Below are 55,615 nucleotides of genomic sequence, written 5' to 3'. Positions count from 1 at the left end.
ACGCCCTCGCAGGTCCTGCACGTCTGCGGCCTGCTCACCCTCGACGGTTCGACCATGCCCGGCGGCTACGCGTTCCCCGAGTTCAAGCGCCGCCTCGCCGAACGCGTCGCGGTGATCCCGGCGTTCCGCCGCAAACTCCACAATCCGCTCTGGAACCTGAACCATCCGGTGTGGGTCGAGGACGAGGATTTCGACCTCGACAACCACGTGCACCGCATCGGCCTGCCCGCGCCGGGCGACGACCGCGAGCTCGCCGAGATGTGCGCGCACATCGCCGGGCAGCGGCTCGACCGCGCGCATCCGCTGTGGCAGTGCTACGTGATCGAGGGCCTGTCGGACGGGCGGCTGGCGGTGCTGCTGAAAATGCACCACGCGAGCGTCGACGGCGTCGGCGGGGCCAGCCTGATCGGCTACCTCGCCGGTCTCGAACCCGACGCGCCGCTGCCGGAGCTGCCCGACGGCGAGCGCGAGAACGACGGTCTCCCCACCCGGTTGCGGCTGCTGCGCGAGAGCGCCGATTCGCTGCTGCACCGGCCGTTCGAGATCGCCCGGCTGCTGCCCGAGCTGCTGGGTCTGGTGCCGAAGTGGGCGATGAAAACTGTGCGCGGCAAGGGAATGCCGGTGCCTTTCACCGCGCCGCGGACCTCGCTGAACGGCACCATCACCGGCCACCGTTCGGTCGCGTTCGCGCAGCTGGACCTCGACGCGGTGAAGCAGGTGAAGGACGCTTTCGGTGTCACCGTAAACGACGTGGTGCTGGCGCTGGTTTCCGGTGCCCTGCGGCAATTCCTGCTCGGCCGCGGCGAACTGCCGGGCGACCCGCTGGTGGCGACGGTTCCGGTGTCGGTGCACGAACGCACGGAACGCGATCGCGGCAGCAACCGGGTTTCGGCCTTTTTCGCTTCGCTGCCCACGCATTTGCCCGACCCGGCAGCGCGGGTGTTCTTCCTGGCCGAGGCGAACCGGCGGGCGAAGGACCACCATTACGACATCGACGCCGACATGCTCGCCGACTGGGCCCAGTTCTCCCCGGCGACGGTCTTCGGGCTCGGCGTGCGCGCGTATTCGGCGCTGCGGCTGGCCGAACGGCATCCGGTGGTGCACAACCTGATCATCTCGAATGTGCCCGGGCCGCCGATGCCGCTGTATTTGCTGGGCGCGCGGATCACCGGGCTGTACCCGCTGGGGCCGGTGTTCCACGGGGCGGGGCTCAACATCACGGTGCTGTCGAACGACGGCAAGGTCGGCGTCGGGTTGTTGGGGGCCAAGGAATTGGTGAAGGACCTGTGGCCGCTGGCGGACGCGTTGCCGGAGGCGATGGACGAGCTGAGCAAGGCCGCGCCGGTCTGATCGCGAGGCGCGGAATGCCGACGCTTTCGCACGACGGTGTCCGCCGTCGTGCGTAGTCCACTGTGGACACCTGGGACCGAAGTTCCGCGGGTAGGCGATGAGTGCACAGTGCACTGCGCCCAGCGGAAGCCGGTGCGCAGTGTCGTTTTCACCGCGGCCGTGGCTGTCGACAATGAGGCACGAGGCAACCGCCCACGCCTTGGCTCGGAGCACGAAGCGGCACAGGCCCCCAGAAGGAAATCGGGACAGCATGAAGACCGACGGCACGAAATACAGCAACTTCAGCGGCTGGATCGACCGGCCGGACGACGTGCGGCCCGCGCTGGACGGTGATCTCACCTGCGACATCGCGGTCATCGGCGGCGGCATGGGCGGCATGGCTGCCGCGCTGCGCCTCGCGGAGCGCGACCAGGACGTGGTCCTGCTGGAGGCCGAGTTCTGCGGCTACGGCTCGGCCTCGCGCAACGGCGGTCAGATCGCCGGTGCTCCGGGCGGCGACCTGCGGATGCTCAGCGTCCAGTCCCCGAAGAAGATGCCGGTCATGGTCAAGCTGGCGGAGCACGCGGGCCACTACGTGGAAGACCTCATCAAGACGCACGCCATCGACTGCGACTACGTGCCGAACGGCCTGGTGTGGGGTGCGGTCTCGCCCCTCATGATGCTCCGGGTGCGCACTCAGGCGGCGGTCCTGCGCGCCTTCGGCGGGCAGGGGACCGTCGGCAGCCGGGAGGAACTCGGCCTCCCCGCCGGCTTCGTGGGCGGGATGCGGGAATCCATCGGCGGGATGCTGAACCCGGGCAAGCTCGCCCGCGGGGTGCGCCGCGCGCTGCTCGCCTCGTCGGCCAAGGTCTTCGAGCAGTCGCGGGTGAGCGACGTCCGGCGGACCGGCCGCGTTGTCGAGATCACGACACCGCACGGCACCGTGCGGGCCGACAAGGTGGTGCTCGCGACCAGCGTCTACGGCGGCGAGTGGGACATCACGCCCAAGCACCTCGCGACCCCGCTGTACGTCATCGAGACCGAGTCGGAACCCATCGCGCCGGAGCGGCTCGCCGAGCTGGACTGGACGAGCCGATCCGGCATCATCACCCAGCACCAGCTGATGACCCACTACCGGCTCACCGAGCGCAACACCATCGTCTGCGGGGTCCGCCAAGCGCAGCGAGGCCAGACCTACCCGCTCCCCGACCGGGTCCCGGACCCGCGCGTCGTGCAGGACATGGGGAAGGATCTGGCGCGCCGGTTCCCGTCGCTGTCCGACGTGGCCATCGAGCGGGCCTGGGGCGGGTGGATCGGCATCAGCCCGGACTGGCTGGCGGTCGCCGGGCAGGTGGGTGACAACGTCTTCTACTCGATGGCCTGCAACGGCCACGGCCTCTGTCAGGTGCCGTACGTGGCCCACCAGCTCGCCGACTACATCGTCGACGGCGAGATGTCGGACGACCTCGCCGGCATCTGGTCGGACGCCGCGAAGTATTCGCCGTCGATGGCGCTGCTGATGCAGCCGTTCGTCCTCCGGGCCATCTGGGGACTCGACCGGCTCAACGACTTCTTCAACGGCAGCAAGACACTGGCCCGGCGGACGCGAGCGCGCCGTCGCGGCAGGCGCGGGAACTCCTAGGCCGAGTCCGCGATCTCCGCCGCCCGTTCCTGTCCGCCGATCGCCGCCTGCACCGAGGTGCACGCCGCCATCAACGCCGCCACGAACTGGTCCGCCGCGAACACGCACGCGGTATGCCCCGCCGGGATCTCGTACGTCGCCGCCCCGGGAATCCTGCGCGCCAGGCTCCGCTGATGCGCGGGCGCGATGAACCCGTCCCGCGAGGTCACCACGACCGCCGTCGGCAGGGTCAGGGTGTGCAGCCACGGCGTCGAGTCGAAGCGGCCGATCTCGTCCAGCGCGACCGCGATCGCCCACGGGCTCGTCGAGCGGAATTCCTCCAGCGCCCACCGGTGGTCCTCCAACCGGGCGAGGCGTTCGCGGCGGGGTTCGCCGGGGACCAGGCCGATGCGGGCCTGGTCGCGCAGCAGGTGCAGGGTGCGGCCGAACAGGTCGAGCGCCACGCGTTGCCGGACGCCGCGGCGGAAGTTGCTCGCCGTCGAGCACAGGACGAGGCCGGTGACGCGGTCGGGATAGCGGTGGGCGGTCAGCTGGCCGACCATGCCGCCCATCGAGTAGCCCGCGACCATGAACTCGTCGATGCCCAGCGCGTCCGCGACCGCGACCACGTCGTCCGCGCAGTCCTCGAGGCTGAAGTCGTGCGAGCGGATGCCCTGGCCGTGCCAGCGCTGGTCGAACACCACCACCCGGTGGTTCGCCGACAGCCGCTTCAGCACGGGGTACCAGGTGAGCAGCCCGGTGCAGGCGACCGAATGCAGCAGGAGCACCGCGGGCGCGTGCCGGGGGCCGACGTCGACCACGACGGTTTGGCCGCGGCCGGGCAGGGACAGCGGCTTCGGGTCGGGCACGCCCGCGGTGGGCGGGATGGTCGCGAGTTTCCGCGTTGCTTGCCAGCCGACGTCGCCCAGCGCTGATTTGAGAACTTGTTCCGCACCCACGTCGGCGTGCCGCCCCTCTCCGCTTCGCGGTCGATCCACCGCTCGGGCCCCGGTCCCGGGGGTTGCCGAGCCAGCCCATTCCGGCTAAAAATAGAACGTGTTCCACCTAGGTGGAGGGAGACCGGAGTGGACTTCACCCCCGACGATACGCAGAGCGAGATCACCTCGCTCGCCGCGCAAGTGCTCGGGAAGGCCGACGAGCCCGCGGACCAGTGGCGAGCGCTGGCCGACGCGGGCCTGCTCGCGCTGCCCCTGCCCGCCGACCTCGGGGGTGACGGGCTCGGCGTCGACCACGTGGCCCCCGTGCTCACCGAGGTGGGCCGGGCCGCGGCGGCGGTGCCCGCGTACGCCGTGCTGGCGCTCGGGATCCTGCCGATCGAGGCGCTCGGCACCCCGGCGCAGCGCGCTGAGTTCCTGCCGCCCGCGGCGGCGGGGGAGACCATTCTCACTGCTGCCTTGCACGAGCCGTCCGCACCGCTGACCTCCATCCCCGGGACCAGCGGTGCGGCGGCGGACGGCGCATGGGCGGTGACCGGCGTCAAAACGCACGTGCCGTACGCCGCGGAAGCGGAGCGGATTCTCACGCCGATCGCGTTGCCGGGAGGCACCGGCGTCGCGTTGGTGGATCCGCGCGCTGACGGGGTCGAAGTCCTGCCTGCGTACAACGCGACTGGCACGCCGGAGTACACCGTGCGGTTCGACGGCGCGCGGGTGAGCGAAGCGGATTTCTTGCGTGACCTCACGGCAGGGCATGCGTTGCAGACGCTGCACCGCTACGCGTTGGCGGGAGCGCTCGCGCTCGGCGACGGACTGCTTGCCGGAGCGCTGGCGTTAACTGCCCAGCATGTCGGCGAGCGCACGCAATTCGGCCGTCCGCTGGCGACTTTCCAAGCGGTGGCCCAGCAAATCGCGGACGTCTACGTCGCTTCCCGCACCGTGCATCTGGCCGCGGTGTCGGCGGTGTGGCGGCTGGCGTCCGGATTGGACGCGGACACCGAGCTGGACATCGCGGCGTACTGGCTGACCGAGGAAGCGCCGTCCGCGCTCGCGATCTGTCATCACTTGCACGGCGGCGTCGGCGTTGACCGCACTTATCCGCTGCATCGGTATTCGTCGGCGGTGAAGGACCTCGGCCGCGCGGTCGGGGGAGCGGCGCACCGGCTCGGCCGGCTGGGCGAACGAGTGGCGGGATGAGCATGCACATCGAACTGACGGCCGCGCAACAAGAACTGCGGGCGCAGCTGCGCGAGTACTTCGCGGGCCTGCTGACCGCCGACGAGCGCCGCGCGTTGCTGCGGGAGCGGCACGGGCAGGTGTACCGCGACGTCGTGCGCCGGATGGGCCGCGACGGGAAGCTCGGCGTCGGCTGGCCCAAGGAGTACGGCGGCGGCGGTTTCGGCGAGATCGAGCAGCACATCTTCGTCGACGAGGCCGCCCGCGCGGACGTCCAGTTGCCGTCGGTGACGCTGCAGACGGTCGGGCCGACGCTGCAGGCGTTCGGCACCGAGGAGCAGAAAGCCTTGTTCCTGCCGAAAATCCTGGCCGGGGAAGTGCATTTCGCCATCGGGTACACCGAACCGGAAGCCGGGACGGACCTCGCCTCGCTGCGCACGCGCGCGGTCCGCGACGGCGACGATTACGTGATCAACGGCCAGAAAATCTTCACCACCGGCGGCCACGACGCGGACTACGTCTGGCTCGCCGTGCGCACGGATCCGGAAGCGCCGAAGCACAAGGGCATCTCGATCCTCATCGTGGACACCCGCGATCCCGGCTATTCGTGGACGCCGATCATCACCTGCGACGGCGCGCACCACGTCAACGCGACGTTCTACGAGGACGTCCGGGTGCCGGCGAACATGCTGGTGGGAGAGGAAAACCGCGGCTGGCGGCTGATCACCACGCAGCTCAACCACGAGCGCGTGATGCTCGGCCCGGCCGGGCGCATCGGCGGCCTGCACGACCGGGTGTGGGCGTGGGCGGCGGCGCGCCGGACCCCGGACGGCGCGGCGTTGCTCGACCTTCCGGACGTGCGCGCGGTGCTGGCCGAGACGTTCGCGGTCGCGCGGGTCAACGAACTGCTGAACTGGCAGGTCGCGGCGGCAGCGGCGCACGGGTCGGTCGAGATCGCCGACGCTTCGGCGACGAAGGTGTTCGCCTCCGAGCGAATCCAGCGGATCGGGAGGCTCCTGGAGGAACTGGTCGGGCGGCACGGCGATCTCGCCGACCCGGACACCGCGGAACTCGCCGAATGGCTCGACGTGCTGGCGAAACGGAACCTGGTGCTGACGTTCGGCGGAGGCGTCAGCGAGATCCAGCGCGAACTGATCGCCTCCGCCGGACTGAAACTGCCGAGGGTGCCGCGATGACGATCGAGGAAGCCGCCGCGAAAATCGCCGCACAGGGCGAAAGCGCGCCGAGGTACGCGCGCGATCCGGTGAACCAGGCGATGGTGCACAACTGGGTCGAGGCGATCGGCGACGCCAACCCGGTCTACACCGACGCGGACTTCGCCGAAACTAGTGTACACAAGGGACTCGTCGCGCCGCCGGCGATGGCGCAGGTGTGGACGATGCCGGGGCTGCACGGCGTGCGCGGGGACGACGACCCGCTTGGGTTGATCCTCAAGGTGCTCGACGACGCCGGGTACACGTCCATCGTGGCCACCAACTCCGAGCAGACCTACCACCGCTACCTGCGGCCCGGCGAGCACGTTTCGACCACGAACACGCTGGAGGACGTCACCGGCCCGAAGCGCACCGGGCTCGGCGAGGGCTGGTTCGTGACCACCCGGACGAACTGGTACGTCGACGGGGAACTGGTGGCGGACATGGTGTTCCGCGTGCTGAAGTTCCGCCCGCGCGAACCGGAACCGCCGCCGTCGCCGGTGCTGCGGCCGGTGATCAGCCACGACACGAAGTTCTTCTGGGACGGTCTCCGTGAAGGCGAACTGCGCATCCAGCGGTGGGGCGACGTCCTGCGGCATCCGCCCGGCCCGATGCCGCCGGACGGATCGCTCGACACGGTGCCGGACTACGTCGTCGCGAGCGGACGCGGAACCGTTTACAGCTTCGTCGTGCACCACCATCCGGCGGTGCCGGGCAAGCGGCTGCCGTTCGTGGTCGCGCTCGTCGAACTGGAGGAAGGCGTGCGGGTGATGGCCGAACTGCTGGACGCCGATCCGGACGAGGTCCGCATCGGACTCCCGGTCGTCGCCGCGTTCGTGCGCGTCGACGACGAATTGACCCTGCCCGCGTGGAAGGTGGCGCGATGACTGCCGCGGTCGGGACCGAACTGCCGCCGATGGTGCTCGAGGCGACGCCGACGTTCGTGATCAGCACCGCGCTCGCGACCCGGGATTTCCAGGACGTGCACCACGACCGCGACGCCGCCGTGGCACGCGGCTCGAAGGACATTTTCCTCAACATCCTCACCGACACCGGCTTGGTGCAGCGATACGTGAGCGAGTGGGCCGGTCCGCAGGCGCTCATCCGCTCGATCAAGATCCGGCTCGGCGTGCCCTGTTACGCCGGGGACACGCTCACTTTCTCCGGCCGGGTCACCGCCCGCGACGGCAACGAGGTGGAACTCGAAGTGTCCGCTGTGGACAGTTTAGGTGCGCACGTGACCGGCACGGTTTCGCTGACGCTGCCGGAGGAGGACGCATGACGTTCACCGGGACCACCGCCATCGCCGGGATCGGCGCGACGGAGTTCTCCAAGGATTCCGGACGCAGCGAGCTGCGGCTGGCCGCCGAATGCGTCAGCCACGCGCTGGCGGACGCCGGGCTGAAACCGTCCGATGTGGACGGCATGGTGTCGTTCACCATGGACGGCAATGCGGAAATCGCGCTCGCCCGCGAACTGGGCATCCCGGAGCTGACGTTCTTCAGCCGCGTGCATTACGGCGGCGGCGCGGCGGCGGCGACCGTGCAGCAGGCGGCGATGGCGGTCGCCAGCGGGATCGCCGACGTCGTGGTGGCGTACCGGGCGTTCAACGAGCGCTCCGGAATGCGGTTCGGGCGCGTGTCGGCGGCCGCGGCCCAGCAGGTGAACACGTCCGGGGTGGACAACGCGTTCCACTATCCGATGGGCATCGCGACCCCGGCCGCGACGGTGGCCATGGTCGCGCAGCGGTATCTGCACGAATACGGGGCCACCAGCGAGGATTTCGGCAAGATCGCGGTCATCGACCGGGCGCACGCGGCGACCAATCCGAACGCCTGGTTCCACGGCAGGCCGATCACGCTGGAGGAGCACCAGGCCTCGCGCTGGGTCGCGGAACCGTTGCACCTGCTCGATTGCTGCCAGGAAAGCGACGGTGGCGTCGCGCTCGTGATCACCAGTCTCGAGCGTGCGCGTGACCTGCGGCAGGCACCGGTGGTGGTTTCGGCGGCGGCGCAGGGGAGCGGGCCGGACCAGTACGTGATGACCAGCTACTACCGTGACGATCTCGCCGCGCTGCCGGAAATGGGCGTGGTCGGACGGCAGCTGTGGGCGCAATCCGGGATCGGACCGTCCGATGTGGACGTCGCGGTGCTGTACGACCACTTCACCCCGTACGTGCTGATGCAGCTTGAGGAGCTGGGTTTCTGCGGTCGCGGCGAGGCGAAGGACTTCATCGCGGGCGACACGCTGACCCTCGACGGGAAACTGCCGCTCAACCCGCACGGCGGCCAGCTCGGCGAGGCGTACATCCACGGCATGAACGGCATCGCGGAGGCGGTCCGGCAGTTGCGCGGAACGGCGGCCAACCAGGTCTCCGGCGCCGGTACGGCGGTGGTCACGGCGGGGACTGGCGTCCCGACGAGCGGGCTGGTGTTGACAACCCCCTGACCTGGGCTTGCCGGTGCGCGCATAACCCTTGTGGGTCAACGCGGATCACCTCATTGCTGGCTGGTGCCTCTTTCTCCCGCGTGTCACGGTAGTGAGGACCGTGTGACGCAGCGTGTCCGAAGAGTGAGGTGCCGAGGTGACTGTGCCGCTGGCGTGGCTGTTCACCGTGCTGTTCGCGTTGCTGGCACTGCCGTGCGTGCTGCGGCTGGTGAGACTCGATTACGTCAGCCTCGGCCACCGGGTGCGCAACGGGGACCTCGCCGAACTGCTGCTGGTGGTGGCGATGGTCGCGATGCTGTCGCCGGTCGGCGGCCCGATCCCGGCCGCGGGCTGGCAGGCGGTGCTGGTGCTGACCGCGGGCTGGTTCGCAGTCTCCGCCTGGCGAGGCAGGGCTGAGGGGCACGGCTGCGCGCACCACGCACTGTCGGCGGCGGCGATGCTGTACATGGTCACCGCGATGCCGCACGGCGGGATGGTGCACGGGCCGTGGCTCACGATGTCCACAATGGACACCAGACTGGCGTGGCCGGTGGTCGCGCTGGTGGCGGCGGCCTACTTCGCGCTCGACGCGGCCCGTTCGGGCGTGGTGGCGCTGCGGTCGCGCGGCACGGCGGCACCGGGGCACGCGTCGCGCACGCTGTGCCGGGCGGCGATGGGCGCGGGCATGGGCGTCATGCTGCTCGCTGGCGTGTGACTCAGCCCGGCCCTGCGACGCACAGCCGGGCAGGCTGACTCAGCCGAGTCGCTGGACTTCCCCGTCCGGCGGGAGCTCGGCCAGCGTCGGCAGCGTATCGGCCGGATGCGCGGCGACCCACTCGCGAGCCGCGGCGACGTCACGACCCAGCGCGTCGATCAGTTCCTGCGCGGAGCCGTAAGCCTCCTGGTCCCGCAGGTGCTTGCCGAGCCAGACGGTGAGGCGTTCGCCGTACAAGTCGCCCTCGAAGTCGAGCAGGAAGGACTCGACCAGGCGGTAGCCGTCGGCTCCGTAGTAGGTCGGGCGGCGGCCCACGGACACCGCGGCGGCCACGCGCGTGCCGTCCGCGCGTTCCGCCCAGCCGGCCCACACCCCGTCGCCGAGTTCGCCGCGCTGGTCGCGCAGCGCGATGTTCGCGGTGGGGAAGCCCAGCTCACGGCCGCGCTTGTCGCCCGGCTCGACTGGCCCGCGCACCACGAAGAAGGTGCCGTCTCGCTCGTCCGCCATGGGACAACCGTATAACGGTCCCGACGCTCAGCGGGACCGCAGCACTGTGTCGGCCAGCACAGGCGCGTCGTCGCGTTCCGGCGCGGTGGTCGTGACCAGCAGACGTCCGGTTTCGCGCCACACGCGCACGCGCAGGTTTTCGCCGGGGAAGACGACGCCGGCGAACTTCGTCCCGAATGCCGAGACGCGCTCGGGGTCGCCGTCGAGGAACGCGTCGACCACGGCCTTCGCGACCACGCCGTACGTGCACAGCCCGTGCAGGATCGGCCGGTCGAACCCGGCGGCCTTGGCGAACGCCGGGTCGGCGTGCAGCGGGTTGCGGTCGCCGCACAGCCGGTACAACAGCGCCTGCTGCGGCAGCGTCGGCACGTCGAGCACGGCGTCCGGTTCGCGGTCGGGCCACTCGATCTTGTCCGACGGCCCGCGTTCGCCGCCGAAGCCGCCCTCGCCGCGGGCGAAGATGCTGGACCGGGCTGTCCACAGTGGAGTGCCGGACTCGTCGGCGACCTCGGTCTCCTGCACCAGCACCGCGGCCTTGCCCTTGTCGAAGACGTCGGCGATCCGGGTCCGTGCGACCGCCTTGCCCTCGACCGGGATCGGCCGGTGCAGTTCGATCTCCTGCTTGCCGTGCAGCACTTTCGCCAGGTCGACGTCGACGCCGGGGAACTTGAGCGCGGGCGGTTCGAAGGTGCGGAGGTTCGCCGCGACGGTGGCGAAGGTCGGCAGCACGCGCAGGTCGCGCTCGTAGGTGTAGCGCAGTTCGCGCTCGTCCACCGGGTCCGCACCCGCGCCGACGGCCAGGTGGTACAGCAGCACGTCGGACGGCGTCCAGGCGAAATTGACCTCGCCGAGATCGGCTCCGATCGCGACCGCGGGGTCGATGGGCACGGGCTCTCCACTCACTCGTAGCTGACGGACACCTCGTCGGTCAACGGTACCGACTGGCAGGCCAGCACGATCCCGTCGGCGATGTCCTCGGCGTCCAGCACCTCGTTGTTCAGCATTTTCACCTCGCCGGAGACGATGCGGCACGCGCACGCGCTGCACTGTCCTTCGCGGCAGGAGTACGGCGCGTCGAAGCCCTCGGCGAGCAGGTGGTCGAGCAGCTTCCGCTGCCGCGGCCAGGACAGCTGCCGGGTCTCGCCGTCGAGGTCGACGGTGAGTGCGGTCGTCTCGCCGCCGGTGTCCTCCTCGGGTTCGGGTTCGTCCGCGAACGGATTCCCCGTGAGCGAGTGGAACTTCTCCACGTGCACGCGTTCCCTCGGCGCGCCGAGTTCGCGCAACGCGTCCTGTGCGGCGGCCATGAACGGCGCTGGTCCGCAGAGGAACGCTTCGTGCCCCACGTAAGGCTTGGCAAGCGCCCGCAACGCGGTGACGGTCGGCAAGCCCTGCAAGCTTTCCAGCCAATGCACCACGGTGAGCCGATCGCCGAACCGCTCGGCCAGTTCGCGCAGTTCGGCGGCGAAAATCACCGACTGCTCGTCGCGGTTCGCGTAGACCAGCACCACCTGTCCGGCGCCCTTTTCCAGCGCGGACTTGAGAATCGACATCACCGGCGTGATCCCGCTGCCCGCGGCGAACAACAGGAAGTCGGAGTCCAAAGAGGACGGGCAGAACACGCCGGACGGCCGCAGCACGTCGATCGTCGCGCCCGCCCGCAGTTCGTCGCAAACCCAATTCGAGCCGTACCCGTCGGCAGTCCGTTTGACCGTGACCTGCACCCGGCCCTCGTGCGGCGCGCTCGAAAGCGAATAGCACCGCGCGACCGAACCCGTTCGGTCGCTGGGAATCCGCAGCGTCAGGAATTGCCCGGGGGAGTACGCGAACCGCTCCAGAAGCTCGTCCGGGACGGTGAACACAATGGACCGGGCGTCCGCGGTTTCCTCGATCACCTCGGCGACGGTGAGCGTGACGACGTCAGCCATTGCGCACCGGTCCGAAATCGCCGTCGCGCACCGCGCTGTCGATGCTGTCCGCGAGTTTCTCGCAGGTGTCCAGCAACGCGGTGGTGCCGCCGGAAGCGGCGTGCGCCGCGAACACCGGACAGCTGGTCGAGGCGTCGGTGGTCCACTGGATGCTGGTGTGCTTCAGGCTGTTTTTCTTGACCAGCACACAGGTCCCGCAGCTGCGGCACTCGTGCGGCCGCAGCCCGGAGGTGAGGAATTCGGTCGCTTCGGCCGTCACACCCCAGCCTCCTCCGCCTCGGCCTCCGCGCGCTGGCGCGCCAGGTTCTCCTGCACCTCGGCCGCCCACACCTCGTTCGCCTTCGTGGTGTCCACTTCGAACTCGAACCGGCGCGTCATGTCCTCGGTGACGTCGGCGGCGTCCACGTAGAACTGGTCGTACCAGCGGCGCAGCTGGTAGACCGGGCCGTCCTCCTCGCACAGCAGCGGATTGTCGATCTTGGTCTTGTTCTTCCAGATCTCCACGTCCTGCAGGAAGCCGACGCCGATGCCCTTCGCGAGCTTCTGCGCGATCTTGTCCGCGTGCTCGTCGGAAATGCCGGGCATCTTCTTGACCATGATGCCCCACTGCAGCACGAACGACGTCGGCGAAACCGGGTAGTGGCAGTTGATCAGCACGTTCTCGATTTCGAAGCCCTGGAAGGAGTTCACCAGCCAGTTGATCATGTAGGAGGGGCCGAAGTACGACGCCTCCGAGCGCAGCAGGTTTTCCTCGCCGCCGTAATTGGACGCCATGCCCATGTCCGGGCGGCCCTTGGTGTTGAGATACTGGGTGGCGATGTGGCCCTCGAACACGTTCTTGAAATACGTGGGGAAGGCGTAGTGGATGTAGAAGAAGTGCGCCATGTCCACCACGTTGTCGATGATCTCGCGGCAGTTGGCGTTCTCGATCAGGATCGAGTCCCAGGTCCAGTTGCTCCACTCGTCGCTGAACGCGCCCTCGACGCGCGGGATCACGACGTTCTCCGGCGGCGGGTTGCCCTCCGGGTCGTGCCAGACGAACAGCTGCTTGTTCTCCTCCAGCACCTGCCACGCCCGGGTGCGCGCCCGCAGCGGGACACGCTTGGCGTAGGGGATCGACTTGCACTTGCCGTTGCCTCCCCACCGCCAGTCGTGGAACGGGCAAGCGATCTCGTCGCCCTTCACCGAACCCTGCGTCAGGTCGCCGCCCATGTGCCGGCAGTACCCGTCGAGCACGTTGAGCTTCCCGGCGGTGTCCGCGAACACGACCAGTTTCGTGCCGAACGCCTGCACCGCGTGCGGTTTGCCGTCGCGGAAGTGCTCGGCGAGCCCGAGGCAGTGCCAGCCGCGGGCGTACCGCGCCGGGGGCGCCCCGGCGTCGATCGTGCGGATCTCGGATCCATCGGTCTTCGGCGTCACTGCCTGCCTCCCGTGCCGGTCTGATCTTCGTTCGCCAGCGCCTGTGCCGCAAGGTAGCCGAAAACCATCGCGGGGCCGATCGTCGCGCCCGGCCCGGCGTAGGTCCGGCCCATCACCGGCGCGCTGGTGTTGCCCGCCGCGTAGAGGCCGGACACGACCGTGCCGTCCTCGCGCAGGACGCGGGCGTTCTCGTCAATCCGAAGCCCGCCCTTGGTGCCCAGGTCGCCGGGCACCACGCGGACCGCGTAGTACGGGGCCTTGGCGAGTTCGCCGAGGCTCGGGTTGGGGCGGTTGCGCGGGTCGCCGTAGTAGTGGTCGTAGGCGCTGAGCCCGCGCTGGAAGTCTTCGTCGACGCCCTTGCGCGCGAAGCCGTTGAACCGCGTGACGGTCTGCTCCAGCGCGTCGGCGGGCACGTCGATCTTCTCGGCGAGCCCGGCCAGCGTCGCGGACTTCGCCACGATCCCGGCCTTGTACCAGCGCCCGGGCAGCGGCTGCCGCGGGCCGAGGCCGGTGAACAGGTAGCGGTCGCGGTAGCGCTGGTCGAACACCAGCCACGCGGGGACGTGCTTGCCCGGGCCGTCGCCGTCGCCGTACATCGCGTGCACAGCCTCGACATACGGCGCGGATTCGTTCACGAACCGGGTACCGGCGGCGTCGACCATCAGGCAGCCGGGCCGCGAGCGCTCGGCGAGCGCGAACCACGGGCCGCCGGTGAGCGGGAACGACGGGCCCCACCAGGCGTCGTCCATCAGGTCGGTCGCCGCGCCGAGCTTGAGCCCGGCGGTGATGCCGTCGCCGGTGTTCGCCTCCGCGCCGACGGTCCATTCGGTGCCGATCGGCGCGCGCTGGTACTTGATGCGCATCTCTTCGTTGTGCTCGAAGCCGCCGCAGGCCAGCACCACTCCGCGCCACGCGCGGAACAGCTTCTCCTCGCCGTCGCGCCGGGCCACGATGCCGGTGACGACGTCGTTCTCCACCTCTAGATCGACCAGCGGCGTGTCCAGCAGGACCTCGACGCCCGCGTCCCGCAGGCCCTTCCGCAACCCGGCCGCAAGCGCTTGCCCCATGGACAGCGGCTGCTGTCCGCGGACGCGCCCGACCAGCCATTTCATCCCGAGCGACAGCATCCGGGCGACGCCGCGCGGATGCCGGGCGATCAGGCTCAGCCAGCGGTAGTCCGACTGGGTGATCGGCACGCCGAGCGGCGGCGCGCTGTAGGGCGGTTCGAGCTGTGCCAGGTCGCTGCCGAGCAGGTTGCCGTCGAGCGGCTTCGGCTCGACCGACCGGCCGCCGGGACGTCCGCCGGGCGCCTCCGGGTGGTAATCGCTGTACCCGGGCACCCACTTGAACTCCAGCGGCGTGTTTCGGGTGACGAACTCGAGCACCTCGGGGCCGTGGTCGAGGAAGGTCGTGCGCAGGTGCTCCGGAACGACGTCGCCGACGATCGACTCCAGGTACTGCCTCGCGCGTTCGGGTGGTTCTTCGATGCCCGCGGCTCGCAGCGCGTGGTTGCCGGGCAGCCAGACGCCCCCGCCGGAGCGGGCGGTCGAACCGCCGAAGCAGGCTGCCTTTTCCAGCACCACCACGGAAAGCCCGCGATGGGCGGCGGCGAGCGCGGCGGTCATCCCGGCGGCGCCGCTGCCGGCCACCACCACGTCGTACTCGTCCGACATGCCACCTCACATGCAACGTGTTATCGGCTAAAGCTGGCCTGCTCGGGGCCACTTCCGTCACCATAGACGAGAACGTGTTCCAGTTCTAGGGTGGCGGACTATGGACGAGCTCGGGGCGGACGTCGTGATCATCGGAGCCGGCGCGGCCGGCGTGTGCGCGGCCATCGAAGCGGCCGACGCTGGCGCCAGCGTGCTCCTCGTGGACCGGTTTTCCGGCGGCGGGGCCAGTCGCGTGAGCGGCGGCGTGGTCTACGCCGGGGGAGGGACGCCGCAGCAACGCGCCGCGGGCGTCGACGACAGCGTGGACGCGATGTACGCGTACCTGCGGATGGAAACCGGCGACGTCGTGTCGGAGCGGACGTTGCGGCGGTTCTGCGAGGAAAGCGTCGACATGGTCGCGTGGCTGGAGCGGCAGGGTGTGCCGTTCGAGGGCAGCATGTGCGACTACAAGACGTCTTATCCCAGCAACAAGCACTATCTGTACTACTCCGGCAGCGAACTGTCCGGCGGATTCCGCGACGTGGCGAAACCCGCGCCGCGCGGACACCGGGTCAAGGGGCCGGGCACGTCCGGGAAGCTGCTGATGAAGCAGTTGCTGGCGGCGGCTCGCGAGCGCGGCGTGCGGGTGCTGCCGCAGACGCAGGCGATGAACCTGATCACCGATGACTCGGGCACGGTGACCGGGGTGCTCACGCACAGTTTGCGGGACGCGCCTTCGTGGGTGCGGGCACGGCACGCGCGGCTCGCGGATTGGGCGGCGAAGCCGGGTATCTACGTGCCCGCGATGCGCCGGTCGCTACACCAGCGGGTGGAACGGATTGAACGCAAGCACGCGCGTGAGCTGCGGATCAGCGCACGCCGAGGGGTAGTGCTGGCGGCGGGCGGGTTCATCGTGAACCGCGCGATGGTGCGCGAGCACGCGCCTGCGTACCGCGGCGGGCTCGATCTGGGAACTTCCGCCGACGACGGTTCCGGCATCCGGATGGGCGTGGAGGTCGGCGGGCGCACGGCGGAGCTGGACCGGGTGTCGGCGTGGCGGTTCCTCACGCCGCCGTCGGCGTTCCTCGGCGGGCTCCTGGTGGGCGCGGACGGGCGGCGGATCATCGACGAATCCCGCTACGGCGCGGCGATCGGCGAGCGGATGATCACCGAGCACGGCGGACGCGGCTGGCTGCTGGTCGACGAGCCGATCGTCGCCGAAGCCCGGCGCGACGGGCGGAAACAAGGCCAGTGGTTCGCGACGCTGCAACTGCGGTATCTGCTCGGCAAGGGCCGGGTGACCGCCGGGACTATCGAGGAAGTGGCTGCGCGCGCCGGAATCGACCCGGACGGGCTGGCGGCGACTTACGCCGAGTACCAGCGCGGACCCGATCCGGCGGGCAAGCCGGCGGACTTCGCGCGCCCGCTGGACACGCCGCCGTATTCGCTGATCGACGTGTCGGTGAAACCCAACCTCGGCTACCCGTGCCCGATGCTGACGCTGGGCGGTCTGGTGGTCGACGAGGACACCGGCGCGGTGGCCGGCGTGCGCGGTCTCTACGCCGCCGGACGCACCGCGGTGGGAATCTGTTCCAGGTCGTATGTGAGCGGCCTTTCGCTGGCTGACTGCGTGTTTTCCGGCCGCCGGGCAGGGTTGCACGGCGCGCGCGGGGCGGACCGCGTCGACAAAAACGAGAACGTGTTCTAGTCTTGAGCGTGTCGAGCGAGAGAGGACGGCCGATGAGCGAGCTGGCTGCCGTGATCGCGGGGGTGCGCGACCTGCTTCCCGTGCTGCGGGAACGCGCACAGGAGACCGAGGATGCCCGTCGGATCCCCGCCGAATCAGTGAAAGCGCTGCAGGAGACCGGATTTTTCCGCCTGCTGCAACCGAAACCGTACGGCGGCTTGGAAGCCGACCCGGTCACCTTCTACACCGCGGTCAAGATGATCGCGAGCGCCTGCGGGTCCACCGGCTGGGTCGCGTCGATTCTCGGCGTGCACCCGTGGCACGTCGCTTTGTTCGACGCGCAAGCCCAGGCGGACGTGTGGGGCGAGGACCACGACGTGCGGATTTCTTCTTCGTACGCGCCGATGGGCAAGGCGACCGTCGTCGAGGGCGGCTACCGGCTGTCCGGGCGATGGAGCTTCTCGTCCGGAAGCGACCACTGCACGTGGGTGCTGCTGGGCGGGCCGGCGTTCGCCGACGGCAAGCCGGTGGACTTCTGCACGTATCTCGTGCCGATCTCGGACTACTCCATTGTGGACGTCTGGGACACGGTCGGGCTGCGCGGCACCGGGTCCAACGACATCGTCGTCGAGGACGTTTTCGTGCCGAAGCACCGCGCGCTGAGCTTCATGGCGACGTCGAAGTGCAAGACCCCGGGCCAGGAAGTCAATCCTGGTCCGCTGTACCGGCTGCCGTACGGTTCCGTGCACCCGAGCACCATCACCGCGCCGATCATCGGCATGGCGCAGGGCGCGTACGACGCGCACGTGGAGCACCAGGGCAAGCGGGTGCGGGCGGCGTACGCGGGCGAACAGTCCAAAGAGGACCCGTTCTCGAAGGTGCGGATCGCCGAGGCGGGCAGCGAGATCGACGCGGCCTGGCTGCAGCTGACGCACAACATCGACGAGCTGTACCAGCTGGCCTGCAAGGGCGAGAAGCTGCCGTTCAGCACGCGGTTGCGGGTGCGCCGCGACCAGGTGCGCGGCACCGAGCGGGCGATCTCCGCGATCGACCGGCTTTTCGAGAACTCCGGCGGCCGCGCGCTGCAGCGGGGCACGCCGATCCAGCGCTTCTGGCGCGACGCGCACGCGGGCCGGGTGCACGCGGCGAACGACGCGGAGCGCGCGTACGTCATGTTCGGCACCGGCGAGTTCGGCTTGCCTGTTGAGAATGCGATGGTCTGATGGCGCCTGAAGGTTACTATGTAGACACTGCGGGCGGAATTCGCCTGCACTACCACGAGTCCGGCGCGGAGAACGCCGAGACGGTGCTGTTGCTGCACGGTGGCGGCCCCGGCGCTTCGGCGTGGAGCAACTTCGGCCGGAACCTGCCGGTGTTCGGCAAGTCCTACCGGACGTTGGCGATCGACCAGCCGGGGTTCGGCCGGTCGGACAAGCCGACTGACCACCCGCAGTACTTCCGGCACAGCTCGGACGCGGTCGTCGGTCTGATGGACCAGCTCGGCATCGAAAAGGCGCACCTCGTCGGCAATTCGCTCGGCGCGGGCGCGGCGGTCCGGCTCGCGCTGAACCATCCGGGACGCGCGGGACGGCTGGTGCTGATGGGCGCGGGCGGGTTGAGCGTCAACCTGTTCGCCCCGGACCCGACCGAAGGCGTGCGGCTGCTGTCGAAGTTCGCCGGGGACCCGACGCGGGAGCGGATGGAAGCGTTCCTCCGGATCATGGTGCACGACCAGGCTCTGGTCACCGACGAGCTGATCGACGAACGCTTCGAGATCGCGCGTTCGCCGGAATCGCTCGCCGCGATGCGGGCGATGGGCAAGTCGTTCAGCCTGCCGGACTCCTTCGAGGAAGGCATGTTGTGGCGCGAGGCTTACCGCCTGCGCCAACGGGTTTTGCTCGTCTGGGGCCGGGAGGACCGGGTCAACCCGCTCGACGGCGCACTGCTGGCGTTGAAGACGATTCCGCGTGCGCAACTGCACGTGTTCGGCGGCTGCGGGCACTGGGCGCAGCTGGAGAAGTTCGACGAGTTCAACCGACTCGCCCTCGACTTCCTCGGGAGTTCGTGATGGCTATCCGTTCGCTGGGATATCTGCGCATCGAAGCCACGGACATGGACGCCTGGCGCGTCTACGGGCTGAAGGTGCTCGGCATGGTGGAGGGTTCGGGCACCGACCCGAACGCGCTCTACCTGCGCATGGACGATTTCCCGGCGCGATTGGTGATCGTGCCGGGAGAGAAGGACCGGCTGGCGCAGGCGGGCTGGGAGGCGGCCAACGCCGCGGAACTGGACGACGTCCGCGCCCGCCTCGACGCGGCTTCGGTGCCGTACAAGGAAGGCACGCCGGAGGAATTGGCGGACCGCCGGGTCGCGGAGATGATCAGCTTCACCGATCCGTCCGGCAATACGCTGGAGGTGTTCCACGGCGTCGCGCTGCAGCACCGGCGCGTGGTGAGCCCGTACGGGCACCGGTTCGTGACCGGTGAGCAGGGCCTCGGTCACGTGGTTTTGTCGACCCACGACGACGAGGCCGCGCTGCGGTTCTACCGCGACGTGCTGGGCTTCCGGCTCCGCGATTCGATGCGCCTCCCGCCGCAGATGGTCGGCCGCCCGGCCGACGGCGACCCGGCGTGGCTGCGGTTCTTCGGCTGCAATCCGCGCCACCACAGCCTGGCGTTCCTGCCGATGCCGACGCCGAGCGGGATCGTGCACCTGATGGTGGAGGTCGAGGAGACCGACGACGTCGGGTTGTGCCTGGACCGCGCGAAGCGCAAGAACGTCCCGATGTCGGCGACGCTCGGCCGGCACGTGAACGACCTGATGCTGTCGTTCTACATGAAGACCCCGGGCGGCTTCGACGTCGAGTTCGGCTGCGAGGGCAGGCAGGTCGAGGACGAGGCGTGGATCGCTCGCGAGAGCACCGCGGTTTCGTTGTGGGGCCACGACTTCTCCGTGGGCGCGCAATGACAGCCGCGGTCTCCGACGCCGTGCCGGACCGGTTTCGCGAGGTGCTGGGCCACTTCTGCACCGGAGTGACCGTGGTGACCGGCTACGTCGAGGACTCCTCGGCCGTCGCGCCGACCGGACCGGTGGGTTTCGCCTGCCAGTCCTTCGCCGCGTTGTCGCTGGACCCGCCGCTGGTGCTGTTCTGCGTCGCCCGCACGTCGCGCACCTGGCCCGCGCTGGCCGCGGCGGGCACGTTCGCGGTGAACGTGCTCGCCGAGGACCAGCAGGCGGTCTGCGCCGAGTTCGGCCGCCGCGGCGGCGACAAGTTCTCCGGAGTGTCCTGGCGACCGGCCCCGTCGGGCGCGCCGCTGCTGGACGGAGCCCTGACCTGGGTGGACTGCGCGGTACAGGCGGTCCATCCAGCCGGGGACCACTACGTGGTGGTCGGCCGCGTGACCGCGCTGGGCGAGACGTCCGACGCTCGCCCGCTGCTGTTCCATCGCGGCCAGTACACGGTCACCGAGCCGGTGCCGGACGCGCTCACCGCGCTGATGCCCTGGCCCCGCCCCGACGACTGGCTCTGACTCCGCGCGGGTGTTCGCGCTACTTCCAGCGGAAGTGCACGAACACCCGCCCGAAGTTGTCTTTGTCCTTCTCGACGCGGTGGTAGAGCGCCTTCACGTCCTTGCGCTCCAGGAACCGCAGCACGTGCTTCTTCAGCTGCCCGGACCCCTTGCCCGGGATGATCTCCACGAGCGGCGCCTTCTTCGCGACCGCCTCGTCGATGACCGCGCGCAGCGCCCGGTCGATCTCCCCGCCGCGGTTGTAGATGTCGTGAAGATCGAGCTTGAGCTTCATGCCTCCTTCCTACCCCACGCCCTCATAGTCGACATCGACTAATCTTCTGCGTATAGTCGATCCTGACTAAAGGAGTTCGTGGGTGAAGCGACGCGTGGTGGGGAATCCGCTCGGGCTGGCCGTGCTGGCGGGCTTGCTCGAGGAGCCGATGCATCCGTACGAGATGGCTCGGCGGTTCGTGGAGTACGGCAAGGAGCGGGATTTCAAGTACACCCGCAGCTCGCTGTACATGGTGGTCGGGCAGCTGGAGAAGGCCGGGTTCATCGCGGCGCAGGAGACGCTGCGCGATTCGGCGCGTCCGGAGCGGACGGTCTACGCCATCACGCCCACCGGACGGCTCGAGCTGTTCGACTGGATGCGCGAGCTCGTCGCCGAGCCGGCCACCGAGTATCCGCTGTTCGGGGCGGCGTTGTCGCTGTTCGTGGTGTTGCCGGCGGACGAGGTGCGGGAACTGCTCCAGCAGCGGCTGGCCGCGCTCACCGCGATCGCCGACGACATCCGCGCGACGATCGACGCCGCGCGGGAACAGGGGCTCGCCTGGTGGTTCCTGGTCGAGGAGGACTACCGGCTGACGAAGGTCGAGGCGGAGCGCGGCTTCGTCGAACGGCTCGCCGAGTCGGTTGCCGGGGAGGACTACCGGCAGGCGTGGGAAACCTATTTCAAGGGGAGAACATGAACGTACTAGTGATCGGCGGCGGCATCGCCGGCGCGACTACCGCGATGGCGTTGCAGCGAGCGGGAATCGAAGCCGCTGTCTACGAGGCTTACCCGAAGTCGGCGGACGGAGTCGGCAGCGCGCTGACGCTGTCTCCCAACGGCCGCAACGCTTTGCGGCAGATCGATGCCGACGACGCGGTGGCCGCGGTCGGCATCGAAGTGCCGGGAATGATAATGCAGAATCACCGAGGCCGGGTGGTCGGCAGATTCGACGGGCTGCCGGGTCTGCCGTCGAGCCTGCTGCTGCGCCGGGACCGGCTGTACCGCGCGCTGATGGACGAAGCGCTGGGCCGGGGGATCACGGTCGAATTCGGCAAGCGGCTGAAGTCCGTGGAGAACAAAGCAGACCAAGTGATCGCACACTTCGCGGACGGTTCTTCCGCGACCGGCGACGTGCTGATCGGTGCGGACGGCATCCGGTCGGCTGTCCGGTCCACTTTGGACCCGGCAGCACCTGCTCCGCGCTACACCGGACTGCTCGGTCTCGGCGGCTGGATCCGCAACCCCGGCCTGCCGGTCACCGGGAACTACCAGTATTTCGCCTTCGGCAAGCGGGCGTTCTTCGGCTATTTCATCGACGCGGACGAGATTCTCTGGTTCAGCAACGTCCCCGCCGCCGACCCGGCCGAGGCGAAGACCGCGTCGCCGGAGCACTGGCTCTCGGTGCTGCGCGAACGGCACGCGGACGACGTCCCGGCGCGCGACATCATCGCCCTGCTGAAGCCGGAAGACGTTGGCCAGCCTGGGGTCCTGGAGGACATCCCGACGGTGCGGACGTGGCACCGCGGCCGGGTCGTCCTGGTCGGCGACGCCGCGCATCCGACGTCGCCGAGTTCCGGGCAGGGAGCGTCGCAGGCGGTCGAGAGCTCGCTCGAACTGGCTCGTGCGCTGCGGGATTCTCCGGACGTGGCAACGGCTTTCGCCCAGTACGAGGCGGCCCGGCGGGAACGGGTCGAGCGGATCATCGCACGGGCGGCGAAGATCAACAACGACAAGGCGGCGGGGCCGGTCGCGCGGATTATGCGTGACCTGCTGATGCCCCTGATGATGAAGACCGTGATGAGCCCGGAAAAGATGTTCGGCGGCGTGCACCGGCACCGGATCGAATTCGGGTCCTCTCGCACCGCCGTCTAGCGGAGGCACGCGAGCGCGGACCGGCGCACGAGGGCGGTGCGGCCGAGTAATCCCAGTACCGTCAACGCATCCGGGGGACCGCCGGCCCGGATCACGCGGAGCTGGGTCCGTTCGGAGGCCCGCAGCAGGTCGTCGGCGCGCCAATCGGGTCCGTTCGTGACGGCGTGGATCAGCGCGGCGGGATCCGGCTGACGGACGGGGCGGCCGTCCGTCAGCCCAGGGTCTGCCACCATCCGTCCACCGGCGGCGGGGCGGACGCGTCGATCCGCTGCCCGGGTTTCGGGATCGCGAGCGGCAGGTCGTTCGCCTTCGCCTCCCGCCACACCCGGTCCGCGGGATCCGACCAGGTGTGCATGGCCAGCGTGAACGTCGCCCAGTGCACCGGGACCAGCAGCCCGCCGCGCACGTCCAGATGGGCGGCGACGCCTTCCTCCGGCGTCATGTGGATGTCCGGCCAATGCGGGGCGTACGCGCCGACCTGGATCAGCGTCGCGTCGAACGGGCCGTGCTTCGCGCCGATCTCGGCGAAACCGGGGAAGTATCCGGTGTCGCCGCTGTAGTAGACGCGATGCTCCGGACCGGCGATCACCCACGACGCCCACAGTGTGCTGTCGTTCGCGAGGCCGCGGCCGGAGAAGTGCTGCGCGGGCGTGGCGACGAACCGGATCCCGGCCACGTGCGCGTCCTCGTGCCAGTCGAGTTCGACGATCCGCGCGGCCGGGACGTGCCACCGTTCGAGATGCGCGCCGACGCCGAGCGGGACGAGAAACGGTGCGTCGGTCAGCGAAATCAAGGATTGGACGGTGGGCAGGTCCAGATGGTCGTAGTGGTCGTGGGAGATTACGATCGCGTCCAGCTTGCCCAGTTCGCGCAGCGAAACCGGGGGAGCGTGCAGCCGCCGCGGCCCGGCGAACGCGGCGGGCGAAACCCGGTCGCCCCACACCGGATCGCACAGCACGCGGGCACCGTCGATCTCCACCAGCGTGGACGCATGTCCGTACCAGGTAAGGAAAAGACCGTCCGCGGCGGAGGCGGCGGGCGAGGAGATCAGCGGGATCTCGCCGCCCGGCCGACGGCGGGCACGGTCCTCGCCGAACAGGAACTCGCGCACGAGCCCGCCGGGGGAGGAGGGCGTCGCGCGTGTGGCGGCGGAGTTGTGGAAGACGCCGTCGGCGTACTGCGGAGACTGGCGCATCCGCTCAGCACGAGCTCCGGCGGCCTTCGCGCCGAAGGCCGCCGGAGTCAATGCTTGGAAGGTCATGCCACCGAGTCTACGAAGCGTTCCTGAGAGGAGCCCCAGCTTCGTGCAGGTGACGCAGCGTCTGCCGGTAGGAGGACACCAGCCCGGTGCGCAGGTACGGGATGCCGATCTCGGCGCAGTACGCCTGCACCATCGGCTGGGCGCGGCGCAGGTGCACCGACGGCATGCTCGGGAACAGATGGTGCTCGATCTGGTGGTTGAGGCCGCCGAGCAGGACGTCGATCACCGGTCCGCCCGCGACGTTCCGGGAGGTGAGCACCTGCTTGCGCAGGAAGTCCAGGTCCGTCTTGCCGGTCAGGGTCGGCATGCCCTTGTGGTTCGGCGCGAAGATCGACCCCATGTAGACGCCCCACAGTCCCTGGTGGACCGCGAAGAACAGCAGCGCCAGACCCGGCGGGAGGACGATGAACAGCGCGGCGAGGTAGACCGCGACGTGGGTGAACAGCAGCGTCGCTTCGAGCCCGCGACGGCGCAGGCCGGGGCGCGCGACCGCGCGGATGCCGGACCAGTGCAGGTTGAGGCCTTCGAGGGTGAGCAGCGGGAAGAACAGCACCGCCTGGTGGCGGCCGATGAACCGGGGTACGCCGCGCGCCTCCCGGGCCTGGCGCTGGGACCACACGAGGACGTCCGGGTCGACGTCCGGGTCCAGTTCCTCGTGGTTCGGGTTGGCGTGGTGGCGGGTGTGCTTGTCCATCCACCACCCGTAGCTCATCCCGATGCCGAGGTTCCCGGCGAGACGCCCGGCGATCTCCGCGGGACGGCGCGTCCGGAACACCTGCCGGTGCGCGAGATCGTGCGAAAGCAGGGCGATCTGCCCGAACATGAACGCCTGGAACGCGGCCACGGCGAGCTGCCACCACGAGTCGCCGAGCAGCGCGAACGCGACCCAGCCTCCCGCGAACAGCACGGTCAGGAGCGCGATTCGAGCGGTGTAGTAGCCGGGGCGGCGGTCGAGCAGACCGGCGTCGGTGATCCGGCGGCAGAGCCGGGCGAAGTCGCTTCCCGGCCGTGGGGGCGAGGGGAGGACGAGCTTTTCGGTGGTCACCCGGGCGAGTATTGCGGCGCGGCGCCCCGGCGGGAAACCAGCAGACCCGACGGCTCGTGCTGGGGTTGTCCCCACCCCGCTCCTGTGCATTCCCGGCGCGGTGCTGCTCAAGCGCTTGCCGAGGTGCCGGGCGACGGCTCCGGAACGGCCTCCGGGGGCAGCAGGGTTACTCCAGGTGCCAGGGAAATTTCCATCGTTCGGCGGTCTCCCCCTCCGCGAAGCGGCCGCTCCTCAGTGCGACCGCCGCCGGGTCACCTCCGCGATGCTCGCCCAGTCGAGGTCCGCGCCGCCCTGCTCGACCGCGGTGGCGAACACGTCCTGAAGAACCGGTCCGGCGGGCAGTTCGACGCCCAGTTCACCGGCGGTGTCCAGCGCGAGCTTCAGGTCTTTCAGCCCCAGCGCGGCGGTGAACCCCGGCGGCGTGTAACTGCTGGTGGCGATGGCGTCGCCGTAGCCACGGTAAACCGCGCCGGGAAAGACGGAATCGTTGATCATGTCGACGAACTGCCCGGCGTCGAGTCCGGCGTTCTCCAGCAAGGTGATCGACTCGGACAGCGCCTGCAACGCGTGAATGATCAGATAGTTCACTGAAATCTTCGCCGTCGGCGCGGCGTCCACGGCGTCGCCGAACTCCCAGACCCGCCGTCCGATCGCAGCCAGCATCGGTGCGGTTTCGGCACGGACGTCCGCGGCGCCGGACACCAGCACGGTCAGGTTCCCGGCCACCACGGCTTCTGGACGGCCGACCACCGGTGCGCTGAGGTACCGCCCGCCCCGCGCGGCGAACTCGCGCGCCCCGCCCGGGCTGATCGTCGCGTGGTTGACGTGGACAAAGCCCTCCGGAGCGGAACGGAGCCGCTCGGCGGTGAACACCTGCCGCACCGCGGCTTCGTCACTCAGCATGGAGAAGACTGTCCCGGTGGCGATCGCGTCCTCGGGAGTTTCGCCCACGGTCGCGCCTCGCGCGGCCAGCTCGTCCGCTTTGCCCGCGCTGCGGCTCCACACAGTGACGTCGTAGCCCGCGTCGAGCAGGCGTCCGGCGATGGCGGTGCCCATCCTCCCGAGCCCGATGAAACCTACCCGGCGTGATTGCTCGGTCATGATCATTCCTCCAGTCATTGACAGCTCAGCGCTTCGGTCATTTCTTCGTCGATCTTGCGCAGTAGCGCGCGGTTCGGACGCAGCGTTCCTTCGATGTCGCGCAGCTGTCCGTTGTCGTCCACGTCCGCGTCGGTGATGACGGCTTCGACGTGGGTGTCGAGCACTCGCATGTGCAGCCCCTGCAGGACGGTGACGAACTGCTCGGCGGCCTTCCCGCCGCCGCGGGTGCCGTAGGCGAGCAGGCTCGCGGGCCGATCGCGCCACTCCCGGTAGAGATAGTCCAGCGCGTTCTTGAGCACCCCCGGATAGCCCCAATTGTATTGCGGGAACACGAAAAAGAACCCGTGATAGCTCCGCACGAGCTCGCTCCAGGCCCGCGTGTGCTCGTGTGCGTACTGCTGCGCCGCGGCCTTGACGGGCTCGTCCAGGAACGGCAACGCGATCTCCGCGAGGTCGACCAGCCCGTAGCCGAGTTCGCTGTCCTCCTGCAGCCGGGTTCGCGTCCAGGCCGCGACATCCGCGCAAATCCGGGAAGGGCGGGTGCTGCCCACGACGACAGCAATGCGTTTCGTGCCTGCCATCAGCGCGCTTCCCCTCGGTTCGTCTCACGGACTGTTGGTGACACGAACCAAAATAGTTGGTGTCACGAACTAAGTCAAGCTAACCTGGTCCCGTGACCGCTTCCCCGCCCGCAGACGAACCGCCGCCGGAGCTGAACCTCACCGACGCCCTCGTCCAGCTGTCGTTCATCGTGCAAGCCGTGCTGGGCCGCCTGGCCGGGGACGAAGGACTGTCCGTCACCCAGCTGCGCATGCTCGCCGTGCTGGACGACCGCGAGATCGGCATGCGGCAACTGGCCGGGATCCTCGAACTGGAGAAGTCCAGCGTCACCGGGCTGGTGGACCGGGCCGAACGCCGCGGCTTGGTCCAGCGCATCGCGGTCCCCGGCAACCGCCGAGCCGTCCACGTCACGGTCACCTCGGCGGGGCGAGCTGTGGTGCACCAGGTGCGCGACGCGATCGACGCCGAGCTGGGCCAGCTGGCGGCAACGCTGAGCGACAGCCGTCAGGACGCCTTCCGCCGCACCATCGAGTCGCTGATCCACCACTACGCGACCGAACACGCCATCCCGCTGTAAACCGGGCTGCGGCTCGAGGGCTGCGAAACCGGTATGAAACTAACCTGCCGAGTGCCGCGCCGTCTGGCAGCGTGTGCGCATGCGCAGCTACTACCTCCCCCCGATCGTCCCCGTAGTCGCTCTCGTCCTCATGCCGTTCCTCCCCTTCGTCAACTCCTCCGGCCTGTGGCTGGGCTTGCCGAAGATGATGGTCTGGGGCGCGTTCTGGTGTCTCATGTTCACTCCGGCGCTGCTGCTGTCGGAACGCTTGCTGTCCCGCAGCGGCGAGGAGGATTGACGATGATCCTCGCCTTCACTCTCGCCGGCATCGTGCTCATCGGCGTGCTCGGCTTCGTCGGCCGCCGCCGTCCCGCCGCGGACCTCGCGGAATGGACCGTCGGCGGCCGGAAGTTCGGCGCGCTGACCATGTGGTTCCTGCAAGCGGGCGAGGTCTTCACGACCTTCACCTTCCTCGGCATGGCCGGGCTGGCGTTCTCCGGCGGCGTGGCCGCGATGTACGCGCTGCCGTACGTGCCGATCGCCTACGTGATCCTGTTCTTCCTCGCCAAGCGGATCTGGCGGATGGGCAAGGAACGCGGCTACCTGACCCAGGGCGACTTCCTCGAAGACCGGTATTCGAGCCGCGCGCTGGGCACGGTGTCGGCGATCCTCGGCGTCGTGTTCGTCCTGCCGTACCTGCAACTGCAGATCACCGGGCTCGGGCTGATCGTCCGGCTCGTGACCGGCGACCACGCGTCCGGCACGCTCAGCATGATCGCGGGCAGCGTGCTGGTGGTCGCGTTCGTGCTGTGGGCCGGGCTGCGCGGCGTCGCGGCGACGTCGTATTTCAAGGACGCGATCATGCTCGTCGTCCTGGTGGTGCTGATCATCGCGGTGCCCGCGCACTTCGCGGGCGGCGTGTCCGGTGTCTTCCACAAGATCGACCAGCTGCATCCGGAGAAGCTGTTCGTGCACGCCGGGGCCAACGACCACACGTGGTTCATCACGAGCATGCTGGTCAGCGCGATCGGCGTCGGGCTGATGACGCTGCCGCACACCTGGCCCGCGCTGATGTCCGCGCGCGACCCGAAGGTGCTGCGCCGCAACTACACCTGGATGCCGGTGTACGAGCTGTGCCTGCTGCTGCCGATGATCATCGGGTTCGCGGCGGTCCTGGTGGTGCCCAAGGGAAGCGACCCGAACGGCGTGCTGCTGACCTTGAGCAAGGACGCGCTGCCGGGCTGGGTCACCGGGCTCGTGGTGGTCGCCGCGACGGCCACCGCGATGGTGCCCGCGGCGGGCATCCTGATCGGCATTTCCTCGCTGGTGGCACGGAACATCACCCGGGTGCGCAGCGAGCGCAAGCAGTTCTGGATCAACCACGGGACGGTCGTGCTGGCCAGCGCGCTCGCACTGGTGCTCGGCATCTTCCGGCCGGACCTGCTGGCGAACCTGCTGCTGCTCACCTACTCCGGCTCGGTGCAACTGGCCCCGGCGAACCTGCTGGGCTTCCTGAAGAAGGTCCCGGTCGGCAAGGTCCCGGTGTTCGCCGGGCTGCTGGCGGGCGAGGTCGTGGTGATCTGGCTGACCTTCGTGGACACCAAGCTCGTCGGCACGGTGAACGTCGGGCTGGTCGGGCTCGCGGTCAACGTGGTCGTGCTCGCGATCGCGGCAGCCGTCGAACGGGCCGTGACCCGGTCCGGAAACGTTGTGCAGACAGGAGAACCGGTATGACGCGGACCCTTTTCACCGGCGGCACGGTGTTCGACGGGACGGGCAGCGCGCCCGCCCCGGCGGACGTCGTGGTCGAGGACGGCCGGATCGTCGAGGTCGGCACCGGCCTCGACGGCGACCGCGCGGTGGACTGCGCCGGCGCGATGCTGCTGCCCGGGATGTTCGACTGCCACGTGCACGTCACGGTCTCCGACCTCGGGTTGCTGCAGCGCGTCCAGAAGCCGTTCTCGTACCAGTTCTACGAGGCGGCCCGGAACCTGTGGACCACCTTGAAGCTCGGCATCACCACCGTGCGCGATGCCGCCGGGGCCGATCTCGGCATCAAGCAGGCGGTCGCGGACGGCCTGATTCCCGGTCCCCGCTTGGAAATCGCGATCGGCCTGATCAGCCCGACGGGCGGGCATGGCGACGGGTGGATGCCGTCCGGGCATTGCGTCCCGCTGTCGCTCCCGCATCCTGGCCGTCCGAGCGCGCTGGCCGACGGCCCCGACGAGATGCGCCGGGTGGCGCGCACGGTGTTGCGCGCCGGGGCGGACGTGCTGAAGGTCTGCACCACCGGCGGCGTGCTGTCCCCTCGGGACGATCCTCGGCATTCGCAGTTCACGCCGGAGGAATTGGACGTCCTGGTCGCCGAAGCGACCATGCAGGGGCGGGCGGTGATGGCGCACGCACAGGGCGCGGAGGGGGTCAAGAACGCCGTCCGCGCCGGGATCCGGTCGATCGAACACGGCATCTACCTCGACGACGAGGCGATCGAGCTCATGCTCGCGCGCGGCACCTGGCTCGTCCCGACGCTGGTGGCTCCGGTGAACGTCATCCGCGCGGCGGCCGCCGGTGCCGCGTTGCCGGATGCGGTGGTGCAGAAGGCGAAAGAGGTCGCGGAAGTCCATCTCGAGTCGGTGCGCCGGGCCGTCGAAGCCGGGGTCCGGATCGCGATGGGCACCGACAGCGGCGTCGGCCCGCACGGGACGAATCTCGAAGAGCTGGAACTGATGCGCTCGGCCGGGATGAGCCCCGCGGACGTGCTGGTCGCAGCCACATCGTCGGCCGCTCGGCTGCTGGGCAAGGACGCCGAACTGGGCCGCTTGGTGCCGGGGTATCGCGCGGATCTCGTGGTCGTTTCGGGCGATATTTACGATTTCCCGGCGTTGGCGGGGAATGTTCGGGAAGTGTGGCAGGACGGAGCGCGCGCGGTTTAGGGCGGGGCATTCCCGAGCACGGCATACTTGCCGCCGTGATCATGAAAACCGAGGAACGCCACGCGTCCTGGCTCGAGCTTTTCTTCGACCTGGTCGCGGTCGCCGGCGTCGCCCAGCTTTCGCACCTCGTGCGCGGAACGACTTCCTGGAGCGACGCCGGCCTCTACGTCGTGTGCTTCCTCGCGTTCTGGACCGCGTGGATGTGCTTCACCGTGTACGGCAACGTCACCGGGGAAGCGGCGCGCGCGATGCCGGTGCTGCTCGCGATGGCCGGGCTGGTTTTCATGGCCGGTTCGGTGCACGACATCGGCGAGCACGCACAGGGCTTCGCCATCTCGTACGTGGCGGTGCGCGCGCTCGCGAGCCGGGTCTGGGAAGGCCGGGAAAACACGCGGATCATCGTCGAATGGCCGGTGGTGCACGCCGGGATGGGCGTGGTGCCGTGGGTCGTCTCGTTCTGGGTCGACGCGCCGGGGAAGTACCTGCTGTGGGCACTCGGGCTGGCGATCGACCTGGTGGCCGGGCTGACCATGTCGGGGGAGCAGGTCGCGGCCAAGGTGGCGGAACGGGCCACCCAGTCGAAGCGGCCGGTGCCGGGGCTGGCCTTCGCGCACCTGGACCTCGCGCACTTCGGCGAGCGGCTGGGGCTGTTCACGATCATCGTGCTGGGCGAGGGCGTCCTGACGGTCACCGGCGCGATGACGGAGATCCCCGACTGGGAGTGGCCGCTGCTCTCGACCGTGCTCGGGGTGCTGGCGCTGCTGGCGGCTTTGTGGGGAGCGGCGTTGTTCCAGGGATTCGGCGGGATTCCCTATCTGTCCCAGACTGCCTGGGGCCCGCGGGTCCTGCTGCCGGTGCACTGCCTGGTGGCCGGATTGCTGGCGGCGCTGGCGGCCGGGTTCGGGGACGCCGTGGAGTCGGTCGCGCACGGACACCTCGCGGCGGGGACGCGATGGCTGCTGTGCGGGTGCGTCGCGGCGTTCACGGTCGTGGGCGTGGTGGCGCGGGTGGCTTCCGGGAGGTGGAAGCCGTGGGACTTCGTCGCGGTGCTCGCCGGGGTGGGGGTTCCGGCCGCGCTGGGCCTGGCCGGCGCGACGCTGACCCCGGCGCGGTTCTTGTGGTTGCTGCTGCTCGCGATCGTGCCCGGGCTGGTGCGGGAGTTTCCGCGGCGTCGGCCGGTTGCTGCGTCGGGCGCGGAAGGTCCGTGAAGGACTCATCGAGGGAATCCAGTTCCGTGAAGGGGCCCCTCACGGCGCGCTGGTCGTGAGGGACCCCTTCACGGCTTTTCAGACGTTGGCGAGGAGATCCTTCAACGCGGCCGCGAACTTCGCCGGATTGCGCTGCGGCGCCAGGTGCGCGCCCGGCGTCTCGGTGAACGGCAGCCCGAGTTCGAGCGCGAGGATCTTGGCGGGCTGGTAGTGGTACCAGCCGCGGCTGCCCTCCCCGGCGACCGGCACGATCTCGGTGTTCGTCCGGCGGAGTGCGCGCAAGTCCGGCAGGTAGTCGAAGAACTCGGTCAGCTCGCGGTCGAACAGCCGGAGCCAGTCGCCCTCGTTCGGCAGCCGCAGATGCGGCAGGTCGGGCAGCGCGGCGCCGGCGATCCCGTCCGCGAACCGCGTGACCGCGCCCATCAGATCACCCGAACGGGCCAGCCGGACCTGCGCCGCGGCGGCCTCGAGAATCCCCTCGGCGTCCGGCATCAACTGGATCGCGGGCGGTTCGTGCGCGACGAACACGGCGACCCGGTCCGGGTACCGCGCGACGAGATCCAGCCCGATCAACGCACCGGCACTGGTCCCGAACATCGACACCGGCCCGCTCCCGCCGACGTGGTCGAGAACGGCGAGCGCGTCGTCCGCCTGCAGCGCCACCGGAACGGGCCCGGTGGTGGTGTCCGTGCTGGCGAAATGGCCGCGCCGGTCGTAGGTGATCACGGTGAAGTCCGTGCGCAAAAGCTTGACCAGCGCCCGGAACGAGTCCGCCGCACCGGTCCCGCCGGGGACCAGCAGCAGCCGCGGTCCCTCGCCGGTCGTGCGGACGGCCAGCTCGCCGCCCTCGACCGGACAGCGATGCTCGGCAGTCTCCGCATCTTCCGCGATCATGCCGAGAGTCAAGCACAACCCGGGTCACCCGATCGCTTCCGGGACGCCGGTTTTTGTCGGTGGGGGGTGCGAGACTCCGGGAATGACGAGTTGGGATGAGTTCAGTGCCGCCGCCCCGGCATTGGCCTCGCGCGTACGAGCCCGCTTCGCCGCCGCGGATTCGCACGTCTTGGCCACCCTGCGCAGCGACGGTTCGCCGCGAGTGAGCGGTTCGGAGATCGACTTCCGCGACGGCGAGGCGTACATCGGGTCGATGCTCGACGCCCGCAAGGCCCGCGACCTCCAGCGCGACGGCCGCTTCGCCCTGCACGCCTACCCCGGCATCGAGGAAGGCGGCGACGCGAAAATCGCCGGCCACGCGGTGGAGATCACCGATCCGGCGGAGGTCGCGCGCATCCAAGAAGGACAGGAGAGCCACCTGTTCCGGCTGGATCTGCGGGAGGCCGTGGTCACGTGGGTGGAGGACAACACGCTGTGGATCGAATCGTGGCACCCCGGGAGCTGGGTGCGCTTCGCGAGGCCGGACAACGGCCCCGCGGTACGGACGGAGCTGGGGTTGACGGGGGAGGAGAACGGTTGAGGAGCGTGGAGCGGACCCCGCGGAGCCCTAGCCTGGGCTGATGAAACTCACGTCCACCGTCCTCGACGCGCCCGACCCCCGAGCGCTGGCCGAGTTCTACCGGGAACTGCTCGGATGGCCGATCGGCGCCGACGAACCGGAGTGGGTCACGTTGCGTCCTTCCGGCGGTGGGGCTGGTCTGTCGTTTCAGCTGGAGACGCAGTACGTGCCGCCAGTGTGGCCTGTCGACGCGGGGAAGCAGCAGATGCAACTGCACCTCGACTTCGAGGTCGACGGACGCGCCGCGCTGGAAGCCGCAGTCACGAAGGCGGTCGCGGCCGGGGCTCGGATGGCCGAGTTTCAGCCGCAACAGCACGTGCGCGTGCTGCTGGATCCGGTTGGGCATCCGTTCTGCTTCTGGACTGACGACCGGCCTTAACCGCCACCGCACCGGCGGCGGAAGTTTCGGTCGCTGGCGCTCTAGAGCCGTGGCATCGCACGCCCCTTTTCCGCCGCGTCCCGGGTGAGAGTTGCCTTGCCGCAGCTGAATTGTGCCAGCGCGGCAAGAAGCGAGCCCGGACCCGACCGGGCCCGGGCTGCCTGCTCAGCTCCGCTTCCAGTTCGTCGCGGCCGCGGCGCTCCGCTGGCACAGCTGCGCTTCCGGTTTGTCGCGGCGGGTGGTGTTCTGTTGGTTCGGCTGCCCTTCCGGTTTGTCGCGGCCAGCGGTGCTGTGCTGGCACAGTTGCGCTTCCGGATTGTGGCGGCGGGTGGTGTTCTGTGGGCTCGGTTGCGCTTCCGGTTTGTTCCGGCGGGCGGTGCTTTGCTGGTTCGGTGGGGGTTCCGGATTGTGGCGGCGGGCGGTGCTCTGCTGGCTCGGCCGTGCTTCCGGTTCGTCGCGGCCACGGTGCTCGGCGCTTCGGGTTTGTCGCAGCGGCGGTGTCCTGTTGGCCCGGCTGGGCTTCGGGTTTGCCGCGGAGGCACCGCTCCGCCAGCTCAGCTCCGGCCCCAATCCGTCGCAAGGCCGCTGCTCCGCCAGCTCAGCCCCAATCCGTCGCAGCGGCCCTGCCCGTCCAGCTCAGATCCGCTCCAGAATCGTCGCCGTAGCCATCGCCCCGCCCGCGCACATCGACACCAGCGCCGTCGTCGCGTCGCGGCGTTCCAGTTCGTGCAGGGCGGTCGTCAGCAGTCGCGCGCCGGTGCTGCCCACCGGGTGTCCCAGTGCGATCGCTCCGCCGTTGACGTTCACCCGCGTCTCGTCCGGATTGTGCATGCGCTGCCACGAAAGCACGACCGACGCGAAGGCCTCGTTCACCTCGAACAGGTCCACGTCGCCGATCTTCATCCCGGCCGCTTCGAGGACCCGCGTCGTCGCCTGCACCGGGCCGTCCAGGTGGTAGTACGGTTCCGCGCCGACCAATGCCTGCCGCCGGATCCGGGCGCGTGGGCGCAGGCCCAGCGAGCGCGCCAGCGACGCGTCCATGATCAGCACCGCCGCGGCGCCGTCGGAGATTTGGGACGACGAGCCCGCCGTGTGGATTCCGTCCGGCACCACGGGCTTCAACCGTGCCAGACCCTCCATTGTGGTCTCCCGCAGGCCCTGATCCCGGTCCACCACACCGGCTTCCGTCGCGACCGGCACGATTTCCCGCGAGAAATGCCCGGCCGACCACGCGGCGGCGGCGTTGGCCTGCGACCGCACTCCGAACGCGTCGACGTCCTCGCGCGTGATGCCTCGCCGGATCGCGATCCGTTCCGCCGCACCGTATTGGTCCGGCATGTCGATCGACCACGCGTCCGGTTTGGGGGAGCCGACGCCCTCGCCGCGGTTCGCGCCGAGCGGCACCCGGCTCATCGCTTCCGCGCCGCACGCCACGCCGACGCTGATCGCGTCCGCCGCGATCAAGCCGGCGACCAGATGCGCGGCCTGCTGCGCCGAACCGCATTGCGCGTCGATCGTCGTGGCCCCGGTCGATTCCGGCAGGCCCGCGTGCAGCCACGCGGTGCGGGTCAGGTTGCCGCACTGCTCGCCCGCCTGCGTGACCGCTCCGCCGATCACCTGCTCCACCTCGGCCGGATCGATGCCCGCCCGTTCGACCACCCCGCGCACCGCCGCGCCCAGCAGTTCGGCCGCGTGCAGGCCGGACAGCCAGCCGCCGCGCTTGCCGATCGGCGTGCGTGCCGCGGCCACGATCACCGGTTCGCCCACGAGTGTCCCCTTCCGGAAGCTCCGTACCTCGCAAAACTAGAACACGTTCCTGTTAATGACAAGCGAGCGCACGACAGCGCGGAAGTCGATCACGAACCGATGAGCGAGCGCTCACCTGCGCCAACAGCTTCTGGAACGGTAAAGTAAACAGGTTTCACTCAAGCGGGTTCCGTTGGTTAACACCGTATGCTCTACTGGGTTCATAGAACGCGTTGCAGTTGGGTATCACCGCCGATCCCGCGCAGGAGGCCAAGCCGTGGCAGCCCCGCTTTTGCCCGCCGGTTTCGACTTCACCGATCCGGACCTCTACGCCAGCCGGCTGCCCCTGGAGGAGTTCGCCGAACTCCGCCGCACGGCGCCCGTCTGGTGGAACCCGCAGCCGCACAACACCGCCGGATTCGGCGACGACGGCTACTGGGTCGTCACGCGACACGCCGACGTCAAGGCGGTCTCGCGCGACAGCGAGCTCTACTCGTCGAGGGAAAAGACCGCGATCATCCGGTTCGACGACCAGATGACCGCCGAGGGCCTCGACGCGAACCGGCTCGTCCTGCTGAACATGGACGCGCCGCAGCACACCAAGCTCCGCCGCATCGTGTCGAAGGGGTTCACCCCGCGCTCGATCGCGAAGCTCGAGGACACCCTGCGCGACCGCGCCGAGCGGATCGTGCACGAGGCCAAGAAGAAGGGCTCCGGCGACTTCGTCACCGACGTCGCGTGCGAGCTGCCGCTGCAGGCGATCGCCGAGCTGATCGGCGTGCCGCAGGAGGACCGGCTCAAGATCTTCGACTGGTCCAACCAGATGATCGCCTACGACGACCCGGAATACGACCTCGAGCCGATCGCCGCGTCCGCGGAACTCGTCGGCTACGCCTGGAACATGGCCGAGGACCGCCGCCGCTGCCCGATGGACGACATCGTCACGAAGCTCGTCCAGGCCGACGTCGACGGCGAATCGCTCGGCTCCGACGAGTTCGGCTTCTTCGTGATCCTGCTGGCCGTCGCCGGCAACGAGACCACCCGCAACGCGATCACGCACGGCATGAAGGCGTTCCTGGACCACCCGGACCAGTGGGACGTCTTCAAGGAGCAGCGCCCGAAGACCGCGCCGGACGAGATCGTCCGCTGGGCGACGCCGGTCGTCGCGTTCCAGCGCACCGCGACCCGCGACACCGAACTGGGCGGCGCGCAGATCCGCAAGGGCGACCGCGTCGGGATGTTCTACAGCTCGGCCAACTTCGACCCCGAGGTCTTCGACGAGCCCGGCAAATTCGACATCCTGCGCGAGGACAACCAGCACGTCGGCTTCGGCGGCACCGGTTCGCACTACTGCATCGGCGCGAACCTGGCGCGGCTCGAGATCGACCTGATCTTCAACGCGATCGCCGAGGTGATGCCGAACATCGCCGAGGTGTCCGCTCCCGAACGGCTGCGTTCCAGCTGGCTCAACGGGATCAAGCACTACCAGGTCCGCTACGCCTGAGCAGGCGAAACGCCCGGGGACGCGACCTGACCGGCAAGGAGCGCGGCGCACCGGCATGATGGCCCCGTGCGCACGACGGTAGACGCGGAATTCGGCGTCCGGGTGACGAAACCCGGCCTCGCCGCGATCTCGGTTGCCGCCGTGCGCGCGGACGCCGGCGAACTCACCGTTTCCGACGCCGGTTCCGCGCGCACCGCCGAGTTCGAACACGGCACGCGCGCGGAGGTTTACGACCTCGCCGAGGGCGAGCATCGCGTCGCCTATCACGGCGAACGTGTGCTGCACCGCGGCAACGCCGAACCCGTCACGCTCGCCGACATCGCGCGGTACACCCGGCCCAGCCGCTACTGCCCGTCCGACCGGATGGGCGGACTGCTGCCGCCGGGCATCGGAGAACTGGACGGCGCGCGGGCACGAGTGCAGGCGATCGTCGACCACGTACACCGCAGGCTCGTGTACGCCGTCGGTTCCGGCGGCCCCACCCACGACGCCATCGACACGCTCCTCGCCGGCGAAGGCGTCTGTCGCGACTTCGCGCACGTATGCGTCGCACTGTGCCGACTCGTCGACGTACCCGCGCGCTACACGTCGGTCTACGCGCCTGGTTTGCAGCCGATGGACTTCCACGCAGTCTTCGAAGCAGGCATCGACGGCCGCTGGTACGTCTTCGACGCCACCCGGTTGGCCCCGCGCCAGACCATGCTCCGCATCGCGACTGGACGCGACGCCGCCGACACCCCGTTCCTCGCGACGCTGGGCTGCGAACTCGACTTCCTCGGCGCGACCGTCTTCGCCACGACCGACGAGCCGCTGCCGCGTGACGACGGGCACGCCCCGGTCGTACTGGCCTGAATGCGTGTCTTTTGCGACAAACAGCGCGTCCGCTGGGTAAACAGTGACGGTGAAGCGTTCCCGCAAGACCCCCGGGCCGAGCAAGTGGGCCCGCGCGCGTGCCCGGTACCGATGGCTGGACCACATCGCGCGCGCCACCAACCGGTACATCGACTACGGCGGCTACCACTACGTCGCGTCGATCACCTACTTCAGCCTGCTCTCGCTGGTGCCGATCCTGATGCTGTCCTCGTCGGCGGCCGGGTTCGTGCTCGCGACGCAGCCGCATCTGCTCGACGCGCTGGTGCGCGGCATTTCCGGATCGCTGCCCGGCCCGATCGGCACCCAGGTGTCGTCGATCCTGACCGGGTTCGTGGAGCAGCGCACCGGCGTCGGGGTCGCCGGTCTCGTGGTCGGGCTGTACTCCGGCTGGAACTGGATGAACGCGCTGCGGGACGCGCTCACCGCGATGTACGGCCAGAACCGGTCCGACGGGCCGCTGCTGCGCACGATCCTCATGGACATCCTGGCGTTGCTCGGGCTCGCCGCGGCGCTGCTGGTGTCGTTCGGGATCTCGGTGTCCGGCACCGCGGTCGGCCGTTCCCTGCTCGGGCTGGTCGGCGTCGAGGACACGAGCTGGGGACACAACCTGCTGTCGTTCGTGTCGGTGCCGCTGGCGTTGCTCGCGGACTGGATGGTGTTCCTGTGGGTGCTCACCCGGTTGCCGCGCGAGCGGGTCGGATGGCGCAGCGCGATGCGCGGCGCGGTCGCCGCGGCGATCGGATTCGAGCTGCTCAAACTGGCCGGCGGGTTCTACCTGAACTTGATCAGCAAGTCGCCGTCCGGCGTGGCGTTCGGTTCGGTGATCGGTCTGCTGTTCTTCATCTCGCTGATCGCGCGGATGCTCGTCTACATCACCGCCTGGACCGCCACCGCCCGCGACGCTCCCCGCAAGCCGATCCAGCCCCCGGCGGCGACGCAGCTGCGCCCGATCATCGCGCCCAAGCAGGACAGCGCGAAGGCGGCCGTGCTGGGCGCGGTGGTCGGGGCGCTGGGGACGTTGTTCGCCTTGCGGGGGCGGCGGAGAGACTAGGGCTTTTCCGAGCCGACGACCCACATGCTGAAGTACTGCGAGCCGCCGCCGTAGGCGTGCCCCATCGCGATCCGGGCGCCATCCACCTGGTAGTCGCCAGCGCGGCCCATCACCTGCTTGGCCGCCTCGGAGAACCGCAGCATCCCGGACGCGCCAATGGGATTCGACGACAGCACGCCGCCGGACGGGTTCACTGGCAGCCGTCCGCCGATCGCGGTGTCGCCTGCTTCGGTGATCTTCCAGCCCTCGCCCTCGGCGGCGAAGCCGAGGTTTTCCAGCCACATCGGCTCGAACCAGGAGAACGGCACGTAGATCTCCGCGACGTCCACTTCGGACAGTGGGTCCTTGATGCCCGCGTCGCGCCACAACGCGGCGGCCGCGTCGCGACCGGCTTGCGGGCTGACCTGATCGCGTCCGGCGAACGTCGTGGGCTCGGTCCGCATCGCCGTCGAATGGATCCACGCCGCGCCGCCCGGCACCGCGTCGCCGGCGGCTTCGTCGCCGAGCACCATCGCACAGGCGCCGTCGGAGGACGGACACGTTTCGTCGTACCGGATCGGGTCCCACAGCATCTGCGACGCCTGCACCGACTCGACCGTGATGTCGGACTGTTGCAAGTGCGCGAACGGATTCAGCGCGCCATTGCGCCGATCCTTCGCCGCCACGATCGCCCCAATGTGCTCGGGCGCACCAGAACGACGAATATACGACCGCACGTGTGGCGCGAAATAGCCACCAGCGCCAGCGCCGACCGGCATCTGGAACGGCGGCAGGATCGACAGGCCCCACATCGCGTTCGATTCGGACTGCTTCTCGAACGCCACCGTCAGCACGCGCCGGTGCACGCCGGACTGGATCAGCGAAGTGGCGACCAGCGCGGTCGACCCGCCGACCGAACCCGCGGTGTGCACGCGAATCAACGGTTTCCCGTTCGCGCCCAACGAGTCCGCGAGGAACAGTTCGGGCATCATGACGCCCTCGAACAGGTCCGGCGCCTTGCCGATCACGACGGCCTCGATGTCGTCCCAGCCGACCTGGGCGTCCGCCATCGCGCGGTCGATCGCTTCGCGGAGCAGACCGGCCATCGACACGTCGGTGCGCTTCGCGCGGTGGTGCGTCTGCCCGGTCCCGAGCACCGCGGCGAGCTGTTTCGTCATCGTGCCTCCAGCACGGCGAGGAGGTTCTGCTGCAGGGCAGGTCCGCTGGTCGCGTGGGCGAGCGTCTTCGCCGCCTCGCCGCGGTGGATGCGCGCGGCGGCCTCGCCGATGCGCGCGAGCCCGGCGGAGAACATGGGATTGCCAGTGAGCGCACCGCCGGACGGGTTGATCCGAACGCTGTCATCGAGACCGAGTTCGCGGCGCAGGATGAGTTCCTGGTGCGTGAACGGCGCGTGCAGTTCGGCCAGCTCGACCCCGTCGAGATCCAGTCGGGCCGCGGCAGCGGCGGTCGACGGGGAACGGGTGAGGTCGCGCGCGCCGAGAACGGGGGAGTCGATGCGGTGGTCCAGCCCGGAGATGATCGCGGGCCGCTCCACGAGGTCGCGGGCTCGTTCCTCCGAAGCCAGGATGATCACCGATGTGCCATCTGTCACCGGCGCGATGTCATGTGCGCGAAGGGGATCGGCGACGTACGGGGTGTCGAGCAGTTCGGCGACGTCCACCGTTCCGGACAGTTGTGCGGCCGGGTTGTTCGCCGCGTCCGCCCGTGAGCGGGCAGCGACTTCGGCCAAGTCCTTTTCGGACCACAGCCCGCCTTCGAGACCCAACCGGGCTTGCAAACCGGCGATCGCCAGCGAATCCGGCCACAGCGGGGTGACGAGGTACGGGTCCAGCTGCATCGCCATGACCCGGCGGAGCTGTCCGGCGCTGGCTTTGCCGAATCCGTACACCAGCGCGGTGTCGACCTCGCCGGTGCGGATCTTCAGCCAGGCTTCGTACAACGCCCAGGCGGCGTCCATTTCCACATGGGACTCGTTGATCGGCGGGAACGCGCCCAGCGCGTCGACCGCGGCGATGAACGAAAACGCGCGCCCGGCAAGGTAATCCGACGAGCCGGAGCACCAGAATCCGATGTCTTGTTTGGACAGTCCGGTCGCGGCGAAGGCCTCGGCGAGGATCGGCACGAGCATTTCCACGCCGTTGGTGGTGCCCTCGGTCTTGCGGACGTTGGGCGCCTGCGCGAAACCGGCTACGGCTACTTCAGGCATGGTTCCTCACAGGTGGTGGGCGAAGGTCTCGTACTCGGCGTCCGGCTCGCCGGTGGGCTCGAAGTGGCTGATGTTCTCCAGCGACGTCCACCATTCCTCGCGCGGCCGCCAGTTGGCGCGCACGCGCATGCCCATCCGGACCTCCTCGGCGGCGCAGCCGAGCACCAGGTGCAGGAAGGCGATGTCGGCCCCGTCCAGCAGGATGTAGGCCGCGACGTACGGCGGTTTGATGCGCTGGCCGAGGAACGGCACATTGACGATGCAGAACGTCGTGACGATGCCGGTGTCGGGCAGTTCCACCTCGTCGGTGGTCGGCACGCCGTCGACCGGGCACGCGCCGCGCGGCGGAATGTAGACCTTGCCGCATTCGGGGCAGCGCTGGCCGAGCATCCGGCCTTCGGCGAGACCGCGCAGGTACCGGCTTTCCTCCGGCGACGCGGAATGCTGGTATTTCAGGTGCACCGGCGTGATGATCACGCTGACCGGCGCGCCTTCCTCGCGTTCCGCCACCGGCGGTGCGGCCTCGGTGGGCGTGGTGTCCGGCGCGTCGGCGGGCAGGAAGTACGCGATGTCGCGGATGTGGCCGACGGTTTCGTCGGCCCACCGTACGCGCACCCGCTGTCCGATGTGGACATTGTCCGGGGAGCCGGCGTCGAGGGCATGGAGCAGGCTCGTGTCCGCGCCGTCGAGTTTCACCAGCACCCAGGCGAACGGGCGCGACAGCGGCTGGCCGTCGAGCGGATCCGCGCACCAGGACCAGGAAACGACGGTGCCTTCGTCGGCGACCGGGACGAACTCCGTCAACGGGTCCGCGGTGGCCGGGTCGTACTCGACCGGCGGCACGTGCACGCGACCGTCGCTGCCGCGCACGCCTTCGATCCGGCGTTCGCGAAGCGCGTTGACGAACCGGCCGAGCACGGGGCCGGTCGAACGGGTGTAGTCGAAGCCGACGTTGAGCGGCGCCGACAGAGGGGCATCCGAAACCGTCACGGCTCCGAGTGAAACACGTTCTCGAATCCGAGGCAAGGAACCTGTTGTGTCTATGTGGAACGCGTTCTAGATTTGGGAGCTATGGACCTGGGACTGTGGACCATCGCCGCGGCCGAGCCCGCCCGGGTGGCGCTGGTGGATCCGGACGGGCGGGAAATTTCCTACGGCGATCTGACGGCGAAAGCAAACCGGTACGCCTCGGGGCTGCGCGAGCTCGGCCTCGGCGTCGGCGACGCGGTAGTGCTGCTGCTGCCGAACGGCGACGACCTGGTCGCGGCGTACTTCGCGGCGATCCAGACCGGGCTGTACGTGGTGGTGGTGAACTGGCATCTCGTCGGACCGGAAGTCGCGTACATCCTCTCCGACAGCGGAGCCAAGGCGTTTCTGGCGCACGAGCGGTTCGCCGACGTCGCGGTGGCTGCGGCTGACGAGGCCGAACTGCCTGCTTCGGCGCGGTTCGCCGTCGGTTCGGTGCCGGGCTTCCGCCGGGTCGAGGAATTGGGTGCCGGGCTCGGGGACGGGCGGCCGGACAACCGGACCGCCGGGTCGCCGATGCTCTACACCTCGGGCACGACCGGACGGCCCAAGGGAGTCAAGCGGCCGTTGACCGGAGCGGATCCGGATCAGGTGCCTGCTGCTTCGACGTGGTTCTTCGGGGTGTTCGGGCTGCAGCCGTTCGACGAGCACGTGCATCTGTGCGGGTCGCCGCTGTATCACACGGCGGTGCTGAATTTTGTGGCTATTTCGCTGCAGCTGGGGCATACCGCGGTGCTGATGGATCGTTGGGACGCCGAGGAAATGCTGCGGCTGATCGAGCGGCATCGGGTCACGCACAGCCATATGGTGCCGACTCAGTTCCGGCGGTTGCTTGCCCTGCCGGACGACGTGCGCACGAAATACGATCTGAGTTCGCTGCGCGTGATGATTCACGGGGCCGCGCCTTGCCCGCTTGAGGTGAAGCGGCAAATGCTCGAGTGGTGGGGCCCGGTCGTGACCGAGTACTACGCGGCGACTGAGGGCGGCGGGACGGTGATTTCCGGCGAGGACTGGTTGCGGAAGCCCGGGTCGGTCGGGTTGCCGTGGCCGGGGTCGACGATCCGGATTCTCGATGATGCCGGGGAAGAAGTGCCGGTCGGCGAGACCGGTGCGGTGTACATGAAGATGGGCGACTCGAAGTTCGAGTATCACCGGGACAAGGCTAAGACGGAGAAGGCCCGGGTCGGGGATTTGTTCACGTTGGGTGACGTCGGGCATCTCGACGAGGACGGGTATTTGTTCCTGCATGACCGCAAGGCGGACATGATCATTTCCGGCGGGGTGAATATTTATCCGGCGGAGATCGAGGGGGAGTTGGTGATGCATCCGAAGATCGCGGACGTCGCGGTGTTCGGGGTGCCGCATGAGGATTGGGGGGAGGAGATCAAGGCGGTGGTGCAGCCCGCGGAGGGGGTTGAGGGGTCGGACGAGTTGACGGCTGAGCTGCTGGCTTATGCGGAGACTCGGCTGGCTCGGTTCAAGTTGCCTCGGTCGGTGGACTATCTGCCGGAACTGCCTCGGGATCCGAATGGGAAGTTGTATAAGCGGAAGTTGCGGGAGTTGTACGTTTCTTGAGGTGTCGCTGGGGCATGGTGTCTCGCACGCGGAGGGTGCGGTGGGGTCCGCTGCCCCTCGGCGGGGGATCACCGTCCCTCGGTCTGGTCGTGGGGTTGGGGCTCACCGTCCCTCGGCTTGGTCCTGGGTTGGGGCTCATCGCCCCTCGGCCTGGTCGTGGGGTGAGCCCGTCACCCCTGAGCCTGGTCGTTGGGTGGGCCGCTGGCCTTCGGCCCGGTCGTGGGGTGGGGGCTCACCGCCCCTCAGCTGGTCGCTGGGTGGGGCCCACCACCCCTCAGCCTGATTGTGACTACGGCGCGGGGGTGCTTGTCAAGGCGGGAAAGATGCCTTGACAAGCACCCCGCGCCGTGTTTTTGGCTGTGTATCGGGGTTGCGGGGGTGTGGGTGCCTTGATTCGCTGGGTGCGTCGGCTGCGGTTGGTGCGCGGCTTGGGTGGTGGGTTGCGGTGGGGTTCGCGGTGGCGGTTTAGCGCCCCAATGTGGCATTGGGTGCATGTGACGCACCCAATGCCGCATTGGGGCGCATCGCGGGCGTCCGGCGGGCGGGGCGGGCGTGGTCCGTGAAGGGCTCCTTGAGGGAATCGGAGTCCGTGAAGGGGTCCCTCACGGCGTGCGGGAGGTGCGGGAGGCGAGTGAGGGGAACCCTGGGGGAATCAGAGTCAATGAGGGGTCCCCTCACGCACCTTCGTCAGCGGCCTTGGAAGTCGGGCTTGCGTTTTTCCGTGAAGGCCCTCGGGCCTTCCTTCGCGTCGGCGGAGGCGAAGACTTCGATGCCGTACTTGGCGTCCAGTTTGAAGGCTTCTTCCTCGTGCATGCCCTCGGTGTCGCGGATGGTCTTGAGGATCGCGCGTATCGCGAGGGGGCCGTTGTCGTTGATCAGTTCAGCGAGTTCCAGCGCGCGAGCCAGCGCTTGACCGTCGGGGACGACGTGGCCTACCAGGCCTATGTCGCGTGCCTCCGCGGCGGTGATGTGCCTTCCGGTGAGGAGGAGGTCGGCGGCGACGGTGTACGGGATCTGCCTGGGCAGCCGCACGGCTGAGCCGCCCATCGGGAACAGGCCCCAGCGGGGTTCGGAGACGCCGAATTTCGCGCTCGCCGCAGCTACCCGGATGTCCGTGCCCTGCAGGATTTCCGTGCCGCCCGCGATGGCCGGGCCTTCTACGGCGGCGATGAGCGGTTTGGTGAGGCGGCGGCCCTTCAGCAGGCCCTCGATGCGGCTCGGGTCGAAGGAGCCGTTCGAGAAGGACTTGTCGGGGGCGTTGCGGGACATGGATTTCAGGTCCGCGCCCGCGCAGAACGCGCCGCCGGCGCCGGTGAGGACGCAGCTGCGCACCTGGTCGTCCGAATCCACCCGGTCCCAGGCCTCGACCATGATCGAAAGCATTTCGCCGGTGAGGGCGTTGCGGGCTTCCGGGCGGTTCATCGTCACCACGAGCGTGCGGCCTTCGAGGCTGACGAGTGCGTGGGGTTCGGCCACCGGGGCCTCCTTCTCAGCTGGCCGGGGTCATTGCCCAGAACGATAACATGTTCTACTTTGGGTGCGTGGCACTCAACATCGCGGATCTACTCGAGCACGCCGTCGACGCCGTGCCGGAACGCGTCGCGGTCGTGTGCGGCGGACGCCAGGTCACCTTCGCGCAGCTGGAGAAACGCGCGAACCGGCTGGCGCACCATCTGTCCGCGCACGGCGTGGGACCCGGTTCCCACATCGGTGTCTATTCCCGGAACTCCATCGAGGCGCTGGAAGCCATGTTCGCCGCGTACAAACTGCGCGCGATCGCGGTGAACGTGAACTACCGCTACGTCCACGGAGAACTCCGCTATCTGTTCACCAATGCCGACCTGGTGGCGCTGGTGCACGAGCGGCGCTACTCCGACCGGGTGGCGGCGGTGCTGCCGGAAACGCCAAAACTGAAACACGTTGTAGTCGTCGAGGACGGGTCGGACACGCCGTACGAGACGGGCGTCGAGTACGAGTCGGCGCTCGAGGGCGAGTCGGACGAACGCGACTTCGGCGAGCGCAGCGCCGACGATCTGTACATCCTCTACACCGGCGGCACCACCGGTTACCCCAAGGGCGTGCTGTGGCGGCACGAGGACATCTGGCGCGCGCTCGGCGGCGGCATCAACTTCGTCACCGGCGAGTACGTCCCGGACGAATGGACGCTCAGCGAACAAGGCAAATCCGGTTCGCTCGTGCGCCTGCCCGCCGCGCCGCTGATCCACGGGGCCGCGCAGTGGGCCGCGTTCGGCGCGCTGTTCACCGGCAGCCCGGTGGTGTTCGTCCCGCAGTTCGACGCGCACGACGTGTGGCGCGCGGTGCAGGAACACAAGGTGCAGGTGCTGACGATCGTCGGTGACGCGATGGCGCGGCCCCTCGTGGACGCGTACCGCTCCGGCGAGTACGACGCGTCGTCGCTGGTCGCGGTGTCGAGCCACGCGGCGCTGTTCTCGCATTCGGTGAAGCAGGAATTCCTCGAGATGCTGCCGAACGTCGTGATCACCGACGCGATCGGTTCGTCGGAGAGCGGATTCACCGGAATCGGCATGGTGGGCAAGGATTCCGACCATTCCGCCGGGCCGCGGGTGAACTTCGGCAAGGACGCCATCCTGCTCGACGACGACGGCAACCTGGTCGAACCGAAACCCGGCGCGATCGGGCTGATCGGCCGTCGCGGGCACGTCCCGCTCGGCTATTACGGCGACCCGGAGAAAAGCCGCACCATCTTCACCGAGATCGACGGCGTCCGCTACGTCGTGCCCGGCGACTACGCGCGCTACGAGGAAGACGGCACGGTCACGTTGCTGGGCCGGGGATCGCAGTGCGTGAACACCGGCGGCGAAAAGGTGTATCCCGAAGAGGTCGAGGGCGCGCTGAAATCGCATCCGGACGTTTTCGACGCACTGGTCATCGGCATCCCGGACGACCGGCTCGGCCAGCGCGTCGCCGCCGTCGTCCAGCCGCGACCCGGCGTGCGGCCGGATCTGGCGGCGCTGGAAGCGCACGTGCGGACCGAGGTCGCCGGATACAAGGTGCCGCGAACGGTGTGGCTGGCCGAGGAAATCGGCCGTTCGCCGAGCGGGAAGCCGGATTATCCGTGGGCCCAGCGGTACGCCGCCGAACACGAACCCGCCTAGGAGGGCGCATGCGCACATCGTTGTGCGACCGGTTCGGCATCGAGGTGCCGATCTTCGGATTCACCCCGTCGGAACACGTCGCGGCCGCGATCAGCCGCGCGGGCGGCATGGGCGTGCTGGGCTGCGTCCGGTTCAACGACGCCGCCGAACTCGACGCGGTGCTGTCCTGGATGGACGAGAACACCGACGGAAAGCCTTACGGCGTCGACATCGTGATGCCGGCGAAGATCCCGTCCGAAGGCACCCAGACCGACCTGAACGAGCTGATCCCGCCGGGACACCGGGAATTTGTCGATAAAGTGCTGAAGGACCTCGCCGTCCCGCCGCTGCCCGACGACACCGACGAACGCGCCGGGGTGCTGGGCTGGCTGCACTCGGTCGCCCGGTCCCATGTGGACGTCGCGCTGAACCACCGGATCAGCCTGATCGCCAACGCACTGGGCTCGCCCCCGGTCGACGTGATCACCCGAGCCCACGACGCGGGCGTCCCGGTGGCAGCGCTGGCGGGCAAGGGCTCGCACGCGGCTCGGCACGTCGACAACGGCGTGGATCTCGTTGTCGCACAAGGACACGAGGCAGGCGGCCACACCGGCGAGATCGCGACCATGGTGCTGGTGCCGGAAATCGTGGACGCCGTCGGCGACCGCGCCCCGGTCCTGGCAGCCGGAGGAATCGGCTCCGGCCGCCAGGTCGCCGCCGCGCTGGCACTGGGCGCTTCGGGCGCGTGGATGGGCTCGTACTGGCTCGCGACGCAGGAGTACCTCCAGACGATGCCCGAATCGGAGGCGATGCAGGACGCACTGGTCGCGGCGACCTCCGCGGACACCGTCCGGACGCGGATCTACACCGGCAAGCCAGCCCGCCTGCTGAAGACCCGCTGGACGGAGGCCTGGGCGGCGCCGGGCGCGCCGGAACCGTTGCCGATGCCGTTGCAGAACCTGCTGGTTTCCCACGCGCACAACCGGATCCACGCCGCCGCGGACCCGTCGGTGGTGTCGATGCCGGTGGGCCAGATCGTCGGCAGGATGGACCGGGTCCGCCCGGTGGCCGACGTGATGGCGGATCTGGTGCAGGGGTTCGACGAGACGGTGTCCCGGCTGGACAAGCTTCGCTGAATCAGAACAATGTGGACAGCTCCCAGACGGCGGTGACACCCGCGACGGCCAACGGTGGCGCTTTCGCTGCGGCTCTGGCCAGCGAGCGAAACAGCAACACGACACTGCGGTCTCCCAAGCCCGCCAGATGAGCGATCCCGTCGCCGTAGGTGTATGCAAACGGAATGGGAACGTCGCCCACGCGGCGGCGGGATCGGCTGCCCCAGTACTCCGGCAGCAGGAACAGGGCAGCGGCTAGGGACACGCAGCTGCGCACAGGCTCGACCAGAAGGTGCAACACGACGGGGAGGAGGAACCGGACCGCGAGACAGACGACGGCGATGACAAGCGCCGCGGTGACGAGTCCGTGGAGGAACGCCGCTCCCGTCATGTGTCGCTCGCTTCGGCGGACGAGGCCAAGTGAGGTGTCTGCTGGCTGCCTTCGCCGCTCCGCTGTGCGCCGAACGGCAGCGCACGAGCGTCGTCGGTGCCGGTCAGCACCTTCCTGACGGTGGCCTGCATCCAGTGCATCGCGACCCGGACCTCGTCGTCGAGCTGCCAGCGGTCCATCGCGTCCGACCTGACGAGTTCGTTGATGAAATCCAGGACGTCCTTGCGGTGGGTGTCGCGCTCCGAGACCAGAGCCCGGACGACAGGTTCGACGTTGCGCGGATTCTGTGCCAACTGCAAAGCGAACTGGTCGATGTCCCCGTTCTCGATGAGTTTCTTGAAGGCGCGCACCTCGGCTTCGAGCCGCAGGTTGCGTTCGGTCTGCGCATCCATGCGGAGCCGTGCGTGGACGGAGGTCTGGATCCCGCAGCCGGCCAGGAAGCGCTTGGAGTCGAAAGCCGCGTTGACCGCCTTCTCGGCGGTTTCGACATCGGTGGCGGCCAATGCCCTGCTCGCTTGCCGGAGGTCGTCGAGCAGTTGCGGGACCAGCAGCCGGCGGATGTCCCGGATTCCCTCGGCCACGACCGTCTTCGGCTTCTCGACCTGCCACTGCACATCCACTTCGGTGCGGAAGACGAACGCGTCGCCGGAACTGGGGAGAGCGATGTCCAAAGTGAGGTTGCGCAGCGACATGTCGACGTCGTACACCGCTCGGTATCCGCCCCAGACCAGTTCTCCGGTCGTCGGCTGGGCCGGCCAGGCGAAGGAGTCGAGACTGCCGTCGCCTTTCACGAAGACCCGAGCGACCCAGGGGCGGTGGATCGCCCGCTTCCGGGCGAAACCGAGGCGGCTGACGCGCTCGGCCGCGATAATCGGTGCGTAAGCGGAACTGGGCAGAGTGCGGACCGCCGGGTTGTAGTTCTCCGCGGCTGCTTCGAGCCAGTCGGGGGCTGGGGCCGGAGCGGCCGATGTGTCGTTCTCGTGGTTTTCGGTCATGCCGCCACCCTCGTTCGTTCGCTTTCGTCGATCTGCGTGCTCAATCGCGTCGCGACGTCCGGGCGGAGCGGATCTGCCCAGTCGTCGCGCAGCCGTCTGATCAGATATTTCAGCCGCTGAGCGTCGCCGTCCCGGGCCACCAGGCGGCCCAGGAACTCGGCGAGCACGTCCAGCAGCGTCGCGTCGCGTTCAGCCGAGCGAACCCATCGGGCCAGCAAGACCCTCGCCAGGAAGTCGCTTTCGCGGGACCTCAAGGCTTTTCCGAGCAGTTCGGCAACCCGCCGGGCGAGGTCGGCGTTCTCCGCGCACAACGCGGGAAGCAGCGGCCACCGTTCCGAGCCGGGTGGCAGGGCCGGGCGGTCGTCCCCGAGCGACACGGACAGGTGATCGAGTTCGTAGGCATAGAAGTTGGCGAGATGTTCGATGCTGATCAGCGCGAGCCGCCGGAGGCTGCTGCGACTGCTGGCCAGCCATATCCGGAGATGGTCCAGGACTTCCGAGACCATCCCGAACGCGAACAGTTTGGCCACGCTGTAGCCTGCCGTCCAGACGATCTCCTGTTCGCCGCCCGAGGCGAACGGCTTGGCACGTTCCGACGGAGTGCCCAGTACCCGAAGTTCCTCAAGTGCGGTGGCGATCCGTTTGCGCCCCAGGGCGTAGCCGTAAGCTATCGCGGTCGTCTGTCGTTGCTCCAGAGTCCCGTGACGGCGCCAGTGCCGGAGCCGTTCGAGGACTGCGGGTTCTACGCTTTCGTCGCGCGCGGCTTGATCCAACGCGATGGCTGCCGAACGGCGCCGGACCGACTTCCAGCCGAACTCCTCGCCCGATTCGGAGTCCGGCGCGATCATTTTCGTGAACACGTCGACGAAATCGAGCCTGCCGAGATAACCGATGACCTGGGCGGCGCGGACCCACACCATCGTCCGCCTGTCTTTGCCGAGTTCCTGCAGCCAGGGGGCGAGCGCGTTCCGGAGCCGGTGGTGGTGCTGCCAGACATGGTTGAGGATCGCCTTCGGGTAGCGCGGATCCTCGAACTCCAGCATTTCCATGGGAATCAGCTCGTGCCGGAAGGTCGCGCAGCCTTCGACGACCTTCGCACGCAGCGCGGGCAGCCGGCTTGCCGGATCGTCAGCGAACAGCGACAGATCCTCTTGCGGCTTGTCCTTCGGATCCTCTCCGCCAGCAGCGAAGCGCAGGCTCAACAGGTCGGCGGCTTCGGCCACCAATGAGTAGGGCGTCCCGTTGAGCACCGCCAGCGCGATCCGGAAGGCGGCGAGCCGCAGCGCTTCCTTGAGCTCCGTGCCGGGTCCGAGCCCGACCAGGTCGCCGAACCATTCAGCGACCTGGATGTCCACGGCTTGCCGGCCGCCCTCTCGCACCTTCTCCTCGGGAATGATCCCCCGTGCGTGCTGGGTGAGGAGCCTCGCCATCCAGACCGACTCGGACGGGGTCGGACACGGCCCGAGCGCGGCCGACACCCAGGCCTTCCGGCACAGCCGAAGCAGCTTCTCCTCGAGGTCGGCCGGATCGTCTGAAACTGTCTCGTGCCGGATGTGATTCCGCAGGAGGTCAGCAGAATCAGGTGCCTGATAGCCGACGGCGTATCCCCCGAACGAGCGGTCATGCCGCGGATCTCCGGCGGCGACGAGCACGCAGTAGGACCGGGATTCGTCGAGTTTGCTCCGGAGCTGGTCGAGGATCGTCTCGGTCAGTCCGCCGCTGACCCTGGCGGGCAGCTCCACCAGATAACCGGCGTCGTCCTTCGCGAAGCTGCCGTTGGTCAGCGATTTCGCGGTCTTGCCGCATTCCCACCGGAAAACGCGGCCCGGCACGAGCTCGTCGAGCAGGTGCAGCGCGGTGGTGACCCGGCCGGTTCCCGGCTGGCCGCGCAGCAGCAGCACGCGCCGTGTTTCAAGCGTTTCGCGCAGGTCCCGGTAGGACTCCACGGTGACGTACCGTTGCCTGACCCAGCGGAGCAACTCCTCCGGCACAGCGCCGACTGTGTGGGCCACCTTCTGCCCGACGACGATGTCGTATCGGTCGCCGACATGCATGGTGCCGATCGTGGCGGTGCGGATGGTCGAGGTCGGTCCGCGCCGCGTGTTATCGGGCTCGAGAAATTTCTCTCCGGCGAAGAGAGCGTCGTTCACCTCTCGCCCGTTCTCATTCGAGAGGTGTTTCTCGTCATCCGAGCCGGTATTCGGCGTCGCCGCGGAAGGCGGCTTGTCGGTGCCGGGCGGGGTGGCTGGTTCCGACGCTGGCTGGGGCGCGGCGTTGTCGTCAGTCATCCCATCCGCCCGTACCGGTAGACCGTCCCGGTGATGTGGTCCCCGTGAATGGTGGCTTGACCGATGTTGGAGACCGGCCCGCTGTGCGGCGTGGCGGCCGGTACCCACGCGGGCACGGGCGACGGCCGGTCCGCGCGCGGCTCAGGAGGGACGGCGTAGCCGTGGACTCGGAGCCATGAATCCGGCTCGGTGCCGACTTTGCGGAAGCTTTCCGGGGCCACCATTCGAGCCGACGACCCGACGACGAACCGCTGGTGCACCACGCCGGTCACGACCAGTACTGCGTGCGTGTCCGCGACTCCGGTGAGAATCGCGGTAGCAGCTTCGCCGCAAGCCAACTGTCGTGCGGTGGCGAGGTCGTTGTCGAGTGCGATTCCGACGGATACCGCGGGGCTCCCGGCGTCGGCGAGCGCTTGCGTCAAGCGGTCCACCCAGACCCCGAGCACAATACCTCCCGTGGCTGGTGCCGAAAGCGGGACGATGAAGTCGTTGCCTCCGCCGGAGATCTTCTCGACGTCGGAGATCCCGGCGGCGTCGAAAGAAGCGAGCGCCGCGCGGCGGATCGAATCCGCGAGAGCGGCGGGAGCGTCGGGCCGTCGAACGCAGACGGCGAGTGCCTGAGGACTGGTCAATCTGGACAGCTGATCGGCGCTGGCTCCAGGAACCCGGACCCACGCCGTGGCTCGAAATCCTTTGTCCGGTGTGTCGACGACGACCTCGGTGAAGTCATCGGGAGACAGGTCGGTGAACAGTTGCCTCACTGAGTCGCGGTAGATGGTCTCCGAGACGACTTGGACCAGGTTCGCGTCGGGAACGGCCTCCAGCGCGGCTCGAACAGGAGCCGCGTCGAGGAGGCGGCCCACCACGACGGGACCCTGTGAGGCGTAGCCGCAGGCCGCGGGCATCGCGCTGCCGTGATGGATCGCCAGCCGGAGCCGGAGCCGGTTTTCCGACCGCCGAGACGAGTTGAAACGTGAGAGCCGGGCGTCCAGCTCCCGTACGAACGGGTCGACGAGGGCCAGTTCGGCTTTGCTGTCGTGGACGAGCGCCAGGAAGCCGTCGCCGCTGTCTTGCCTTTCCCATGCCGCCGGGTCGAGGCCGGCGGCTTCCGCGGCCGAGTTCACCGCTGAGACAAGAACTTCCTGGAGCTCTGCCTGCTGACGCCCGTCGCGGCCGCCGTACTGCCATGCATCGACGGCGACGAACAACACCCTCGAAAATTCCCTGTTGTCCGGCAACTGTCCTCCTTGACCGCGCTCAGCGAGCCAGTCCTATGACTCTGAGTTCTCAACTGTGCGGCACATCGGGGTCGCAGATCCCGTATTGAGACGGGTTCTGGCGTTCGAGTAGTCCGAATCGGGTCAACCGGGCCAGATCGCCGACTACGATCCGTCGGGATCTCCGTCGGACCAGACCGGATCGACGCAGTCTGCGCAGAGCTTTCTCGCACGTGGCGAGCGCGACCCCGGCCAGCGACGCGATTTCAGGCTGAGTCAACGCCGCCTGCAGCTCCCACCCGTCCGGAGTGCGCACTCCGTGCGCAGCGGCGATTTCGGCGAGGGCTTGGCTGACCCGAGCCGACGCGGGGTACGCGATGAATTCCGCGCGGCGGGCGTCGGACGCGTGCAATTGCGCGTTCAGCCGGCCCGCCATGGCCGCCCAGCCGTCCGGATTGCGCTGGAAGAAGTCCTGCAGTTGCGCGCCGCTGATCGATCTCGCGAGGACGGGAGTACAGGTCACCACGTTCGCCGGATGGCGGCGCTCAAGCAGTTCGCCGAGCAGGTCCCCGCGGCCCCGCAGGGCCAGGACGACCGGCCTGCCGAGTTCCGTGTGGACGACGATTTTCGTCAGTCCGTCGAGCAGCAGCAGAACGCGATGGCTTTCCTCGCCCTGCCGGAATATCTGCTGCCGGGCGCGATAAGTCACGGTGGTGCCGAGTTCGAGAATGCCCTCCCTGGTCCGGGTGGACATCCGGCCGAGCAGGCTGTCGGCGGGCCAAGACTGATCGTTCAGCGCCACTCCTTCGCCGAACCGGCCGGGCGCTCGCCCGGCCGGGTGCCGGTCAACATCTCCACGGTCGTCGCGGTAAGCCGGTCAGGACCTCGTCGCAAGACGGGATTCGGCCGGAAAGCCGCCGCACGACGGGGTCTCCGCTCCAGACGAACGGGATGATCGGGAAAACCGTGAGGAGTGCAACGATGAGACATTCCCGGAGGAAGGTCCCGGCGGGCTTGTCCGGGCGGGCAGAAGCAGAACTCGACATCGTGCTGACGACAGTGTCGTCGTTTCAGGGCGCGGTGCAGCACGCCGACGACAAGGCTCGGACGCTGGTGTCCGTGCTCGCGATGATCACCGCGATGGCGACTGCCCAGCTCGGCTTGCTCGGCACCGCTCATCCGCCCGCGGTATCTCGGTTCGTTGTGACAGCCGTCTTGGTGTGCTTCGCGGCGGCTTACGTTTTTTCCGCGGTACACCTTGTCCAGGCCATCTGGCCGAGAACGGGCTCCCCGGCTCCCGACAATCAGTTCGCGTTTCCCAGCGTGGCTGTCGGCGCAGTCGAGGCAAGACCGCGTTCCGTCCGCGATCAAAGAACTCAGGCAGGAGACCTGGCTCTGTTGCTGGCGAGGTTGGCGATGCGCAAACACCGGCACGTTCGGTGTGCGTTGGCCGGGATTTGCGTCCTGCTGGCAAGCGGTCCTGGCCTTCTGCTGCTCGCCGCGCTGGGGTGACTTGCCGATCAACCTTCGGCGAGGGCGGCGAGCCGGGACCGGTCGCGAATACGCAGCCGGCGGTACCCGGTCTCGACGACGTTTTCCCGGCGGAGCTGAGCCAGCGCGCGATGGACGGTCGGCTCGGCGGCGCCGACGAGCGCCGCAAGTTCAGGTTGGGTCAGCGATACGCCGAGTTCGATATCTTCACCTGCTGGGATCCCGTATGACAACGACAGCTCGATCAATACTCGCGCCAGCCGGATCCGGACCTCCCGGCTGCCGAAGTCGATGCGGCGGCGGGTGGCCCAGCGCAGTTTCGCCCCCACGCTGGTCGTCACGGCGAGTGCGGCTTCGGGGACCTGGCTGAGGAACCGGCGGAACTCCGCCTGGGAGAAGATCCGCGCCCGGACTCGCCCTGCCGCGGTCACCGTCGCAGTCCTCGGCTGACTGTCCATCGCGGCGAGTTCGCCGACCAGGTCCCCGCCGACCCGGATCGCGAGGAGAGCCAGCTCGCCTTCGGGTGTCGTCCCCGTGACCTTCACGCAGCCGTCGAGCAGGAGACAGACGTGAGTGGTCGGATCGCCTTCCCGGACGAGCACGGTTCCGGGCGTGAATTCTCGCGCGGTGCCGAGTTCAAGGAATGCCGACCGGGTCCTGGGCGGCAGTCCCGCCAGGAAGCTCCCCTTCGGGAAACGGACGTCTGGTTCGCTCACCGTGATACCCCCTCACCCCAAGCGGATCCTATGGCGCGAGAGGGGACCAACCAAGACGGATGTTCACACTGAGCGGCGCGCAGGTTTTGACGATGTTTCGGATTACCGCAGGCGCTGCTTGACGAAGAGGGCGGCCCGGTCGAGGGCTTGCCCTGCTTCGTCGAGGGTGTCGGTGAAGGTTTGGAAGACGTGCGGGACGTCGGCGGTGATGTCGAGGATCACGTCGACGTCCGCCTCGCGGGCGCGTTTTGCCAGCCGGACCGAGTCGTCCAGCAGGACCTCGTTCGTGCCGACCTGCAGCAGGATCGGCGGGAAGCCGGTCAGGTCGGCGTGGACCGCCGGGGCGAGGAGCGGCTGGGCCGGGTCCGCGCCTGCCAGGTACAACTTGCCGGTCTTGCGCAAGCTTTCCCCGGTGAAGAAGGGGTCGGCGGCTTCCTTGTCCGCCACGGACGCTCCGGAATGCGTGTGGTCGAGTCCCGCCGAGAACGCGACGATCCCCGCAGGCATCGGCAGTCCCGCGTCGCGCGCGGCGAGGGTGGTGGTGACGGAGAGACCGCCGCCCGCGGAGTCGCCGGCGAAGACGATCGAGGACGGGTCGTTGTCTTCCAGGAGGCTGCGGTAGGCGGCGAGGCAGTCCTCGATCCCGGCCGGGAACGGGTGCTCGGGCGCGAGCCGGTAATCCAGCGAGAGCGCGCGGATTCCGGTGCGCAGGACCAGGTTCGCGGTCAGCCCCATCGCGGTGTGCGGCGAACCCAGCGCGAACGATCCGCCGTGGAAGTACAGGATCGTGCCCGGCCGCGGCGTGCCCGGAGGTTCGACGAGGACGGCCGGTCTCCCGGCGAGCGTGGTCGGAGTCTCGCGATGTTCGGCCGGCACGGGGTACTGGCTCATGAACGCGGCGAACCCGGCCCGCATCTGATCGATCGAAGTCGCTTCGGGCCGCTCCGGTGCGTTTCGCAGTTTTTCGTCCACCGCGCGGCGCTGTTCCCTGCTCATGGGGTCCCCTCAGGATTCCGTGGAAGTATATGCCGAGGCATCTAATGCTAGACTATATGCCATGGCAGGTACTTCGGCAAACGAGCAGTTCTTCGACCATCTCGTGCGCTGCGAGACCCGGATCTACAACGCGCTGACGGACGGTCTCAAGGCCGAGCACGGCATCGGCGCGTCGCAGTTCGAATTCCTGCAGTACCTGGGACGGCATCCGCGGTCGCGGGTCGCGGACCTCGCGGTGAACTTCGCCGTCGGGATCGGGGCGACCAGCAAGAGCGTCGACCGGCTCGAAGCACGCGGATGGGTGCGCCGGGTGCCGAACCCGGAGGACCGCCGGTCGTCGCTGCTCGAGCTGACCCCCGCCGGACGGGAACTGGCCGAGGCGATGGAGAAGACGTTCCAGGACCAGCTCGAGCTGCTGATCGGCTCGGTGGTGGGGGAGGACCGGGTCGCGGAGGTCGTCGCGGTGCTC

The 55,615-nt window shown here is 68.9% G+C and carries 56 protein-coding genes (2 of these 56 cut by a window edge); 30 read left to right on the top strand and 26 right to left on the bottom strand.

Annotation, left to right across the window (positions count from 1 at the left end; translation table 11 throughout):
• Positions 1–1,350, top strand: the 3' portion of a protein-coding gene (locus EIZ44_RS23435; protein WP_037809934.1) for a WS/DGAT/MGAT family O-acyltransferase. It extends 45 nt beyond the left edge of the window; 1,350 of the gene's 1,395 nt are visible here — the last part of the coding sequence; its start codon lies beyond the left edge, outside the window; it ends in the stop codon at positions 1,348–1,350.
• A gap of 250 nt (positions 1,351–1,600) precedes the next feature.
• A complete protein-coding gene (locus tag EIZ44_RS23430) occupies positions 1,601–2,971 on the top strand; it encodes an NAD(P)/FAD-dependent oxidoreductase (RefSeq protein ID WP_037809936.1) in 1,371 nt (456 codons plus the stop codon).
• Here EIZ44_RS23430 and EIZ44_RS23425 read toward each other — a convergent pair.
• Positions 2,968–3,909 carry an alpha/beta fold hydrolase gene (locus tag EIZ44_RS23425; protein ID WP_051171806.1) on the bottom strand — a complete coding sequence of 314 codons (942 nt, stop codon included), beginning with the start codon at positions 3,907–3,909 and terminating at the stop codon, positions 2,968–2,970. The two genes, EIZ44_RS23430 and EIZ44_RS23425, sit on opposite strands and share 4 nt — an antisense overlap.
• A gap of 126 nt (positions 3,910–4,035) precedes the next feature.
• On the opposite strand from EIZ44_RS23425, the gene EIZ44_RS23420 reads away from it, so the two are divergent.
• The 6 genes from EIZ44_RS23420 (at position 4,036) to EIZ44_RS23395 (ending at position 9,438) form a co-directional block, all read left to right on the top strand.
• The gene (locus tag EIZ44_RS23420; protein WP_134731218.1) at positions 4,036–5,103 is read left to right on the top strand and encodes an acyl-CoA dehydrogenase family protein; all 1,068 of its coding nucleotides are present in this window, start codon (positions 4,036–4,038) and stop codon (positions 5,101–5,103) included.
• A 2-nt stretch (positions 5,104–5,105) separates the two neighbouring features.
• On the top strand, positions 5,106–6,278 hold the full coding sequence (locus EIZ44_RS23415) for an acyl-CoA dehydrogenase family protein (protein WP_037809939.1): 1,173 nt from the start codon (positions 5,106–5,108) through the stop codon (positions 6,276–6,278).
• Positions 6,275–7,183, top strand: a complete 909-nt coding sequence (locus EIZ44_RS23410) for a bifunctional MaoC family dehydratase N-terminal/OB-fold nucleic acid binding domain-containing protein (protein WP_037809941.1) — start codon at positions 6,275–6,277, stop codon at positions 7,181–7,183. Before EIZ44_RS23415 ends, EIZ44_RS23410 begins: the two co-directional genes overlap by 4 nt.
• Positions 7,180–7,578: a MaoC family dehydratase gene (locus tag EIZ44_RS23405; protein WP_037809943.1), complete on the top strand. Its 399-nt coding sequence runs from the start codon at positions 7,180–7,182 to the stop codon at positions 7,576–7,578. Before EIZ44_RS23410 ends, EIZ44_RS23405 begins: the two co-directional genes overlap by 4 nt.
• Entirely contained in the window at positions 7,575–8,744 is a 1,170-nt protein-coding gene (locus tag EIZ44_RS23400) for a lipid-transfer protein (RefSeq protein WP_037809945.1), read from the top strand. Before EIZ44_RS23405 ends, EIZ44_RS23400 begins: the two co-directional genes overlap by 4 nt.
• Before the next feature lie 136 nt (positions 8,745–8,880).
• The gene (locus EIZ44_RS23395) at positions 8,881–9,438 is read left to right on the top strand and encodes a DUF5134 domain-containing protein (RefSeq protein ID WP_162473044.1); all 558 of its coding nucleotides are present in this window, start codon (positions 8,881–8,883) and stop codon (positions 9,436–9,438) included.
• 39 nt (positions 9,439–9,477) lie between these two features.
• Here EIZ44_RS23395 and EIZ44_RS23390 read toward each other — a convergent pair whose 3' ends face one another.
• The 6 genes from EIZ44_RS23390 to kstD are packed head-to-tail and all read right to left on the bottom strand — an operon-like array spanning position 9,478 to position 14,962.
• Positions 9,478–9,945: a riboflavin kinase gene (locus EIZ44_RS23390; protein WP_037809951.1), complete on the bottom strand. Its 468-nt coding sequence runs from the start codon at positions 9,943–9,945 to the stop codon at positions 9,478–9,480.
• A 27-nt stretch (positions 9,946–9,972) separates the two neighbouring features.
• Positions 9,973–10,833, bottom strand: a complete 861-nt coding sequence (gene chsH3 / locus EIZ44_RS23385) for an enoyl-CoA hydratase ChsH3 (RefSeq protein ID WP_037809953.1) — start codon at positions 10,831–10,833, stop codon at positions 9,973–9,975.
• 11 nt (positions 10,834–10,844) lie between these two features.
• On the bottom strand, positions 10,845–11,870 hold the full coding sequence (locus tag EIZ44_RS23380) for a ferredoxin--NADP reductase (protein WP_134731216.1): 1,026 nt from the start codon (positions 11,868–11,870) through the stop codon (positions 10,845–10,847).
• On the bottom strand, positions 11,863–12,129 hold the full coding sequence (locus EIZ44_RS23375; protein WP_037809957.1) for a hypothetical protein: 267 nt from the start codon (positions 12,127–12,129) through the stop codon (positions 11,863–11,865). The genes EIZ44_RS23380 and EIZ44_RS23375 overlap by 8 nt, the downstream gene beginning before the upstream one ends.
• The gene (locus EIZ44_RS23370) at positions 12,126–13,289 is read right to left on the bottom strand and encodes a 3-ketosteroid-9-alpha-monooxygenase, oxygenase component (RefSeq protein WP_037809958.1); all 1,164 of its coding nucleotides are present in this window, start codon (positions 13,287–13,289) and stop codon (positions 12,126–12,128) included. The genes EIZ44_RS23375 and EIZ44_RS23370 overlap by 4 nt, the downstream gene beginning before the upstream one ends.
• Positions 13,286–14,962 (bottom strand): 3-oxosteroid 1-dehydrogenase, encoded by a 1,677-nt coding sequence (gene kstD / locus EIZ44_RS23365; RefSeq protein ID WP_134731214.1) that lies wholly within the window; start codon positions 14,960–14,962, stop codon positions 13,286–13,288. Before kstD ends, EIZ44_RS23370 begins: the two co-directional genes overlap by 4 nt.
• A gap of 100 nt (positions 14,963–15,062) precedes the next feature.
• Between kstD and EIZ44_RS23360 the strand changes: the two genes are divergently transcribed.
• The 5 genes from EIZ44_RS23360 to hsaB are packed head-to-tail and all read left to right on the top strand — an operon-like array spanning position 15,063 to position 20,158.
• Positions 15,063–16,649: an FAD-binding protein gene (locus EIZ44_RS23360; protein ID WP_134731212.1), complete on the top strand. Its 1,587-nt coding sequence runs from the start codon at positions 15,063–15,065 to the stop codon at positions 16,647–16,649.
• A gap of 32 nt (positions 16,650–16,681) precedes the next feature.
• Positions 16,682–17,851, top strand: coding sequence for a 3-hydroxy-9,10-secoandrosta-1,3,5(10)-triene-9,17-dione monooxygenase oxygenase subunit (gene hsaA / locus EIZ44_RS23355; protein WP_037809963.1), 1,170 nt, complete (start codon positions 16,682–16,684; stop codon positions 17,849–17,851).
• Positions 17,851–18,696 (top strand): 4,5:9,10-diseco-3-hydroxy-5,9,17-trioxoandrosta-1(10),2-diene-4-oate hydrolase, encoded by an 846-nt coding sequence (gene hsaD, locus EIZ44_RS23350; RefSeq protein ID WP_205673276.1) that lies wholly within the window; start codon positions 17,851–17,853, stop codon positions 18,694–18,696. The genes hsaA and hsaD overlap by 1 nt, the downstream gene beginning before the upstream one ends.
• A complete protein-coding gene (gene hsaC / locus EIZ44_RS23345; protein WP_134731208.1) occupies positions 18,696–19,595 on the top strand; it encodes an iron-dependent extradiol dioxygenase HsaC in 900 nt (299 codons plus the stop codon). Before hsaD ends, hsaC begins: the two co-directional genes overlap by 1 nt.
• Positions 19,592–20,158, top strand: coding sequence for a 3-hydroxy-9,10-secoandrosta-1,3,5(10)-triene-9,17-dione monooxygenase reductase subunit (gene hsaB / locus EIZ44_RS23340; protein WP_037809967.1), 567 nt, complete (start codon positions 19,592–19,594; stop codon positions 20,156–20,158). The genes hsaC and hsaB overlap by 4 nt, the downstream gene beginning before the upstream one ends.
• Positions 20,159–20,177: 19 nt before the next feature.
• Here hsaB and EIZ44_RS23335 read toward each other — a convergent pair whose 3' ends face one another.
• On the bottom strand, positions 20,178–20,432 hold the full coding sequence (locus EIZ44_RS23335) for a Smr/MutS family protein (protein WP_009075408.1): 255 nt from the start codon (positions 20,430–20,432) through the stop codon (positions 20,178–20,180).
• Positions 20,433–20,514: 82 nt separating this feature from the next.
• On the opposite strand from EIZ44_RS23335, the gene EIZ44_RS23330 reads away from it, so the two are divergent.
• Both EIZ44_RS23330 and EIZ44_RS23325 read left to right on the top strand, forming a co-directional pair.
• Positions 20,515–21,108 (top strand): PadR family transcriptional regulator, encoded by a 594-nt coding sequence (locus EIZ44_RS23330; RefSeq protein WP_134731206.1) that lies wholly within the window; start codon positions 20,515–20,517, stop codon positions 21,106–21,108.
• Positions 21,105–22,283, top strand: coding sequence for an FAD-dependent oxidoreductase (locus tag EIZ44_RS23325; protein ID WP_205673275.1), 1,179 nt, complete (start codon positions 21,105–21,107; stop codon positions 22,281–22,283). Before EIZ44_RS23330 ends, EIZ44_RS23325 begins: the two co-directional genes overlap by 4 nt.
• On the opposite strand, the gene EIZ44_RS23320 is transcribed toward EIZ44_RS23325, so the two are convergent.
• From EIZ44_RS23320 to EIZ44_RS23300, 5 genes are all read right to left on the bottom strand, one after another.
• Entirely contained in the window at positions 22,280–22,516 is a 237-nt protein-coding gene (locus EIZ44_RS23320) for a hypothetical protein (RefSeq protein WP_134731202.1), read from the bottom strand. The two genes, EIZ44_RS23325 and EIZ44_RS23320, sit on opposite strands and share 4 nt — an antisense overlap.
• Positions 22,495–23,544 carry an MBL fold metallo-hydrolase gene (locus EIZ44_RS23315; protein ID WP_134731200.1) on the bottom strand — a complete coding sequence of 350 codons (1,050 nt, stop codon included), beginning with the start codon at positions 23,542–23,544 and terminating at the stop codon, positions 22,495–22,497. The genes EIZ44_RS23320 and EIZ44_RS23315 overlap by 22 nt, the downstream gene beginning before the upstream one ends.
• Before the next feature lie 10 nt (positions 23,545–23,554).
• Entirely contained in the window at positions 23,555–24,589 is a 1,035-nt protein-coding gene (locus EIZ44_RS23310; protein WP_037809977.1) for a fatty acid desaturase family protein, read from the bottom strand.
• Positions 24,590–24,820: 231 nt separating this feature from the next.
• Positions 24,821–25,690, bottom strand: a complete 870-nt coding sequence (locus EIZ44_RS23305; RefSeq protein ID WP_037809978.1) for an NAD(P)-dependent oxidoreductase — start codon at positions 25,688–25,690, stop codon at positions 24,821–24,823.
• Positions 25,691–25,704: 14 nt separating this feature from the next.
• A complete protein-coding gene (locus EIZ44_RS23300; protein WP_037809979.1) occupies positions 25,705–26,271 on the bottom strand; it encodes an NADPH-dependent FMN reductase in 567 nt (188 codons plus the stop codon).
• Positions 26,272–26,363: 92 nt separating this feature from the next.
• On the opposite strand from EIZ44_RS23300, the gene EIZ44_RS23295 reads away from it, so the two are divergent.
• From EIZ44_RS23295 to EIZ44_RS23275, 5 genes are all read left to right on the top strand, one after another.
• Positions 26,364–26,828 (top strand): MarR family winged helix-turn-helix transcriptional regulator, encoded by a 465-nt coding sequence (locus tag EIZ44_RS23295; RefSeq protein ID WP_037809981.1) that lies wholly within the window; start codon positions 26,364–26,366, stop codon positions 26,826–26,828.
• A 79-nt stretch (positions 26,829–26,907) separates the two neighbouring features.
• On the top strand, positions 26,908–27,105 hold the full coding sequence (locus EIZ44_RS23290) for a hypothetical protein (protein WP_037713222.1): 198 nt from the start codon (positions 26,908–26,910) through the stop codon (positions 27,103–27,105).
• Positions 27,106–27,107: 2 nt separating this feature from the next.
• Entirely contained in the window at positions 27,108–28,541 is a 1,434-nt protein-coding gene (locus EIZ44_RS23285; protein WP_051171808.1) for a sodium:solute symporter family protein, read from the top strand.
• On the top strand, positions 28,538–29,740 hold the full coding sequence (locus tag EIZ44_RS23280; RefSeq protein ID WP_134731198.1) for a metal-dependent hydrolase family protein: 1,203 nt from the start codon (positions 28,538–28,540) through the stop codon (positions 29,738–29,740). The genes EIZ44_RS23285 and EIZ44_RS23280 overlap by 4 nt, the downstream gene beginning before the upstream one ends.
• Before the next feature lie 41 nt (positions 29,741–29,781).
• Positions 29,782–30,948 carry a low temperature requirement protein A gene (locus EIZ44_RS23275; RefSeq protein WP_240691386.1) on the top strand — a complete coding sequence of 389 codons (1,167 nt, stop codon included), beginning with the start codon at positions 29,782–29,784 and terminating at the stop codon, positions 30,946–30,948.
• A 78-nt stretch (positions 30,949–31,026) separates the two neighbouring features.
• On the opposite strand, the gene EIZ44_RS23270 is transcribed toward EIZ44_RS23275, so the two are convergent.
• Entirely contained in the window at positions 31,027–31,842 is an 816-nt protein-coding gene (locus EIZ44_RS23270; RefSeq protein ID WP_037810129.1) for an alpha/beta fold hydrolase, read from the bottom strand.
• Between the two features lie 82 nt (positions 31,843–31,924).
• Here EIZ44_RS23270 and EIZ44_RS23265 point away from each other — a divergent pair, with 82 nt between their 5' ends.
• Positions 31,925–32,422 (top strand): pyridoxamine 5'-phosphate oxidase family protein, encoded by a 498-nt coding sequence (locus EIZ44_RS23265; RefSeq protein ID WP_037809986.1) that lies wholly within the window; start codon positions 31,925–31,927, stop codon positions 32,420–32,422.
• Positions 32,423–32,462: 40 nt separating this feature from the next.
• Positions 32,463–32,840 carry a VOC family protein gene (locus tag EIZ44_RS23260; protein WP_134668192.1) on the top strand — a complete coding sequence of 126 codons (378 nt, stop codon included), beginning with the start codon at positions 32,463–32,465 and terminating at the stop codon, positions 32,838–32,840.
• Between the two features lie 636 nt (positions 32,841–33,476).
• Here EIZ44_RS23260 and EIZ44_RS23255 read toward each other — a convergent pair.
• On the bottom strand, positions 33,477–34,607 hold the full coding sequence (locus tag EIZ44_RS23255; protein WP_037809989.1) for a steroid 3-ketoacyl-CoA thiolase: 1,131 nt from the start codon (positions 34,605–34,607) through the stop codon (positions 33,477–33,479).
• A gap of 256 nt (positions 34,608–34,863) precedes the next feature.
• Here EIZ44_RS23255 and EIZ44_RS23250 point away from each other — a divergent pair, with 256 nt between their 5' ends.
• The 3 genes from EIZ44_RS23250 (at position 34,864) to EIZ44_RS23240 (ending at position 38,014) form a co-directional block, all read left to right on the top strand.
• A complete protein-coding gene (locus tag EIZ44_RS23250) occupies positions 34,864–36,090 on the top strand; it encodes a cytochrome P450 (RefSeq protein WP_037809990.1) in 1,227 nt (408 codons plus the stop codon).
• A gap of 66 nt (positions 36,091–36,156) precedes the next feature.
• Positions 36,157–36,942 carry a transglutaminase-like domain-containing protein gene (locus EIZ44_RS23245; protein WP_037809991.1) on the top strand — a complete coding sequence of 262 codons (786 nt, stop codon included), beginning with the start codon at positions 36,157–36,159 and terminating at the stop codon, positions 36,940–36,942.
• A gap of 43 nt (positions 36,943–36,985) precedes the next feature.
• Complete coding sequence (locus EIZ44_RS23240; protein WP_134731194.1) at positions 36,986–38,014, top strand: YhjD/YihY/BrkB family envelope integrity protein; 1,029 nt, start codon at positions 36,986–36,988, stop codon at positions 38,012–38,014.
• On the opposite strand, the gene EIZ44_RS23235 is transcribed toward EIZ44_RS23240, so the two are convergent.
• Genes EIZ44_RS23235 through EIZ44_RS23225 form a run of 3 tightly spaced genes read right to left on the bottom strand, consistent with a single transcriptional unit; the run spans position 38,011 to position 41,210 of the window.
• Complete coding sequence (locus tag EIZ44_RS23235) at positions 38,011–39,171, bottom strand: thiolase family protein (RefSeq protein WP_134731192.1); 1,161 nt, start codon at positions 39,169–39,171, stop codon at positions 38,011–38,013. The two genes, EIZ44_RS23240 and EIZ44_RS23235, sit on opposite strands and share 4 nt — an antisense overlap.
• On the bottom strand, positions 39,168–40,220 hold the full coding sequence (locus EIZ44_RS23230) for a thiolase family protein (protein WP_134731167.1): 1,053 nt from the start codon (positions 40,218–40,220) through the stop codon (positions 39,168–39,170). Before EIZ44_RS23230 ends, EIZ44_RS23235 begins: the two co-directional genes overlap by 4 nt.
• Before the next feature lie 6 nt (positions 40,221–40,226).
• Entirely contained in the window at positions 40,227–41,210 is a 984-nt protein-coding gene (locus EIZ44_RS23225) for a Zn-ribbon domain-containing OB-fold protein (RefSeq protein ID WP_037809997.1), read from the bottom strand.
• A gap of 81 nt (positions 41,211–41,291) precedes the next feature.
• On the opposite strand from EIZ44_RS23225, the gene EIZ44_RS23220 reads away from it, so the two are divergent.
• Positions 41,292–42,821, top strand: a complete 1,530-nt coding sequence (locus tag EIZ44_RS23220; RefSeq protein ID WP_134668186.1) for an acyl-CoA synthetase — start codon at positions 41,292–41,294, stop codon at positions 42,819–42,821.
• Between the two features lie 687 nt (positions 42,822–43,508).
• On the opposite strand, the gene EIZ44_RS23215 is transcribed toward EIZ44_RS23220, so the two are convergent.
• On the bottom strand, positions 43,509–44,297 hold the full coding sequence (locus EIZ44_RS23215; protein WP_037810000.1) for a crotonase/enoyl-CoA hydratase family protein: 789 nt from the start codon (positions 44,295–44,297) through the stop codon (positions 43,509–43,511).
• Positions 44,298–44,362: 65 nt separating this feature from the next.
• Between EIZ44_RS23215 and EIZ44_RS23210 the strand changes: the two genes are divergently transcribed.
• Positions 44,363–45,958 carry an acyl-CoA synthetase gene (locus tag EIZ44_RS23210; RefSeq protein ID WP_199817435.1) on the top strand — a complete coding sequence of 532 codons (1,596 nt, stop codon included), beginning with the start codon at positions 44,363–44,365 and terminating at the stop codon, positions 45,956–45,958.
• Positions 45,959–45,966: 8 nt separating this feature from the next.
• Entirely contained in the window at positions 45,967–47,073 is a 1,107-nt protein-coding gene (locus EIZ44_RS23205; RefSeq protein ID WP_037810002.1) for an NAD(P)H-dependent flavin oxidoreductase, read from the top strand.
• Position 47,074: 1 nt separating this feature from the next.
• On the opposite strand, the gene EIZ44_RS23200 is transcribed toward EIZ44_RS23205, so the two are convergent.
• The 5 genes from EIZ44_RS23200 to EIZ44_RS23180 are packed head-to-tail and all read right to left on the bottom strand — an operon-like array spanning position 47,075 to position 52,745.
• On the bottom strand, positions 47,075–47,443 hold the full coding sequence (locus tag EIZ44_RS23200) for a hypothetical protein (RefSeq protein WP_037810003.1): 369 nt from the start codon (positions 47,441–47,443) through the stop codon (positions 47,075–47,077).
• Positions 47,440–48,438, bottom strand: a complete 999-nt coding sequence (locus EIZ44_RS23195) for a hypothetical protein (protein ID WP_134731164.1) — start codon at positions 48,436–48,438, stop codon at positions 47,440–47,442. The genes EIZ44_RS23200 and EIZ44_RS23195 overlap by 4 nt, the downstream gene beginning before the upstream one ends.
• Positions 48,435–50,726, bottom strand: a complete 2,292-nt coding sequence (locus tag EIZ44_RS23190; protein WP_134731162.1) for a hypothetical protein — start codon at positions 50,724–50,726, stop codon at positions 48,435–48,437. The genes EIZ44_RS23195 and EIZ44_RS23190 overlap by 4 nt, the downstream gene beginning before the upstream one ends.
• Positions 50,723–51,964 (bottom strand): hypothetical protein, encoded by a 1,242-nt coding sequence (locus EIZ44_RS23185; RefSeq protein ID WP_134731160.1) that lies wholly within the window; start codon positions 51,962–51,964, stop codon positions 50,723–50,725. Before EIZ44_RS23185 ends, EIZ44_RS23190 begins: the two co-directional genes overlap by 4 nt.
• 49 nt (positions 51,965–52,013) lie before the next feature.
• A complete protein-coding gene (locus tag EIZ44_RS23180; protein ID WP_051728709.1) occupies positions 52,014–52,745 on the bottom strand; it encodes a Crp/Fnr family transcriptional regulator in 732 nt (243 codons plus the stop codon).
• A gap of 179 nt (positions 52,746–52,924) precedes the next feature.
• Between EIZ44_RS23180 and EIZ44_RS23175 the strand changes: the two genes are divergently transcribed.
• Complete coding sequence (locus tag EIZ44_RS23175; RefSeq protein ID WP_134731159.1) at positions 52,925–53,455, top strand: Pycsar system effector family protein; 531 nt, start codon at positions 52,925–52,927, stop codon at positions 53,453–53,455.
• Between the two features lie 8 nt (positions 53,456–53,463).
• Here the strand turns inward: EIZ44_RS23175 and EIZ44_RS23170 are convergent, their stop codons facing one another.
• Both EIZ44_RS23170 and EIZ44_RS23165 read right to left on the bottom strand, forming a co-directional pair.
• On the bottom strand, positions 53,464–54,150 hold the full coding sequence (locus EIZ44_RS23170; RefSeq protein ID WP_107050942.1) for a Crp/Fnr family transcriptional regulator: 687 nt from the start codon (positions 54,148–54,150) through the stop codon (positions 53,464–53,466).
• A 102-nt stretch (positions 54,151–54,252) separates the two neighbouring features.
• A complete protein-coding gene (locus EIZ44_RS23165) occupies positions 54,253–55,146 on the bottom strand; it encodes an alpha/beta hydrolase (RefSeq protein ID WP_037810012.1) in 894 nt (297 codons plus the stop codon).
• 61 nt (positions 55,147–55,207) lie between these two features.
• On the opposite strand from EIZ44_RS23165, the gene EIZ44_RS23160 reads away from it, so the two are divergent.
• Positions 55,208–55,615, top strand: the 5' portion of a protein-coding gene (locus EIZ44_RS23160) for a MarR family winged helix-turn-helix transcriptional regulator (RefSeq protein ID WP_037810014.1). It continues 54 nt past the right edge of the window; only the first 408 of its 462 coding nucleotides appear in the window; the start codon lies at positions 55,208–55,210; its stop codon lies off the right edge, out of view.

It is taken from the genome of Amycolatopsis nivea, from assembly GCF_004522235.1.
GTDB classification, from domain to species: Bacteria; Actinomycetota; Actinomycetes; order Mycobacteriales; family Pseudonocardiaceae; genus Amycolatopsis; species Amycolatopsis nivea.
The sequence above is the reverse complement of the archived record's forward strand: the minus strand, read 5'-3'. Positions and strand labels throughout refer to the sequence as shown.

Bases quoted from the DNA above. Each gene is read 5' to 3' on its own strand.
- EIZ44_RS23430 (WP_037809936.1), top strand. From the start codon at position 1,601: ATGAAGACCGACGGCACGAAATACAGCAACTTCAGCGGCTGGATCGAC.
- EIZ44_RS23415 (WP_037809939.1), top strand. From the start codon at position 5,106: ATGCACATCGAACTGACGGCCGCGCAACAAGAACTGCGGGCGCAGCTG.
- EIZ44_RS23410 (WP_037809941.1), top strand. From the start codon at position 6,275: ATGACGATCGAGGAAGCCGCCGCGAAAATCGCCGCACAGGGCGAAAGC.
- EIZ44_RS23405 (WP_037809943.1), top strand. From the start codon at position 7,180: ATGACTGCCGCGGTCGGGACCGAACTGCCGCCGATGGTGCTCGAGGCG.
- EIZ44_RS23400 (WP_037809945.1), top strand. From the start codon at position 7,575: ATGACGTTCACCGGGACCACCGCCATCGCCGGGATCGGCGCGACGGAG.
- EIZ44_RS23390 (WP_037809951.1), bottom strand. From the start codon at position 9,945: ATGGCGGACGAGCGAGACGGCACCTTCTTCGTGGTGCGCGGGCCAGTC.
- EIZ44_RS23380 (WP_134731216.1), bottom strand. From the start codon at position 11,870: ATGGCTGACGTCGTCACGCTCACCGTCGCCGAGGTGATCGAGGAAACC.
- kstD (WP_134731214.1), bottom strand. From the start codon at position 14,962: ATGTCGGACGAGTACGACGTGGTGGTGGCCGGCAGCGGCGCCGCCGGG.
- EIZ44_RS23360 (WP_134731212.1), top strand. From the start codon at position 15,063: ATGGACGAGCTCGGGGCGGACGTCGTGATCATCGGAGCCGGCGCGGCC.
- hsaA (WP_037809963.1), top strand. From the start codon at position 16,682: ATGAGCGAGCTGGCTGCCGTGATCGCGGGGGTGCGCGACCTGCTTCCC.
- hsaD (WP_205673276.1), top strand. From the start codon at position 17,851: ATGGCGCCTGAAGGTTACTATGTAGACACTGCGGGCGGAATTCGCCTG.
- hsaC (WP_134731208.1), top strand. From the start codon at position 18,696: ATGGCTATCCGTTCGCTGGGATATCTGCGCATCGAAGCCACGGACATG.
- hsaB (WP_037809967.1), top strand. From the start codon at position 19,592: ATGACAGCCGCGGTCTCCGACGCCGTGCCGGACCGGTTTCGCGAGGTG.
- EIZ44_RS23335 (WP_009075408.1), bottom strand. From the start codon at position 20,432: ATGAAGCTCAAGCTCGATCTTCACGACATCTACAACCGCGGCGGGGAG.
- EIZ44_RS23325 (WP_205673275.1), top strand. From the start codon at position 21,105: ATGAACGTACTAGTGATCGGCGGCGGCATCGCCGGCGCGACTACCGCG.
- EIZ44_RS23320 (WP_134731202.1), bottom strand. From the start codon at position 22,516: ATGGTGGCAGACCCTGGGCTGACGGACGGCCGCCCCGTCCGTCAGCCG.
- EIZ44_RS23315 (WP_134731200.1), bottom strand. From the start codon at position 23,544: ATGACCTTCCAAGCATTGACTCCGGCGGCCTTCGGCGCGAAGGCCGCC.
- EIZ44_RS23305 (WP_037809978.1), bottom strand. From the start codon at position 25,690: ATGACCGAGCAATCACGCCGGGTAGGTTTCATCGGGCTCGGGAGGATG.
- EIZ44_RS23300 (WP_037809979.1), bottom strand. From the start codon at position 26,271: ATGGCAGGCACGAAACGCATTGCTGTCGTCGTGGGCAGCACCCGCCCT.
- EIZ44_RS23290 (WP_037713222.1), top strand. From the start codon at position 26,908: ATGCGCAGCTACTACCTCCCCCCGATCGTCCCCGTAGTCGCTCTCGTC.
- EIZ44_RS23285 (WP_051171808.1), top strand. From the start codon at position 27,108: ATGATCCTCGCCTTCACTCTCGCCGGCATCGTGCTCATCGGCGTGCTC.
- EIZ44_RS23280 (WP_134731198.1), top strand. From the start codon at position 28,538: ATGACGCGGACCCTTTTCACCGGCGGCACGGTGTTCGACGGGACGGGC.
- EIZ44_RS23275 (WP_240691386.1), top strand. From the start codon at position 29,782: ATGAAAACCGAGGAACGCCACGCGTCCTGGCTCGAGCTTTTCTTCGAC.
- EIZ44_RS23270 (WP_037810129.1), bottom strand. From the start codon at position 31,842: ATGATCGCGGAAGATGCGGAGACTGCCGAGCATCGCTGTCCGGTCGAG.
- EIZ44_RS23265 (WP_037809986.1), top strand. From the start codon at position 31,925: ATGACGAGTTGGGATGAGTTCAGTGCCGCCGCCCCGGCATTGGCCTCG.
- EIZ44_RS23260 (WP_134668192.1), top strand. From the start codon at position 32,463: ATGAAACTCACGTCCACCGTCCTCGACGCGCCCGACCCCCGAGCGCTG.
- EIZ44_RS23235 (WP_134731192.1), bottom strand. From the start codon at position 39,171: ATGACGAAACAGCTCGCCGCGGTGCTCGGGACCGGGCAGACGCACCAC.
- EIZ44_RS23230 (WP_134731167.1), bottom strand. From the start codon at position 40,220: ATGCCTGAAGTAGCCGTAGCCGGTTTCGCGCAGGCGCCCAACGTCCGC.
- EIZ44_RS23220 (WP_134668186.1), top strand. From the start codon at position 41,292: ATGGACCTGGGACTGTGGACCATCGCCGCGGCCGAGCCCGCCCGGGTG.
- EIZ44_RS23205 (WP_037810002.1), top strand. From the start codon at position 45,967: ATGCGCACATCGTTGTGCGACCGGTTCGGCATCGAGGTGCCGATCTTC.
- EIZ44_RS23200 (WP_037810003.1), bottom strand. From the start codon at position 47,443: ATGACGGGAGCGGCGTTCCTCCACGGACTCGTCACCGCGGCGCTTGTC.
- EIZ44_RS23195 (WP_134731164.1), bottom strand. From the start codon at position 48,438: ATGACCGAAAACCACGAGAACGACACATCGGCCGCTCCGGCCCCAGCC.
- EIZ44_RS23190 (WP_134731162.1), bottom strand. From the start codon at position 50,726: ATGACTGACGACAACGCCGCGCCCCAGCCAGCGTCGGAACCAGCCACC.
- EIZ44_RS23175 (WP_134731159.1), top strand. From the start codon at position 52,925: ATGAGACATTCCCGGAGGAAGGTCCCGGCGGGCTTGTCCGGGCGGGCA.
- EIZ44_RS23165 (WP_037810012.1), bottom strand. From the start codon at position 55,146: ATGAGCAGGGAACAGCGCCGCGCGGTGGACGAAAAACTGCGAAACGCA.